Genomic DNA, 57,671 nt, shown 5'->3' on the forward strand with positions numbered 1-57,671 from the left:
CGGCAGCGACTACGACAGCCTGTATGCCGCCGCCGACTGCCGGGCAAAGGCGGACTGGCTGGTGGGCATGAACGCGAGCCGCGCGTTGGCGATAGCTTCCGGCTCGGCGAACAACTCCATAGGACGTGTACAGACCCCGACGCTCGCCATGATATGTGCCCGCTTCAAGGAGAACCGGAATTTCGTCTCTACCCCTTACTGGCAGCTGCACCTCACGCTGAAACGGCAGGACGCGCACCGCATGTTCATCCACACGGAAGAGTTCAAGGAGAAGGATGCGGCAGAGGCGGCATACCGGAAAATCACTTCCGGTTCTGTGGCAACAGTCACTGGGTCGGAACACAAGAAGACTTTCCAACAGGCCCCGCTTCTGTACGACCTGACCACGCTTCAGAAAGATTGCAACGTCCATTATGACCTGACAGCGGAGAAGACCCTCTCCATCGCCCAATCCTTGTATGAAAAGAAGCTTATTTCTTATCCGAGGACGGGAAGCCGCCATATCCCGGAGGATGTCATGCTGTACATTCCTTCCTTGCTGGGAAAAGTGGTTTCCATGCCGGAATTCAGGGAATACGGACAGTCTTTCGACCTGTCCAGTCTGAATACCCGCAGCGTGGATGACACGAAAGTGACCGACCACCATGCCCTTATTATCACGGGTATCATCCCCGAAGGGTTGTCCGAGGCGGAATCTACCGTTTACACCCTGATAGCCGGAAGGATGCTGGAAGCATTCTCGCCACCCTGCGAGAAGGAACTTTTGGTCATGGAATGTGCCTGCGAGGGAATGGCGTTCCGTTCCCGCTCTTCCTCCATTGTCAGACCGGGCTGGCGCGGCGTGTTCGCCAGAAAGGAGGACAGAGAGAAGGACGAGCCGGAACGTGACGGGGGGACGGCGGAGTTTGCCGAAGACGAGACCGTTCCGGTCATGGGACATGGATTGGCGCAGAAGAAGACCCTGCCCAAGCCGCTGTACACGGAGGCCACGCTGCTGGCGGCGATGGAGACCTGCGGGAAAAACATCACGGACGAACAGGCGAAGGAGGCCATCAAGGATTTGGGCATAGGCACACCCGCCACCCGTGCCGCCATCATTACCACCCTTGTCAAACGTGACTATATCGCCCGCTCCGGCAAAAGTATCATCCCGACCGAAAAAGGGATGTATATCTATGAGGCGGTGAAGGACATGCGTGTGGCGGACGTGGGACTGACGGGAAGCTGGGAGAAGACCCTGGCGCAGGTGGAGGGGCATACCCTCGATACGGAAACCTTCATGCAGTCCATCCGGGATTACACCCGCAGGGCAACCGAAGAGATCCTGCGTCTGGAATTCCCGGCCATGCAGGAAAGGGCGTTCACCTGCCCCAAGTGCAAGACGGGGAAAATCATCCTCCGTTCCAAAGTGGCCAGGTGTGCCCATGACGGGTGCGGGCTGCTGGTGTTCCGCCGTATCCTGAACAAGGAACTGACCGACACCCACATGGAACAGCTTTTCTCCTCCGGCACCACCAGACTCATCAAGGGGTTCAAGGGGAAGAAAGGCGTACCGTTCGATGCCGCCGTCACTTTCGATGCGGAATACAACACGGTATTCTCGTTCCCGAAAACCGGGAACGGAAAGAAAAAATAACACCGTCATTCCAATTCGCGGGCAAAGGTAGCGCACCGCCTTTTTCCACCGGCAAGGTCAGGCCCTCCGGGTTTCGGGGAAAATCATCCTCGCGCCGCTCCGGTATTTTCCCTCGAAAACCTTGCCTGTGGAGGCGGTACGCATCCCGGCCCTTGAAATTGGAAAAGACTGTTTCACCCGTTAATATCGGAATGTCATGAAAACAAGGGAATATATCGACAAGATTCAAGCGAACAGATGGGTACGGACCATCGCATTGGGCTTTGCAGCCTTCATCGTGTTCAGTTATATGTACACACGGGGCATATCCCCCGTGTGGGCTGCGGTAGCCATCGTGTGTTTCAGGGGATTCTTCAGGTTCCTGTACCGGATAGCTTGCCTTCTGGTGGCTGCGGCCATACTTTTCTGCATACTCAGTTTTCTGGTATCCTGACAATATTTGACCATGAAACATAACTGCCATACAAAATCAAGTGGAACCTTACAGAACAGGGCTGTCTTCCGGGACGGCTCTTTTTGTTTTCCGCCCTCTGTGGAACCGGAAACCATAACGACAGGGATAAAAGGAAAAGGGATGAAAACACAGACTTGGCATACCGGAAACTACCGGGCAAAGTTGGCAAATGCCTTTGTTCGGACGGCAAGGTCAAGCCTTGCGGTTTCGGAAAAAATCATCCTCGCCGGAGGCTTGCGGTATTTTTCCCGAAAACCTTGCCTTACCGAAGGCATCTGCCGTCGGGCCCTTGTAGTTCACGGGCTGCCAAAGCCCGAATATTCACAATTAAAAAAATAAAGAGACATGAACCAAGCATTTGCAACAAGCGCACCGCCGGCTCCCATGAGGATGCCCATGCCGGTAACGAGAAGAAAAAGGACGGTGGAACCCGAACCTGCCGTCAAGTTCCCGCCACGGGGGACGACAGGACCGGTACACATTTCCACCCTGTTGAACCCGATACTGGAAATCAGCCGCCATCCCGACAGGAACAGGCTGCTGGCCAAACTGTTCAGTGAAGAATAAAACCCAGTAATAACTTTTAATACATCAAATTATGTTTTTTACAGCAATCCACCAGATGATGACCGAAGGCGTGGATCTCACGCTTGTCATCCGCAAAGCGAACGGACAACTGACAGTATCCTTACTGCCGAAGTCGAACGGGCTGAAGGACGAAGCCCAGAACCACCTCGTACCACTGACCGTCAGCGGGCTGCCGCAGGAACTGGACGCCGGCTTCTTGCAAGCCGTAGCACGTCCTATACAGAAGACTACCGGACTGATTTCCAACATGGCGCAATTCGAGGCGCAGGCTGAGAAGGCAGCGTCCGAGAGCAAGGCTGCCAAGGAGACCAAAGCGAAGGAAACGAAAGAGGAAAAGGAGAAGCGGGAGAAGTACGAGAAACATTTCAAGAAAGCGGAGGAACTGATCGCCGCCAAGAACCACAAGGAGGCGGTTACCGCGCTCGGGCAGGCACGTCTTTACGCCAAACCACAGGACCAGAAGAAAATCGACGAGATGGTGGCGGAACAGACAAAGGCGATGAACAAGGGCAGCCTGTTTGAACTGATGGATGAACCGGCTCCACAGCCACAACAGCCGCAGGCACAACCGGCAGCCGCACCCCAACAACCACGGCAGGCTCCACAATATCCTCCGCAACCGCAGGCGCAGAGACCGATGGCAACGCAGGCTCCCGGCGGACAGCAGAGACCGGCAGCCGGCCCTCAGCAACAGCAGGCAATGTGGCCGCCGCAACAACCGCCACAAGGACCGGGACAATATTACCAGCCACAGTCGCAACCCTACATGGGACAGCAGCCCGTGCCGCAACAGGCTCCACAACCCGCACACGGAGGATACCATGGGACACATTGGCAGGAGCCGGCACAGCACCCGGAAGAACTGGTCCCACATTACCATGTCGGAGAGGATGAACCAAATTACCGTCCGGAGGATTACGAGGAATATCCCGATTTCCCGCAGTCCATGTTAGAAAATCATGTCTCACAATATCAAGCAGTATAAGATTATGGCACTCGAAATAACAGGAATGACGCGCTCATTCACATTCAAGAAAGGCAGCGGAATGGTAATGCTCGATGATCCCAACCCGTCGGACAGCCCCGAAATGGTCATGAGCTATTACTCCAACTTCTACCCGGAGCTGACAACGGCAACGGTACACGGACCGGTCATCAAGGACGACAAAGCCGTGTACGAGTTCAAGACCACCATCGGGACCAAAGGATAGGAAGCATGAAGAAGGAACGAAAGAAAAAGAACAACAAGAAAAGGAAACCATGTGTACCATTGGACGAACAACAGTCAAGGCAGCTGGCGAAGCTCATCATCGGTCAGACGCAAAGGCATGTACGGTACGGCGTGAACAGGGAAGAACGGATTGCGGCTCCAAGCGGGGCCGTAATTCTTTTCTAAGCACAGCCTTCATACCGCTGGCACAGAATAATCTTACCGTGGATTGTTACGACAGCGGCGAATGCAACAGTATAAACGTAATCACGCGGGATAACTACGAATTCCTGCGTGATTCGTATTTCAGGTATTCCCTGCTGTTGCAGAAGGAAGGAGTACACACGCCCGGAAACAGTGTCGGGGAAGGCATTGCCAATCTGTACGATGAAATGAACACGCTTGTCGGTGACGAACTGCATGTCAACATCGAGCAGGAAGCCGGCAGGCTTTTCTTCCGGCTGTGGAAATACCACAAGTGGGGAAGTTTCACGCTGTATTACTTTCCGGTGAAGTTTCTGGAATCGCTCAACCCTGTCTTGAGGAGGATTGCCATTACCTTTATCCATAAACTGATGAAAGCAAACGGCATTGATACATTCGTGGATTACGAAGAATCGGACTTTTTGTTTGAAATGCTTTCGGAGGATGACGGCAGCGACCCGGAGGAGTGGAAAGAACGCATGAAACTGCTGAACTCCTATCAGGAAGGAAAAATCAGCAGGCTGCTCAAACGGGTGGAATCGAAATCCTACTACAAGAACCTGCCGAAAGCACTGGATACATACGAACCCCGAAACGGGTTTGAACAGCCTTTGGTCGATGCGATGAAACGGGGTCTCCCGTTTCTGACGCCTGCACGGGGCATCATGCAATACGCTTATGACGCCTATTACTCGGAGAATCCGGACTTCCACCCGATGTACCTGCAACAGCAGATAAGGGTCGTGTATGATATCAACGACATCGTATCCGACTATCTCCTTGACTATTATAATTCTTACAGCAGGGAGACCTACGACATCACTCCGGTGACCGTCCGCGACCTGTCGCCCGATACCGAAGAACTGTTCAGCATGGACGATTACCCGGAACGGTTCTTTCGGTGGGCGGACGAATTCATATCTTTAATCAGTTGAATTATGTTGGAAACGAATGAACTTACCCAAAAATTGAGGACGCTGCTCCATCCGAGGGCGGCGTTGATTGCCTATTCAGGCGAGAAAGACAACTCTTATGCCTCTGACAACAACTATTTTGTTGAGATAAGGGATATAGACGATAACGGAATGATGGGAGAAGGCCGGCCCGTCACGGTGGATTTCATGAACGAACTGGTGCGCGGTTATTCCGAAAGCCACAGCACCACGCCATACGGCAGGATTCCGCCCAATATGCTGTGGTGCGACCTGCGCAAGGGCAGTGAGAGGTATATCTGGTACAACTCCCCACAGAAACGGATGATGTTTTTCAAGGAATCCCTTCAAGTAGAGAATGCAAAATACAACCTGCCGGGAGTCATTTACGTGGCAGGTGGCAGTTCGTTGAGTATATATGCTTACAAGGACAAGAAACTGACGGAAAAGACGGAGCTTTATGCCGCACCGTTCTTCAACGTGACAGGGGCAAATGTCTGTCTGGGTTCCGCTAAAATAGACAAGCCGAGAGATTTGACCTACAAAAACCTGTTGGAGTATTGGGAGAAGAAGTTCTGGCTGACGGAGTTCTCGCACTTGGGCGGCGGAGGCAACCCGACCAGATCCAACCTGGTACTGGTGACGAAAGCCGCCAAGGACAAGCTTTTCAACCTCGACGAACTGAAACCTTTGAATAACTTGAAACTGAAAGATATATTGAAATGAAAAGAGTACACTACATAGACAACTATCTGCTGAACCCGCAACACCCGGTCACGGTGAATCTGATAGGCGCGGGAGGAACCGGCTCGCAGGTATTGACCTGTCTGGCACGGCTGGACGTGACATTGCGGGCACTCGGACATCCGGGATTGTTCGTGACACTTTATGACCCGGACATAGTGACGGATGCCAACATCGGCCGTCAGCTTTTCGGCAGTTCCGACCTGGGGCTGAACAAGGCGCAATGCCTGATTACCCGTGTGAACAATTTCTTCGGCAATGACTGGAAAGCGGTACCGGATATTTTCCCGACCGTGCTGAAAGATGCCAGACGGGATGACATGGCGAATATCACCGTCACATGTACCGACAACATCAAGTCACGGCTTGACTTATGGAACGTATTGAAAGCCGTGCCCGCCTCGAATTACCGTGATTACGAGACACCGCTTTACTGGATGGATTTCGGGAATACGCAAAACACGGGGCAGGTTGTATTGGGAACCATACCCAAGAAAATGAAACAGCCCGCTTCCGAGTTGTACAAGACTGTCGATTCGTTGAAGGTCATTACCCGGTTCGTGAAATACGCAAGAGTGAAGGAGACGGATTCTGGACCGAGTTGCTCCTTGGCGGAGGCGTTGGAAAAGCAGGACTTGTTCATCAACTCCACGCTGGCACAACTCGGCTGCAATATCCTGTGGAAGATGTTCCGTAACGGGATGTTGGAACATCACGGGCTGTTCCTTAATTTAGAAACGATGAAAGTGAATCCGATAATAATATAACTTGTTTAAAAGAGGATGAGCCAAATGCAAATTTTGTAAGAATCAAAATTAAACGAACATAATTTCACTTTACGCACATGTTAATAATTACCTGTCAATCCATTCTTTAAGCCTCTGCGCCTTTTCCTTACTCACTTGTATTTCCGTCTTCGGATAACCTTTCAAACGGATAATCAACTTTCCTCCAAAATAATTACCGAGGAACAAAACGTGCTCTACATTGATAATATATTGGCGGTTTGCCCGGAAGAAATAGTCGGGATTCAGTTGGTGTTCAAGTTCATCCATTGACACATTGACCACTTCGGAAGTGCCGTTGTTAAGACGGAGATATACAATCTTGTTTTCTGTTTCGATGTGGTTGATGTCCGAAACACGCACGGTCTTATATCCGTCACGGTAAGGAAGCAAGAAACGCTCCCGATAACGGAACTTGTTTTTCTGTAAGGCATCGAAAAGCTGCTGTAGGTTTTCGTCGGTATAATTCTTACCGGCTTTGGCCGCCTTGTCAATGGCCGCTTCAAGTTCATCCGAATCCAACGGTTTCAGAAGATAGTCGAAACTGTTGAACTTGAATGCTTGTACCGCATATTCGTCGTATGCGGTGGTAAATATGATAGGTATGGTTGCCGGGGCATATTTTAGAGCTTCGAAACTCAAACCGTCAGTCAAACGGATATCCGCCAGAATGAGGTTTGTGGTTTTGCCGGATTGAAAGAATTCGACCGTCTCTTTGATGCTGGCAAGAGGGCCTTCGACAATAAATGTTCTGTCAATGTCGTTCAGCAGCCTTATGAGGCGTTTGGCATTGCGTGGCTCGTCTTCAAGAATCAGTATGTTCATAGGGGATGGTGTTTTTTATGATGGGCAGACTTACCGAATAAAAGTTTTCGGCATTCTCTATCTTGACCTTTTTATCACAAAGCAAAGCGTATCGTTCTGTGATATTTTTAAGTCCTAAACCGGTTGATTCGATTGGGGACATCAAAGGTGACTTAAGATTGCTGACTGTTATATAATCATCGGACAGCTTTATGTCGATGACCAGCGGATGTTCAGATGAAAAGCTGTTATGTTTTATTGCGTTTTCCACAAGAAGCTGCAATACAGCCGGTGGAAGAAAACCTTTGCATTGTCTGACGCCCGGACTTATTTTTGCAATGACACCTTCGTCGTGGCGCACCTTCATCAAGTACAAGTATGAATCAAGAAACTTGATTTCGTCCGCGACAGGTATCAGATTCCGGTCCAAGTTGGTGATGATGTATCGGTATACTTTCGACAGATTGCTCAGGAATTTTCCGGCAAGTCCGCTATCCTCCTCAATCAGCTCCAACAGGTTGTTGAAGTTGTTGAACATGAAATGCGGATTGATTTGCAGTTTCAGGGAATTGAGCTGTGACTGCAAGGCTATCTCCTTTTCTTTCATCAGTGCCATTTCAAGTGCCTGTTTCTCGTCGCGTGCCTTGATGTAAGACTGAAGATAGAACGTGTTGGCATAGACGCTTGACAAGAATGTGGAAATCATGGCAAAAGTATATGCGCCTTTCATGTTGAGGAGCTCGTCAAGAAGCCCGTTCCCGTTTTCACCCCATAGGAAATTGAACAAAGAAATCATGCCGAATGCGACAACGTTGTTCAGGGTAAAAAGGCAGGAAGCATAGACAATCACCCACACATAGGATGTCCGAAAAGGCAATATCCTAAAGACCAAAAAGGAAAATCCTAAAGAGATGTAGGTAAATAGCATACAAAACAGATAATCGATGATATAATCGGCTACCGTCATCTCTGGCAATTGGCCGGCGGTTTCATCATCGAGTATAAACCACAGGATGAGGTAGAGCATAAAGGAAACGGTCGATAACAACAGACCGTTCTTCCAATTCATTATTTTCATATTCTCGTTGGTCATATCGGATACAAAGTTACTTCATATTCCGCAAAAATAGGGATTTACTTCTTTAGTTGATAGTATAAAACCGACTGAAACGGATAAAATCACCATTGAAGTGATGAAAATGAATGTTGAAACGGATGGAGTTGCACTTTATGTTTGCCGAAATACCATTTAGAAAATCTGTTTTTCAAAATAAACCGCCTATTTGGGCGGTTCAGATATAAATTTATCCGTTTCAGCCGAATTTTACTGTTACAGCCAAAGCAACACGGGTAATTTTGCATCCATATAGGGTAAATACCGCATGATAAAGTCTGAATCAACCAAATTTTTAAGTAGCATGAAACATTTAAGTTTTTTGAGAAGACATGCCAATATAGTATTCTGCTTACTTTTGTGTCTTGTCTATCAGAGAGCTGAATCTAAAGAATTGTTTTCAAACAATTCTTTAGATACTTGCTATGTGTTAGCTATTGCAAATGTCGATTTAACAACGGATTTGCAAAAAAAATATGAAGAGAGGAACATTGCAACGTCTGCGATTGTCGGATACAGCTTTAGTGATGATGAGGTGAAAATTTATTTGTTGGATGACAGGTATGATTTTGATCTGTATTCTATCCAGAAAGGAGATAGCATAACTTTACATTATCCTCATACGTCACAAGAGAAAGAGAAGAAAGCAATAGCTATACATAATCACAGTTTCCAAGAACGTATCAGAAAGAATGATAGCATCTATATTGATATTGATTTTTGGAATATTGAGAAGAAATTGAGTTTGCCCCCTTCTTTGGACGATGGCCTGTTCCTTAAATGGGAAATCGCAAAACGACGCTTTATAAAGCATATAGTAAAAGATAGCCAAGGCTTCCATAAATTAGATGTTGAGAACGAAGATGATTTACGTTTGTCCAAGCGTACATTCGGCCAGTTATATTGTATGTACATATTGGCACATAATGAGACCATGAGGCATGAAAAGTAACTTATTTGTTTTTTTATAAATGATTTTTGTATGAAGAAAATTCTATTGACATTGCTTCTCGCCCTGCCATTCTGCATGGTGGCGAAAGCACAAGATTTCAGAGTGGGAATAACGGGAGGTTACAATCTCAGTTCTCCAAGTGGTTACAAATCTCAGTCCGGTTTTCATGTCGGTGTAAAGGGAGAACTTGGTCTTCCTATAGTGACAAAAGGCCTTTACATGGACTTCGGATTGATGCTCTCTTCACATGGCTGGAAGAGTCCGGGATACTATTACGACGGTAACTATAACCCCTCTGCAGGCGAAAAACCGGACAAACCATCATCTGGCTATACTTCAGACAATAAGTGTACCCCTTACTACCTGAATATTCCCATCCATATCGGTTACAAGTTTCCCGTAGGACGGAACGTCAGTTTGTTCATCAACGCTGGACCATATTTTAACATCGGCCTGTTTGGTAAAGCAAAAGAAACCATCACTCCCGATAAGGGAACTGCCACGACAAAAGAGATGGTAGGCAATGTGTTCAGTGACAAGATGCTTAATCGCTTCGATTGGGGGCTGGGATTCCGTGCCGGAACGGAGATTGCCCGCCATATCCAGCTTTCCATTGGGTATGATTGGGGGACGAAGAATATAAACAAGAGTGGTGTGGACAACAAGAACAGGACATTTGTGGCATCTTGCGCTTATATGTTCTGAAATAGGTATTCGCAAATGACAAAAGCCATGAAAGTTTTCACGTATATCATGATGGTTGGGGCACTCTGTTGTTTGTTCTGCTGCTCTAAAGAAAAAGAAGATGCACCAACAGGTGCTACATTCAATAAAACATTTGTTACTGGTTATTTGACACCCGAATCTATTGTCATATCAAAAATGAATTCAGGAATTAAAATCACGTTTAAGGGGGATTTGATTACTTCTGGTAGGAGTTTTGATGCTTTATCAATATATTACAATGATTTATCTTATAATAGATATACTATTGATGGACCACGTACGGCAATTAATGATAGTATATACAAGATTGAAGTCTACACTGTCGAGAATTTTGATGCATCGCATCCTGCTGGAAGTGATATTTCAGATTTGATAGAATGTAGGTATATTTCTTATTATGATTACATACAAAGTGGTTATAAGAAAGAAGATAAAGATGTTGGACAATATATAGATATGACAGAATATTGGGGAATTGAAGGAGCAAAGATGCTGAAAGATGAACTTACGAAAATAAATAATAGAAATACGAAGCTTATTGCACCAACCCTTGTTTTAAAATTCAAAAAAGAGCCAGAGAATAAAGGAAAATTCCAATTCAATTTAGTCTTTCATTTGGAAGAAAAAGAAATAAAAGATTCCATTGAATATGAATTTTAATATAAAACTATTCAAGTTTAGCTTTAAGATTTAAAGTATCATTATGTGGAAACAGAAATTGAAAATTTGCGGTATTAATCTGGCGGCATATATTGTGGTTCTCATTATCATGGCTATGTTGTCCGTTTGCTCCCGATTGTACGGGCAAGAAAAACCAATGTTGTCCCCTGAACATACCAAACGGATTGCACCGGGCATTGACACCACCAAACTGCCGTCTTTTGAATATGGAAAGTCATTTCTGTCTCCACATTTTGGTATCATTCACAAGAAGCCTGAAATGCTTTTGAATTTTCGCCCTGATTACACGTTAGGAATCCCTGTTGACCGTTCATCCTTACATAAAGGCGAATATCGCGTTGGCGGAGTTATTCATCGGTTTGACAAGGTGAATGTTTGGGGTCGTGGCAGACAGGAGAACATCATAGGAGTTGGCGTATCGAACTATGCTGAAGTTAAAACGGCATATTCTCCAAACGAGAGATGGAAATTGGGCATAAGCCTCTATGCGCACAAACTGAGTATTCCTCGTTCGAGTAGCAATACATTCGGGATGGGAGCCGATGTTTCCTATAAATTCTATCCCAAAACATCGCTTCATCTCTTTGGTACATACTATCTGTTGGATATGAAACCGAAGAGGTGTTTAGACGGCTATCATTATGGCGGTTATCTGTCTTTTGATTTGGCAGAACGATGGTCAATGGATGTGGGCATGAGACGTTATGGAAACAACTTGTTCCACCAGCAATGGACTGTGCCGATTATACGTCCGTCGTATAAGCATAACGGCAGCGAAATAAACGCTGATTTTGGTGGGATGTTCCAGCAAATCCTGAAAGGTTTATTCTTTAATCATTGACAAGTATGAAACAGAAAAAAAGCAAAATAACGATTATTGCAGTATGGATTCTGCTATGCGGGTGCGTGGTATGTATGAGTTCGTGCAGCCATTTGCTATACAATCCGTCCAACAAGGCAGAACAAGTGACGGTGACTATTAAACAGCCCATAAAATAAAGTTCATATGATTATGTGATAATCTAAAACAAGATTGCAAAACCCGTAAGAAAGTTATTTCAAATAATGAATACGGCGTTTCGGATGCTGTTTTCGCCGTTTTAGATAAAATGTAATTGAAGAGCTTACACTGAAGTACTACTTTTGTTTTGCAATTGCATAAAAGAGCGTTCAACAAAACAACAAGGTTTAAAAAAAAGAACAATGAAAAAAGTAAAATTTATCAAATTCACTATGGCGTTTTTCGCCTGTGTTCTTGCAGTAACCATGGGTTCCTGCGATAAGAACGATGACCCCAAAGTTCCAGATCTCAAGTGCACCCCTTCTAAGGTAGAAGTGGCTCCCGGTAAAACAGCAACGGTGACTGTAAGCGGTGGCACGGCTCCATTTACAGTGACCTCAAGTGATAGCAAGATTGCAACAGCTAAAGCAGACAAGAACACTATTACAATTACCGGTGTCAAAAATGGTACAGCGACCATACTCATCTCCGACTCAAAGAAACTTACAGGAAAGGTTCCTGTGATGGTCAAAGATATGGCATCCGAACTTGATTTCGATAAAAAGTCTATATCCGTAACTGCCGGGAAGGAAGAGACTGTCACTGTAAAAGGTGGTTCCGCTCCTTTTACAGCAACCGCCAAGGACACGAAAATTGCCACAGTCACAATCAAAGATGGAAAGATTATTATCAAAGGTGTCAAGGCTGGCAGCACTTCAGTAACTGTTACTGATAAGGATAAGAAAGCTGGAACTATTTCAGTTACAGTAAAATAAAGTGTTAAAAATCCTATTGGGAAGGAAGAAGAAACGCATGTATTTTTTCCCTCCAATAGGATTGTTATGTATTATGGTTTGCTAACAAAAATGAATGGAGTAATGGGATATCGAAAAAGGAGTCGTATTGACAATTGTCTTTTTATTAGTTATTTGCATGACAAATTGCCGTTCATGCTGCTACGGATAAGGGTCAGTAATAATTTTGGAGATAAACACGAATTATATAAGACCCCGTTATTGTATCCTTACCTAAGTTTTGGATATACTATTAAATAACGTCAATAGTTCAAAATGGAAAATCCACTTCCTTTGAAACTCATAGAAGAGCAAGAGTTATTTGAAAAACTGTTGGAACTTCTGGTTTTATCAACGCATTCTCCCAAAGGCCGATTTTCAAAAGATAATAGTTACATTATATTTAAGAAAAAGATGGAAACAACAAAAGATGGGAACACTGTAAAATTGGTATTGCCTTTCCCTCATTTTTTGTGGATACTTGCCAACCAACCTGAGATCCTCAAAGGAAAAGCAAATAAAGTCAATAAAAACGGAGATAATAAGTAATATTGACATACTGTGAGGCGTTGTCTTTATTCAGATCATCATGTTGCCCCAAATTAATTATTAATGACTGCATTTACATGTGGGCTCGGTGTATTCACTTCATCCTTATGTTTTCTGAAAATTATTATGAAGTGGGATAATCTTGCGTTTTATCTGGGGATAAATTACTGGAATGCAAACATTAATGGCAGCAGTAAATGGGGAAAGAATATGGCTGACAATCGGATACGGTTCGTTATTTTGATAACATAAATATTTTGGCAAAAATGCATAGTAAGAAATCAAATATTGGCATGGCGGCAAAGGCATTCCTGCTAACAGCTATAGGATTACCTATGGGGGTAAGTGCACAGGGGATAATCGAGGAAAAGGCAGATACGATAGTTGTTTATCCGACACAGCACCTTGAGGAGGTTGTCATCGTGCATCAGGTCCCGATAGTCAAACTAAAAACCGACAAGGTGACTTATCAGGTGAGTAATGATGTGGAGTCAAAGACACGCAGTGTATTGGACATACTGCGCAAGGTTCCTATGGTAACCGTGGACGGACGAAACAATATCATGGTAAACGGCTCCGCACAGTTCAAGGTTTATGTGGATGGAAGATTGAGTACTGTCATCACTCGCAATCCAAAACAGACGTTACGCAGTATGCCTGCCAGTCACGTGAAGAACATTGAAGTTATCACCAATCCAGGTGCCCAGTATGATGCAGAGGGAACTGGAGGTGTCCTTTGCATCACCACCAAGAAAGGTGGAGCCAAACAAGCATTGGCATTAGAAGACGACGGGTATGACGGAGCCACAAGTGGCTCCGTACACCTTCTGACAGGTATTCTGAGCAACGGAGTTGACGCCAGTCTCTCCGGTCAACAAGGCAAATGGTCGTATGACGTAAATTTGAACGGAGAATATATGTATTCAACGGGTACCATTGTAGAATCGGAGGTGACCGGCAACGGGACACGTCAATGGATGCGACAAAAGTCCTCATCAAAGATGCCATTCTCAATGGGCGAAGTTGGTGTGGGATACGAGATTGATTCCGTCCAATCACTCCATGTTTCCATGTCCACGACTTGGTTTGCCACAAAAGAAAAGAGCCGTCCCTCCTATCTTTACTCAGGCGGTATGTGGGGACAGGAGATGACTTTCAGTGGTAGTCAGAAGATGAATATGAACGAGATTTCGGTAGATGGAGGCATCGATTACCAACGTCAGTGGGGTGACAGGGGCAGGCTGTTTGCGAGTTATCAGATAAGCCATGCTCCCAACCGGAATGATACCGAGAACAGATACGATGGTCTTGACACCTCCTTGCACCCCGAAATCACTTCCACTGTGAAGGACATCCGTACAGAAATTTGTGACCGCACCACACAACACCACCTATCCACCGACCTTACCATTCCGCTTACCCGGCATCAACAGCTCAACACCGGTGTGAAGTTCTCCTTCGACCGTGGAGAGAGTCAGGCTACCGAAATGCGCTTTTTGAATGGCGGTTTCGTGGAACAAAAGGCGGCTGCCATGCACTACCGACAATCTCAAAACATAGCCGCCCTGTATGCCGAATGGGAGGCTCAATGGGGATGGCTGGGCTTGAAGGAGGGCCTTCGCTATGAACATACCTGGCAGAAATCACGCTATCTGAAGGGAGAAGGGAGTAAATTCTCGCTTCACTATGGCGACCTCGTACCATCCGTATCTCTTACTGCCAAAGCTAAGGAGAACAGCACATTTGGCGTGAGCTACACCATGCGTATACGTCGGCCAAGAATCAATGAACTCGACCCATACGTCAATAAGTCCGACCCTACCCAGCTTTCGTATGGCAATCCCAACCTGAAAGCACAACATCTAAATAATCTGGCTATTGTACATACGTTGAGGGCAAATACGTTAGCAATGCGAATCAGCCTCAATCATTCATGGAGTAACGATGGTATTGTCCGGTATTCATCAATGAAGGACGGGCGTATAAATACCACCTTTGGCAATATAGCCAGAAATCGCAAGACATCGCTGAATGCTTATGCCTCATGGAATGCGACACGTTCAACCCGCTTGATGCTGAATGGAGAGGTGGGCTATAGTGACATGCGAAGCCGGGAGATTGATGCCCGCAACTATGGTTGGCATGGCAACCTGAATCTGGGGTGGCAACAGAATCTGCCTTGGCAGTTGAAATGGAGCAGTAATCTGGAATGGATGTCGCGTCGGTACTCTCTCCAAGGTTACGATTCGGGTATGATGATGATAAGCGCAACACTCGCACGTTCTTTCCTCAATGACAAACTGGATGTGGCTATCAGTGGCATGAGCGGTTTAGGTCATGGTGGTAAAATGTATTGGGAGTCGGTATCCCGCACCAAGGATTTCACGAATATATCACGATTCATTGAACCCATGCAGGACATCACCATAGGTATCACTTATACGTTTGATGGAAAAAGTAGGAAATATACAGAAAACCGTATCGGATTCATTTGAAATGGGGGACAGTCGTATCGTAAAACAGCAGACAAAACGAAGAGGAAAATGATGAATCGTATTTAGCATGAATGCAACTGTCCGGACTGTTCTGAGAGCAGCCAAGGTTGAAGTAATTGATGGTGATATATTTTATCTTATGAAACAAGATATTATCGTTCTCTGTGTAGTGAAAAATAATTAGGAAGAATCGCTAAACTGAATTAGCCAATGACTGTTGGTAAACAAGAAAGGGATGTCACGGACAACAAGATGCTGTCCGTCATTCCAGTAGCAGGAATATTTTTCAAGTTTCTCCTGTTCAATGCAATATGGTGTTATTACACCACCTTTACACCTTTTTCATGCTGGGAATCGTATGCCACTGCTTTTGTGGCAACCCTTCTGTTGTCTGTCCCTTATATATTGACAAGGCATATTGCGGCAGGCGTGCTTGTCATGTCTGTGCTGGATATATGGATGGTTGCCAACCTGATGTATTACCGTACCTATTTTTCAGCCATTCCTCTGTCAAGTTATATGTTGGCGGGAAATCTTGCAGACTTCCTGCCAAGCGTGACCGCTTCGTTACGATGGTGTGATTTATTGTTCCCAATTTCGACAGTCGTCACCGTATTCCTTACATTTCGGATAGGTTGCCGGCAGAAAATCACATTGCGATTTAGCAGACGGACATATTTCGTATTGCTGATTTTTTCATGTGCCCTGTTAAGTATCAATTTATCCGTCCGGGGAGGTTTCATTGCGATATACAGGGCATTGAGGTCATCCGCACATCAACACGCCAGTGGCCCGCCACTCTACACGCTGTTCGGCACACTTTATTTTGATTATGCGGAGGAGTTGCCCGAACTTACAGAAGAACAGGAGCGTGAGATTCATACCTGGCTCTCCGGGAGACCGCCGCTTGTTCCCGTACCGGACATTGAATGCAGGGACAACAGCATCCTTATTTTGGCTGAATCACTGGAAAGTTGGGTGTTGAATCTTACGGTCGAAAATCAGGAAATCACACCTTACCTTAACAAGCTCCTCAAAGAGCCATCCACGCTGTATGCGCCCCATGTGCTAACACAAGTCAACGGAGGGCGTTCCATTGACGCCCAGTTGCTTATGCTTGCCGGTCTGTTGCCATTGCAGACCGGCGCATACAGTTGCCGTTTCCCTTTCAATACATACCACACTTTGCCCAAAGCTATGAAGGAGCTGAAAGGCACACGGAACTATCTTCTCACGGTGGACAAGACAAAGACATGGAACCAAGGAGCAGTGGCACGGAGTTTCGGGATAGACACAATTATCTCTTATCCCGATTTCCGAATGACGGAAACATTCGGAAATCGGAAGCGACTGGGTGACAGGGCTTTTTTTGCCCAATGTAGGGAAAAGATTGAAAAAGGAGAAGTTTGGCACTCCGGTGAAAACGTATTTATCCAGATGGTCACTTATTCCGGTCATTCACCGTTCAAGATGCCCGAATCGCTTAAAACCGTTCATTTCTCTAATCGGGTTCCCGAAATCATGGCAGACTATATGACCGTAGCGCATTATACAGACGAAGCTATCGGGAAATTCGTGGAATATCTGAAAACCCGTCCCGAATATGAACGTACAATGGTTGTGATAACCGGTGACCACGAGGGCTTGGCAGACCACCGGAAAGAACTGTGCCATACAAAGGCCGGGAAAGGAATAATTTCTGAAGACGAGTTCACTCCATTCATAGTATTGAACTCTCCTGTGCCGATGCACTATCTCAAAGTTATGGGACAGATTGACATATATCCTACACTTCTAAACTTGCTTGGTCTGGAAAAATTCCGATGGAGCGGTATTGGTCAAAGCATTCTTGACCCTCGGAAGCCGGGCATTGCTATTAGTCCGAAAAGAAAAATAGACGGTGACACCTTGCATATATCTGCGGATGAACTTTTACGGATGCAGCAATCTCAAGTAATCTCTGACCGGATAATACGATTCGATAAACTGAAAGATCTACGATAGCCGATACTTCGGAAGTCATTTTTGTTGTTTCAGGCGTGTTTTTCTCTGTTTCGATTGTATTCCGATTGTTACGACCTCGGATACGAAATATTTTTGCACCAGAAAACATGAATAACATGATTATCGAAACGATTAAACGGCTGTCAATAGATATGTTCATTGCAATCATGGCGATTGAAGCAATTGTCATTGCGGCAATCGCTTTGTCGCTTTTGATTGGTATGTTTTGCAAATAATCCCACAAGACATGGAGCAAAAGGAAATATATATCGAAACCGAACGAATTATCATTCGAAATTTCAAGCAGAAGGATGCCGAAGGATTGTTGGAGTATCTTTCTAATCCTCGTGTGAATTGCTTTGCCGGAGACCGCCTTTGTTCCGAAGAGGCGGCATGGGCATATATGCAGTATTCCCCGAAAGACATGCTGCGCTATGCGGTGAGTCTGAAAAAAGATGACTTTATTATCGGTGACGTGTTTGCTTTGCGTGAGAATGAGGACACTTATAATGTGGGGTGGCATTTCAACAAACGTTTTGAAGGCAAAGGATTCGCTTGTGAAGCGGCTACCGGATTGTTGGATTATCTTTTTCGGGAGGCGGGCGCACGGCGTATCTATGGATTTGTGGAAGATGACAATATCCGTTCCAAACGCTTATGCGAACGTCTTGGTATGCGCCGCGAAGGATGTTTCAAAGAGTTTGTGACATTCGTAAACAATCCTGACGGCTCCCCCAAATATGAAGATACCTGTGTTTATGCCATTCTCGAAAAAGAGTGGAATACCATCCGTCAGTGGTGACACACCAAACCTATTATGAATTAATACAAAACAAGAAGAAAATATGAACAAGCAATTCATTATCACGAATTTCGCCGCATTTGCCCTCATGCTATTCCTGCCGACCGGATGCAGGCAGGCGGACGGCAAGCAGGATGCGGTGCAGAGTTATCGGGTCATAAAGGTCGCGGCAAGTCCGGTGGAAATCTCCGAGTCCTATTCCGCCGCCATACGCGGACGGCAGGATGTGGACATCATGCCTCAAATATCAGGGCGCATCATCCGGCTGTGCGTGAAAGAGGGTGAACGGGTGAAAACCGGACAAGTATTGGCAGTAATCGACCAAGCTCCCTATCTGGCCGCATTGCGTACGGCATCGGCAAATGTCAGCGCGGCACAGGCAAAAGCGGAAACGGCACGAATCGAGCTGCAGGGCAAGCAGGCGTTGTTTGACGAGAAGGTCATATCCGACTACGATCTTTCTCTCGCCCGGAACCAACTGGCAGTGTCGCTTGCCGAACTCGAACAGGCAAAGGCACAAGAAGCGGATGCACGCAACAATCTCTCCTATACGGAAATCAAAAGTCCGAGCAACGGAGTGGTAGGTACATTGCCCTATCGTATCGGTGCGCTTGTCGGCCCCAATATGGCGCAGCCTTTCACGGTCGTGTCCGACAATGCGGAGATGTATGCCTATTTCTCCATTTCGGAGAATATGCTACGGCGATATTCGGCTCGCTATGACTCGATTGACAGCATGATAGCCGGAACGCCGGAAGTGCGCCTGCAACTCAACGACGGCAGCCTGTACAAGGCGAAAGGACATATCGAAACCGTAAGCGGTGTGGTGGACCCTGTTACCGGAACGGTACAAATCAAAGCCCTGTTCCCCAATCCCGACCGCGAACTGTTGAGTGGCAGCATCGGCAATGTCATCCTTCAAAATCCGAAAACGGAGGCCGTAACCATCCCCATGACCGCCACCGTGGAACTGCAAGACAAGACTATCGCTTACCGTCTGAAAAACGGACAGGCGGAAGCTGCCTATCTCACGGTGGACCGCCTGAACGACGGCAACCGGTTTATCGTAAGAGAAGGGCTCTCGGTCGGTGACACCATTGTCGCCGAAGGCGTGGGGCTGGTGAGAGAAGGCATGAGCATAACCCCTAAAAACGAACCGAAATGAACCTGCGATTTTTTATAGACCGCCCGGTGTTTTCGGGCGTTATCTCGGTGGTGATCGTACTGTTGGGCATGATTTCCATGCTTTCCTTGCCGGTGGAACAATACCCCGACATCGCACCTCCGACCATCAACGTATTCGCAACCTATCCTGGAGCAAACGCTGAAACTGTGCAGAAGGCAGTGATAACCCCTCTGGAAGAAGCCATCAACGGCGTGGAAGACATGACCTATATGACTTCCACGGCATCGAATACGGGCGATGCTTCCATCAACATCTATTTCAAGCAGGGAACCAACGCGGACATGGCGGCGGTAAACGTGCAGAACCGCGTGAACGGCGCGCTGAGCCAGCTTCCGGCGGAAGCCACCAAGACCGGTGTCACCACTGAAAAGCAGCAGAATGCCGAACTGATGACTTTCGCGCTCTATTCGCCCGATGACCGCTTCGACCAGACCTTCCTGAACAATTACGTGAAAATCAATGTCGAGCCGAGGCTGAAACGTATCAGCGGCGTGGGAAAGGCACAGTTGTTCGGTTCCAACTACAGCATGCGACTTTGGCTGCGTCCCGACAAGATGGCGCAATACGGGCTTATCCCCGATGACATCTCTGCCGTACTTGCACGACAGAACATCGAGGCCGCCACCGGCTCCTTCGGTGCCAATCATCCTACCGCCAATGAATACACGATGAAATACCGCGGACGCTTGTCCGGCGCGGAAGAGTTCGGTGAGTTGGTCGTTAAGTCACTACCGGGCGGCAATGTGCTTCGGTTGAAAGAGGTTGCGGATGTGGAACTGGGCGATGAATCCTACAACTACTCCTCCGAGGTGAACGGACATCCGGCAGCCATGATGCTCATCAACCAGAAAGCCGGGTCCAATGCTTCAAGTACCATCAAGGAGATTCACGAAGTGCTTGACGACCTTAGCCGGGACTTGCCCGAAGGGACGGAATTCGTGGTGCTTACCGACACCAACAAGTTTCTGTATGCCTCCATCCACTCAGTCCTTCGCACCTTATTGGAAGCGATACTTCTGGTCATCGTGGTGGTGTATGTGTTCTTGCAGGACATCAAGTCAACGCTTATCCCTACCATATCCATCTTCGTTTCCATCATCGGCACATTCGCCGTGATGTCCATGATTGGATTCTCCATCAACCTGCTCACCCTTTTCGCGCTTGTGCTTGCCATCGGAACCGTGGTCGATGATGCCATCGTGGTGGTGGAAGCGGTGCAGGCGAAGTTCGATGAGGGCTATCAATCAGCAGTTCTCGCGGCTGATGATGCCATGAAAGGCGTTTCGTCGGCTATCCTGACCTCTACCATAATCTTTATGGCAGTGTTTTTCCCCGTAGCCATGATGGGCGGGACTTCGGGAGCGTTCTACACGCAGTTCGGTATCACGATGGCTGTTGCCGTGGGAATCTCGGCAGTCAATGCCTTCACACTCTCACCGGCACTTTGCGCGCTGCTGCTGAAACCCTATATCGATGAGCAGGGCAACACTAAGAACAATTTTGCAGCCCGTTTCCGTAAAGCGTTCAATGCCGTCTTCGACAGTCTGAGCCGACGCTATGTACGTGGAGTGATGTTCATTATCCATCGCCGATGGCTGTTGTGGAGCATCATAGGCATTTCTTTCGGGTTGCTGGTGCTGCTGGTCAATGTCACAAAGACGGGACTTATTCCCGAAGAGGACACCGGGACGGTCATGGTGAGCATGAACACGAAGCCCGGCACATCCATGGCTCAGACAAGTAAGGTGATGGAGCGTATCAACAGCCGTCTCGACAGCATCGGCGAGATTGAATACAGCGGTGCGGTAGCCGGTTTCTCTTTCAGCGGTTCCGGTCCCTCGCAGGCGATGTATTTCGTGACACTCAAAGACTGGGAGGATCGTAAGGGAGAGGGGCAGTCGGTGAATGATGTCATCGGAAAGATTTATGCCGCCACTTCAGATATTCCCGATGCCACGGTGTTCGCCATGTCGCCTCCGATGATTGCCGGGTACGGCATGGGAAACGGTTTCGAGCTTTATTTGCAGGACAAGGCGGGCGGAAACATCGCCGCTTTCAAGGAAGAGGCGGACAAGTTTGTCGAAGCCTTGTCGCAACGACCCGAAATCGGCGAAGTCTATTCCTCCTTTGCCACGGACTATCCGCAATACTGGGTGGATATCGATGCCGCCAAATGTGAGCAGTCGGGTGTGTCGCCCGCAGATGTGCTTTCCACATTGTCGGGCTATTATACCGGACAATATGTTTCCGACTTTAACCGGTTCTCCAAGCTCTACCATGTGACCATGCAGGCTCCGGCGGAATATCGTGTGAATGCGGAATCCCTGCACCACATGTATGTGCGCGCCTCCGATGGCGGCATGTCGCCTTTGAGCCGGTTCGTGCGCCTGACCAAGACCAACGGCCCGTCAGACCTCACCCGTTTCAACCTGTTCAACGCCATCTCGATTAGCGGGTCGCCGGCGCAGGGTTACAGTTCAGGGCAGGTGCTCGAAGCCATCGGCGAGACGGCACGTGAAGTGCTTCCGTCAAATTACACATACGAGTTTGGCGGCATTTCGCGTGAGGAAAGCAAGACGACCAACAATGCCACGCTTATATTCCTGCTCTGCATGGTTCTGGTCTATCTGATTCTGTGCGCCTTGTATGAGAGCGTGTTCATACCCTTCGCGGTTCTGTTGTCGGTGCCTTGCGGACTAATGGGCAGTTTCCTGTTTGCGTGGCTCTTCGGTCTGGAGAACAACATCTACATGCAGACCGGATTAATCATGATTATCGGCCTGCTTGCCAAGACCGCCATCCTGCTTACCGAATACGCCGGCAAGCGGCGGTCGGAAGGCATGACGCTGGCACAGGCAGCATACAGTGCGGCAAAAGTCCGCCTGCGCCCTATATTGATGACTGTGCTGTCCATGGTGTTCGGTCTTGTCCCGCTGATGATGGCGCACGGAGTGGGTGCCAACGGCAGCCGTTCGCTTGCCACAGGTGTAATCGGTGGAATGATTGTCGGTACTTTGGCTCTGTTGTTCCTTGTGCCGTCATTGTTTATTGTATTCCAATATATTCAAGAACGTGTTAAGCATAATTAAATGAAGAAGACAGTAATATATATCATATTGTCAGGATGGATGTTTGCCGGTTGTGGCACATACAGCCGGTATCATCGTCCTGACCTCTCAACGGAGAATCTGTATCGGGACGTACCGGCGGACATTGATACAACGACCATCGCGTCCCTGTCGTGGCGGGAAATGTTTACCGACCCGAAACTCCAGTCCTTGATTGAAACCGGACTTGAACGGAACACAGACCTCAATGTGGCACGGTTACGCGTGGAAGCGACAGAAGCCGTCCTGATGACTGCCAGACTATCATATCTTCCATCACTGGGACTGACTGCCGAAGGTAATGCCAATAAACATGACGGAGCAACGGCAAAGACATATAATGTGGGAGCGTCGGCAAGCTGGGAACTGGACATCTTCGGCAAACTTACGGCGGCAAAGCGTGGTGCAGCCGCCGCGTTACAAGGAAGCCGTGCCTACCGGCAGGCCGTACAGACACAGCTTGTCGCCACTATTGCAGACAGTTACTACACCCTTGCCATGCTTGACGCACAAATGGCAATAAGTAACCGGACTTTGGAGAACTGGCGGACTACCGTACGTACTCTTGAAGCGTTGAAAAAAGTGGGGAAATCAAACGAAGCCGGCGTATTGCAGGCAAAGGCGAACGTGATGCGACTCGAAGCATCCCTGTTATCCATACGCAAGAGTATTTCCGAAACAGAAAATGCCCTGTCTGCGATACTTGCCATGCCGTCACACTCGATTGGACGAAGTAATCTGGCCGAGGCTGCTTTCCCCGATACTGTCTCGATTGGAGTCCCTTTGCAACTGCTTTCCAACCGTCCCGACGTGCGTCAGGCTGAAATGGAACTGGCGCAGGCGTTCTACGCCACCAATGCGGCTCGTGCCGCCTTCTATCCCAATATTACCCTCTCGGGGACTCTTGGATGGACTAATAACGGCGGTGGCGTAATCGTAAATCCCGGACAATGGTTGCTCAATGCCATCGGTTCCCTGACACAGCCCTTATTCAACCGGGGCACAAACATCGCCAACTTGAAGATAGCCAAAAGCCGTCAGGAAGAAGCCAAACTGTTGTTCCGGCAATCATTGCTGAACGCTGGAAAAGAAGTGAACGATGCTCTGACTGCATGGCAGACGGCAAAATCGCAAATTGAAATCAATGCTCGACAGGTTGAAACATTATGCGATGCTGTGCGAAAGACAGAATCGCTTATGCGTCATTCCAATGCCACCTATCTGGAAGTGTTGACCGCCCAACAGTCTCTTCTCGAAGCGGAAGTGCAACAGCTACAAACTCGTTTTGAACGCATACAAAGTGTAATCAAACTTTATCATGTGTTGGGAGGAGGAATGTAACTGCAATAAATAGAAAAATTTGAAATTATTATTAGTGTTATTCATCTCGGATATTTTTCGTGATTCTGCCGCATGTAGATATTGTACGAAAGCAATATTTGGATTGTAAAATATCAAGCCAATGAAAATACTTTTGCAGCATAAAATATTTATAGGATACTTTCTTTTAATGGCGATCATTGGCAGCATGGTCGCTATTGTTCTGCACGAGCGTAGTCGTGTACAGAAAATAGAGAATGAATCAATCGCTATTTTTCAAACCCAGCACAATATCAATACCACACACCGCTATGTGACCACGTTAGTAACTTATGGTGAATCCGTCATGGTATGGAATGATGAGGATTCTGGGGCTTACCGGGAACGACGTGTACGGACTGATTCCATGCTGCAAACATTACGTACACAATGTAAGGATTTCATACAACCCGAACAGATAGATTCTCTTCGTACATTGTTAGCAGCTAAAGAAGACCATCTGTTTCAAATAATGGAAGCGACCCGAGAACAAAAGAAAACGGATAGCCTTCTATTTCATCAAAAACCGACTGTAACGACACAGACAACCACCCGGACCGTTACCCGAAAGAAGAAAGGTATCGCCGGATTCTTCGGTGGCAAGGAAACCGTACAGATGCCGGTTGTTACAACCAGGCAAACCGCACCGGATAAGGAACTGATCTCGTTGTTGAATAAACGGAAACGGGACATAGAAACTTATACGGACAGCCTGCGGTTGTGCAATAGGGAACTCAACCGGAAATTGCGTTTACTTATTACAAGTCTGGATGAGCAGACATGGAACGCCTTCAGGAGCAAGGAAGAGCGTCTGAAAGCTTCCTACGAACATTCGACTTTGGTCATTACCGGCTTGATTATATTCTCAATCATCCTGTTGTTCATTTCGTATCTTGTCATACAACGGGATATTAAGGTCAAGGCAAAAAACAGGAAGCATCTGGAAGAAACGATAGAGCAGAACATCGCGCTGTTAGAAATGCGGAAGAATATCATCCTGACAATCTCTCATGACATCCGCGCCCCTCTGAACGTAATCAGCGGCAGTGCGGAACTTGCCGTGGATACCCGTGAAAAGAAACGCAGGAACACGCACCTGAACAACATCAGGATCGTGTGCCGGCACGTTGTACACCTGCTTAACAACCTGCTGGACGTGTACCGCCTGAACGAGGCCAAGGAAACCCGCAACGATGTGCCGTTCAACCTGAATGCCCTGTTGGAACGCATTGCCTTCGGCTTCTCCCACGTAATCAATAACAAAGGCATCCTATTCAATCACGATTTTACCGGTACCGATGTCAAGCTTTGCGGTGACGTGGACCGTATCGAACAGATTCTGGACAACCTGCTTAGCAATGCCGTCAAATTTACAGAAACCGGCACAATCAGCTTGAATGCTCGTTATAACAAAGGGGAGTTGGTGTTGGAAATCAAGGATACCGGCATAGGCATGAGTGAAGATGCGCTTTTACGTATCTTCCGCCCGTTTGAACGATTGGGTTCCGTCAGAAACGCGGAGGGTTTCGGATTGGGCCTGCCGATAACAAAAGGTCTTGTCAACCTGCTTGGCGGGACAATAGACGTGACGAGCGGCATTGACCAGGGTAGCACGTTCCGTGTTACACTTCCATTGAAAACCACGGATGAAACGGTAGAGAGCGAGAACTTGATAATTCCACATCCGGCACATTTGCCTCGGAATGTACTTGTCATTGATGACGACACGATGCTGTTGAATGTGATAAAGGAAATGCTGGAGCGTAACGGGATGAATTGTACTACCTGCGTAACCTCCAAGGACGTGGTCAAGGCGATGCGGGGCAAGGATTATGACCTGCTGCTTTCCGACATTCAAATGCCGGGTACCAACGGTATTGATTTATTAACCCTATTGCGCAACTCGAACATCGGAAACTCCCGTACCATCCCTATTGTAGCCATGACCGCACGCGGAGACAGGGACAAGGAAGCTTTTCTCCATGCCGGATTTACGGACTACATCTATAAACCGTTTTCATCCTCGGAACTGCTCGGCCTGCTTTCGAGGATGAAGACAGACAGGCGGGAGAAAAAACCGGAGGTTGATTTCAGTTTGGTCCTTTCAGAGGTCAATGACAAGCACAAGGCACTGCTTTCTCTTATATCCCAATCAGAGAAAGACCGAGAAGAACTTGATGCCGCCATGAAAAACGGCGACAGGCATAAGTTGCGTGAAATCACCCACCGTATGCAACCGATGTGGGAGTTCCTACGGATGGAAGAGCCCCTGCTGGCTTACCGTGCTTTGTTGAAAGACAGTAAAACAAGCGATAAAGAGTTAAAAGAATATACCCGGCAGATAATAGACAGCACCGCCATGCTCATCAAGGCGGCGGAAGCCGAGATAAAAAGACTGACAAATGAAACGGAAGATACTGATAGTTGAAGACAACGTGGGGCTGTCGCAAATACAGAAAGACTGGCTTTCCCGGGCCGGTTATGACGCTGTGACAGCCATGAGCGAGCCGATAGCCCGCTCGTTGATACGCAAAACGCAGTTCGACCTTATATTGTCGGACGTGCGTTTGCCGGAAGGCGACGGCATTTCCCTGTTGGAATGGTTGCGCAAGGAGAAGAAAGACATCCCGTTCATCATAACGACCGAATTCGTTTCCGTCCCGGACGTTGTGCGTACCATCAAACTGGGAGCCAGGGACTACCTGCCCAAACCGGTACACCGGGAACATCTGTTGGAACTGGCGGAAGATGTGTTCCACCCGGTAGCCACCGTGAGAAAGCAGGAACGGCAGTTGTTCCGCCGTATAAGTCCCATGATCCTGAAAGTGGAGAAATTCGCCAGACTGGTCGCCCCGTCCGATATGTCCGTGATGATACTCGGGGCCAACGGGACCGGCAAGGAGTCGGTGGCGCAGACCATCCATGACAACAGCGAACGGTATGGCAAGCCTTTTGTCGCCGTAAACTGCGGCGCATTGCCACGCGAGCTGGCAGTCTCGCTGTTCTTCGGGCATGAGAAAGGCGCGTTCACCGGGGCGGACACGGCAAAGACCGGATATTTTGACCTGGCGAAAGGCGGTACGCTGTTCCTTGACGAGATAGGCACGATGCCGCATGAAATCCAATCCATGCTGTTACGAGTATTGCAGGAGAATGTATATACCCCGATAGGAAGCGGCAGGGAACGGATTTCGGATGTCAGGGTCATTTCCGCGACAAACGAGAATATGGAACAGGCCATCAAGGAGGGACGGTTCAGGGAAGACCTTTACCATCGTCTGAACGAGTTTGAGATCCGGCAGCCCTCCCTGGAGGAATGCCCGGAAGATATCATTCCGTTGGCGGAGTTTTTCCGTGAACGTTTCTCGAAAGAACTGAAAAGGACTACGCAAGGATTTACCGAAGAGACCAAACAGAGGATGCTTGCCTACCGGTGGCCGGGCAACGTGCGTGAACTCCGAAACCGTGTCAAGCGTGCCGTACTGGTCTCTGAGTCTCCGATGCTTGACGTGGACGGATTGGAAACAATTGTTTGTGTATGTAGAAATGAGGAAACAGACACACTTGCAATCCTGCCTCTGAAAGGTGAAGCATTTGAGAAAGAAAGCATTATCAGGGCTCTCAAAGCCTGCAACGGTCACCGGGAACAAGCGGCTGGAATGCTGAACATCAACCCGGCAACACTGTACAGGAAGATGAAGAAATACGGGCTGAAATGAATTTAACGACTAAAAATAGTGCAAATGTCACTGAATATGTGTACTTTTGCACTTAAATAGCAAAAAATGCGGCGTACTGTCTAACGGGCAGTCGCTGTTTATATATAGACATAAGACCGCAAGCGTCCTAATGGGAATCTGGTAAATTTAGTTATATCTCAAAATTTCACATCATAATATCTTGTAAATTAATAGTTTATATTGTGATGTGTTTTTATCAAGAAACAAATTAGGAACAGAAACACGAATTATCTTATTTTCTTGTTTTTTTGTTTGCACTACCTTTCTTTCTCTTCACTTGTTCGTACTTTGAGTATTTTTCCAAGTCTTTTCACACGATTTTCATCCTCTCGCCAAGAGTGATTGTTGCAGTCATCTATGGATGAATAACCACAGCCAAAAGAAAAAAGGACAAATCTCTGTTTCTTTCAAGGAACATTGTTTTTTGCAAAGGTAACCATTTCCCTCAAAACACCTATACAGGCAGTCCAATATATCTGCCTATATTTAGTTTACTTTAGTTTAGCATATATATAAGCTAATAGACTAAACTAAACCTTTACCGAAGTTCTCCCCCTTACTTTTATATTCACAGTCAAAAGAGAAGATAATCGCACCGATATTTTCTTTTTTCGCTGCATCCCAATTTTACGGAAGTTCCTTTTATCGTAACTTCTGCCATAGGCATTCTATCCTCGCATCCCAACTTTCGGTCTGCCTGATGAGAATTGTGTCGCAAAGGTACTTGTCATGTCTTTCTTGTATTCAAGGTCACAGCCTGACGGTTCCCGACAAAATCTCCACGCTCCGCTTTGCAGAGGTCGTATTTGGTCGTGAAACCCTGCATAAAGAGCCATAACACCTTTTGAGGCGACATAATTTTCAATCAAGCCCGAAAGTAGCTGAAATGCTAAAAGAGGGAAAATAAAAAACTTAAAACTTAGGATTATGGCAAACTATGCAACAAACATTTTCTACGCAAGGACGGAAAACAAAGCAGACCTCGACAAGATAGAGGCATTCTTGGATGACACTTTCGACGGCTTTGTCAATAGACACAGCGATAGCGTGGATGCGGAGTTTACCTCTCGTTGGGTTTATCCGGAAGAAGAAATCGACAGACTGATAGCTTCGTTGGAAGCCAAAGACAAAACTTATATCAAAATTCTGTCCTACGAATTTACAGACGAATACGTGAGCTTCAGAATCTTCTCACAGGGGAAATGGGATATCAAGTTGTAACCGTAAAATGACATGACTTATGTACGAATACGAAGAAAATAGCGAAATTATAGGTGCGCACTGCACCTTGCTTACCCCCTATAAAGGCTACTCTGAGGGAACAGTTGTCGGCGACTTCGGCAATAAAATAGTGGTGCGTCTTAGTAGTGGCAAAGAGGTGGTCGAGTATCGTGATGAAGTGATTATTTACGATTAAATACAAGAGCGATGCAGCAGATAGCAATGAAATTCGTCCAATGGGACGTACCCGAATTAGAGAAGCTGAAAGACAGCAGGGTTTACCAGTTACGGGAACAACTTGATAACGGAGACAAGTTGAGCCGTGAAGACAAGAACTGGATTACCCGAAACGTGAAAGAGTGCATCCATTTCAAAAGAGGTATCGCATTGATGGGCTACTTCTTTGATTTCTCCGATGTTCTCAAACGATATTTCGTAAAACAGCACGGACATATCGCCGAGTATTACGCCATTGACAAAACAGCGTTGCGCTCTGTCCTGTATGGTCGAATAGAAGACATAGTAGAAGTAGAATTAAAATCAAAGAAACATGAAAGCAACGATTGAGCATAGCTTTTGTCCTTATTGTGACGAGGTAACAGAACTCTACTTCCGTATCATCAACACGATTCTTTTCTCAACCGATGAAGCGGAACTGCGTACCGGCATGGAACGCCTACAAGAAAAAACACGCCTTGATGATTATTTCGTCTTCGGCTATGGCAAGCATCACCTATGGGTTTGCCAAAGACGTCCCAGTAATCAAAAAAAGATTTTCGAGCATCGGGTAATCATGGCAGAATTTTGATGATACAGGCAGGCAGGAACGGGATAATCTTCCATTCCTGCCACGCCGCATTCCCTTTTTTACATCTATCTCTCTCTTTTGGCTGCGCCATATCCTTTTGTAAAAAACAGCCATTCGTGAAAAGCTCCGTCCGCTTTTCCGAAAAGCAGGGTTCTTTCCTTTTTCCCTTTTGTCCCCTTTTCTTTCTGCCGGACGGGAACATGGCAGTACCCCGATATCCCGTTCCGCCTTTTGTCGCCACTTCGTTGATATTCCCTTCTGCGGTACCGCAACCTGTTGTCAGTTCAGTGTTCTGTTTGTAGCCACCTCAATTCAGTCCGACCGAATTACACGAAAATACCTGCCGATTCTGCGGACTTACAGCCGAAACGCGCACCATTGTGCCGGTGGACGGATTGCACTTTCACTTCCCCTGCAACTACGGTTTTCCGCTCATTTTCAGAATAGTTTTCCGCCGAAGTCATCATCATTTTCCGATGCAAAGATAGTATGCAGACGGGAACGACTTTGGAAGTCTTGACCAATGGCGCAGCCGTACAATCTTCCTTTATCGAGCCTTCCGGTTTTGCCTACGGACAAAAATAAAGAGTATTGATGCGTCCGGCCTTGGTGCATCCCCTTAACTGCACCTACTTTTTGAGGCAGCGTAAAATTGATTTAATAACTTCTAAAAACAATTCATTATGAAAAAGATTGAAAACAATTTCGTAGTAACCGGTTTCGTAGGAAAGGATGCAGAAATCCGTCAGTTCACCAACGCAAGTGTAGCACGTTTCCCTCTGGCAGTAAGCCGATTGGAGAATAATGGCGAGGAATCCAAACGCGTTTCCGCCTTTATGAATTTTGAGGCGTGGCGTAAAAACGAGAACACCGGGTCGTTCGACCAACTGACCAAGGGTACGATGCTGACCGTCGAGGGGTATTTCAAGCCCGAAGAATGGAGCGACCAAAGCGGTGTGAAACACAACCGTATCGTGATGGTCGCCGTCAAGTTCTATCCGCCCGTCGAGAAGGAGGAAACTCCTGAAAAGCCGGCCAAACCAGCGAAAAAAGGCAAGAAATAATCCTTGCCTTATCACGACAAAAGCGGCCTTCGGGTCGCTTTTGTTTTACTCATTACGGTGTTGTTGCACCATCTGTACTTTTATACTCTACTTGTTCTCTTTTACCGCATTCAGAAATGCTTTGGCAGGTTTGAATGCAGGGATATTGTGAGCGGGAATTTTAATTGTCGTATTCTTCGAAATGTTCCGGGCCGTCTTTTCAGCTCTCCGTTTGATGATAAAGCTACCGAACCCGCGCAAGAACACCTCGTTTCCCGCAACCATCGACTCTTTTACATTTTCCATGAATGATTCTATCACAGTCATCACCACCGTTTTCTCTATTCCGCTCTGCCGTGAGATCTGAGCGACAATTTCCGCTTTTGTCATATTGTTCTTGATTTTTATGAATACGGTGCAAAATTAACAAATATCTGCCAGTTACAACAATCCGGAGTTATTTGTCATCCCGAAAACTGCTTTTGCTGAATCCTCCGAACACGCCCCTCAAAAGCCTGCCCACTACCAAGAACACCAGCAATAAAATTATAATATCTCCCATAGGTCTTGTTTTTATATAGTTATATCCAACTTAAAGATACGAAAAAACGATGAATTACGCAAGCAATCTATTGATTTTCAATATCCATATTGATTTATAAGTTCTATTTCCGGATGCCCGGCACTCGTCCCGGTGTTCGGTTAAGCTGAACCTTGTATTTATTGAGAATGCTGTACACGGTGCTTTTACTTTGGACACCGCTTTCTTTCCAAATATCACGGATTGAATACCCATTGTTATACATATCCACGATTTTTTTGTCCCGTTCAGTTTTACTCATACTTTTTTTGGAAATCGGAATACTGATACTCTGCTGCAGGCGTATAATTTTATCCGACGACTTCCGCAAAACAGCCACTTCCTCCGGTAATGCCCCGAACATGGCCAATACTTCCGCCGGTGTCGTGTCCGGAAACAATTTGTTGTCGGTGTCAATTTTATCGTGAATGGAGATAATACGCACGACCTTGATGCGGCATAGCTCAATCAATGCCGATAGTTCCCGTAAACCACGAACGGCATTGCTGAATTTTGACATCACCAATTCGTCTCCTCTTTCAAGATTCGACATCAGTTGTTTCCATCTCGGCCTAAGCGTCTCGTGTCCGACCGATTCTTCAACCACCTGTACACACCCATATTGGCGCATCCATTCCTTATCCGCATCAAACGCATCGTAGGAATTAGCCTCGAATATATAACCGACTTTTGCCATATCAATATACAATATTCATGATAACAAGTGCAAATATACAAGTTTTATTCGAGTATATGAATCATACTATATTAAAAAACGAAAATCGTACATTTCCACGTGTTTTATCTTCACTTGTTTTCATTGGTAATCATACTATTAAGTACGATATTAAAAAATGCACAAAATACGGTTTTTCGGATGCGAAGTATCAAAAATAATATATAGTTTTGCACTAAATAGTACGAAATGATATAGTATGAAAACATTAAAATCGAACTTAAAACAGCCGATAATCTTTGCCAAAATAATTGCCGTTTCGATTGCCATATTCCTATGCGCGTCATGCGACAACGGCAATGGCAAACGATTGGCGAAAGCCAAGAATGACCCTGCCGGAACATACAGGGAATACCTGTCCGACATACGCAGGCAGAAAAAACTCTCCATTAAAGAATTGGCCGGACACCTCAAGCAATGGCAAACATTGAGGGATTCCGTATTCCTGCATCTCGAATGTGATACGCTTGGCCGGCTTCATTCCACTGTAAGAGAAGAGTGTGAACAGATACATGATTCCATCCGCATGGAATTTTCACGGATGGTGCTGTCTCAAACACGCACTTATAAGGATATACTGTGGGTAAAAGAACAAATCTCACCGCATCTTGAAGACAAAGAGTTGCATCGTGCGGCTGAAACAATCCGACCGTTCTTTGCCTCATTGGATAACCGGCCCGTCAGTCAGAGAAACCGACAACACATTCTTGCCACTTATCGAACTACCCTTGCTGAAACGATTGATTACGGTATTCATTGTATGGCAGACCTGACGACCTTTATCGAAAAGGAGGATGCCGTGTACCGGGCATTCCTTTCACGTCTGCCTGATTTCGACGGCGAGAATCTTTCCGACATCACTCATGACACGGAACGATGCTGTGCACAGATATTCCTTGCCGCCGAACGGAACGACATCACCTATCGCAATGCCATGATTTATCTGGCCATGCGCACCAACCGCAGGCTGATTCAGAATATCCGAACCTGTATCGACGACATCTGCAATAAAAAAGTCAAGACACCGGCACAGGCACAAGCCTACATCTGGATGCTTCTCCAGCCTTATTCGTCGTTGGACGGTTTCTGCCTGGCGTTGCTTTCAGCCGAAGAAAGAGAGCAACTCGATATGCTTGCCTCGCAGACACCCGACGCTTTCAGGGAGTTGGGCAGGATGCTGCACCCCGGAGACAACCGCTTGGACGAGCTGCCCGGAATGCTGATGGAGGCATTCATACACACGCTGTAAAATATAACAACAGAAAAAGATATGAATATGTTACGACATTTTTATAATGACTTCATGGCATTCGTCCCCCTGCAACTTCCGCAGTTGCTCGATGTGACGACGATGGAAGAACCGCAGTTCTACGGCGACTATGTGCTGCTTACGTTTCCGTTGCGCACCCCTTACGAACTGGACGAAGTAATGGATATGTTCGAGGACGACATGGAGTTGATCACGCTCTACCACCATATTCCGATGCGGACGGAAAAATTCGGTCACAGCACTTGTGCATACTCGAATCCCGCTTTCGGACAGATGTTCAAGATGAACGCCAAGACGGATACGGAGGGCAATGTAAACAGCATCCTTGTCACCATCTATGATTCTTTGGAGCAGATGTACGGGGACTTATGCCTCGACTTGGAACTACACTCCAAAAGCGGGTTCCTGAAATACAAGAAAGACAAGTCCGACGTGCTGATGAATTTTATATGAGAAACACCTTATACCGACAGATGGTCTATTGCATCAATGCCTACCGGACGTGGATAGAGGTTGCCGATGACAATCTCTACAAGGAGCATATCATCTCAAGAACCGACCGCACCGACTACCTCGTTTCCCGTACATTGGTACTGCGTGCCTTCAAGACGAACGGCATACACGCCGAGGGTACGACATGGACTATTCCCGAACACGAACTGGACAAGGCTTTGGCCATCTACCGAAAGCAAGACATTACATTCAAGCAGCGCATCAAGAAAGCGGCCATGTACTTTTCGCCCAAGGATGCCGAAACCCTTATCCGGCTGGCGACATACGGTATTGTCCAGTTGGAACTCATTGTGCGTCCCACTCCCATACCCGAAAAGCCCTATTACTTATGTTACTGAATATCCTGCTACTCATTTTCTGCGCGATACCTTTCGGGGTATCAATGTCATTGTACAAGAACAACAAGCGGTTCATGACACCCTTTTACATGGCAATGGCACGAAGCGGCAACGCCCGTAAACTGTATGTGCAAGTATGGCTGATATGCCTGCTTCTTTTCCATTATGTATATGCCTGTGGACATATGGGTGAGTTTGGAATCCTACTCTCTACCGGTGTCTGTGCCGCAATGTTTTCGTTCCGACGGACGGACAACTGGTTACGCAGGTTGCTTGACCGCCCCCGTGCATTTGTCACACTCGCATCGGGCGCACTGGTCATCGGCTTTGTGCCGCATCTGTACACCTTGGCGATAACCATTGCCTATCTTCTTCTGGCAGCCCTGTTCTATCCCTCCGTTCGGGTCATGTCCGAATGCAAGGATACGGACACACTTTCCGGATGGGCAAAGCATCCCGGAATGTTGTCAGAATCCTATCACGAGAATCATCACGCAAATCTGCCGCATGAAGCGGACAGCGGCAACACTGATATATCCGCACAATATGAATCATTAAAACCGAATGAAAATGAAAAATAACCAAAAGATACCTGTTTCCATATTGGCAGACAGGGAGGTATTCGAATATCTCAAGGAGAAAGGGGATGAACGCAAAACACGCACCGAAGCGTACTGTGACCTGTTGGACAAATCACTGGCAGGTTTCGTTTCTCCGTTTTTAAGAAAGAAGGCCTACGTGCTGCAACCCAACCAGTGCCACCTGACCGTTTCCGACCTCGCATCGGAGTGGCATTGGCACAGGGCTACCGTCCGTTCTTTTTTGAGTGCAATGGAGGCATTCGGTTTGCTGACCCGCATCCAGCTTCCCAAAAGCGTGGTCATTACCATGACCGTACAATCCGGTCAGGCAGCACAGCCCCGCAATGCACAGGAGCAGCCGGACTTTGCCAGACAGCTCCGTGAGGTATTGTCCGATTGGGTAATCGGCAAAACGACCGCTGCCGAAACTGGCGTAATATGTGGACAACTCGTAAGTCTGGCAAAGACTGAAATTGCCGACCGTGACACCGGACTCTGTTTGGACACCCATTCCAACACGACCTCCGCACATTCCGGCACTTTGGTCACGGAACATCGTGAAACAGCCTTGTGCTGCATCGCCCACGCCGCCCTGCAAAAAATCCTGCACAAGTCGAGATTCGATGACAGTTCGCCGCTTGTGGATTTCTTCCGGTTTGACCTCGGTGAAGAATGGGCTGCTTTCATCGAGTCCGCCAAAGACCTCGCCGGGCTGATTCTCGACACCGAGGCATCAGTGACGGACTTCGACATGGACGAAGACCAAGAACGCCTCAAATCGCTTCGCAAACCTTTTTTATCGCTTCTGGCAAAGGCACAGGCGATGGTGGATTGAACCGGGAGTCGAAAACAGATTGTATAACGCGAACAATCCACCTCCATCCCTTAACGGTTATCCTGCCGGTTATAGGAGGCACACGGGCTTGCCCGTCTGCCACGAAACAAAGGGAAGGGGGAGCCTAATACCCCGATAGGTCTCCGACCGTCGGTAGGCTGTCCGGGCAAGCAGCAAGCTGGGACAGGACGGATTGTCCAAACAACACGAAAAGAGTATGGCAGATCAAAAACAGGTACTTGATATGCAGGTGTCGAAAGGCATCACCGCAGCCCAAAGCAACGAACATTTGCGTGACCGCAGTGAAAGGGCGGAAAAGTACGCTATGAATAAGGGGAATTACGACCCCACACGCAAACACCTGAACTTCGAGATTGCGCCCGGAGGCAAGGTACGTCCCATTGACACGAGCCGCAACATTCCCGAACGGATGGCGGACATATTGGAGAGGCGTGGAATCAAAGACCCCAACGAAGGACTGGCAGAACCGAAGTACCGCACGGTGGTGAACTTCATTTTCGGCGGTTCCCGTAAGCGGATGCACGAACTCGCGTTCGGCACGCAGAACGTGGATTTTGATGAAGGTGCGAACAATACCCGTATCAAAAGAATGAGCGATATTGAACGCTGGGCGAAAGACGTCTATTCATTCGTGAGTGGCAAATATGGCGAGCAGAACATCGCCGCATTCATCGTACACCTTGACGAATTGAACCCTCATGTGCATTGTACTTTGTTGCCAATCAAAGACGGCCGCTTTGCGTACAAGGAAATATTCGCCGGAAAGGACAAGTTTGAATACAGCGCAAGGATGAAACAGCTTCATACCGACTTTTTCGCCGAAGTCAATACAAGGTGGGGAATGTCGAGAGGAACAAGCATATCCGAAACAGGCGCACGGCACAGGACTACCGAAGAATACCGCCGTATGCTATCGGAAGAATGTACGACCATCGAGGAAAATATAGACCGCCACCAAAAGGTGCTGGCAACCCTTCAATCGGACATCCGTCTGGCAGAGCGCAGGGTCAAGGGGCTTACGACAATGGTCGATAACCTTGAGAAGTCGAAAGCCGAAAAAGAGGCTCTGCTATCGGCAGCCGAACAGGATTTGAAAGCGAACAAGGGCGATGCGGAACAATTAGCCGCACAAGTTAAAAGTCTGGAGAAAGAGCTGGCAGGCATCAACAGGCAACTGGCAGACAAGCAGGAGAAGTTACAGACGGCTGACCGGCAGCTTGCCGAGCTGAAAGAGAACATGGATGCCATTGAGGAACGTACCGGGGAACTCAAGGAGGAAGCCTACAAATACTCCCATGATATACATTCCAAAGTGGACACGTTGCTCAAGGATGTCCTGCTGGAAAATGTGGTCGGCGAGTATAGGAACGTATCGGCACAGATGGACGTGGCGGAACGGCAACTGTTCGACGGCTCGCTCGTCCAGTCCATAGCGGAACAAGGTACAGACGTGATGCACTGCGCGACGATGCTGTTTCTCGGTATGGTCGATGATGCCACCACTTTTGCCGAAACTCGTGGCGGCGGAGGTGGCGGCAGCGACCTGAAATGGGGGCGCGATGAGGACGAGGACAACCGTGCATGGGCACTCCGCAGCATGAGGATGGCGAGCCGCATGATGCGTCCGGCCATTGGCAAGAAACCCAAACGGTAAGTGGCATACGTCTCATGACAAATCAAAAAGTATAACGAATAATATCATTGGAATATGACGAAACAAATCTTTTTTATATTGGCCGTGCTTTGCACGTTGCAGGCACAGGCAAGTATACAACCCGTACAGGTGGATACTGTACAACATACACCGTACTATAATGTCTCGGAGGAACTGCAACCGATACAGCCCGTCTATCTTGACGGAGTGGTACTTCCGGCATCCCTGACTGGCAACTGGTTTGTCAGTATTGCCGGGGGTACGTCCGCCTTTCTCGGCACACCTCTCGGCTGCGAAGACCTCTTCGGACGCTTGAAACCCTCGTACAGTTTCGCAGTCGGAAAATGGTTCACTCCGTCCGTCGGCGCACGTATCAATTACAGCGGTGTGCAGTTCAAAGATGGAACATTGTCCAATCAGGACTACCACCATATCCATGCGGATCTGCTGTGGAATGTCCTTGGCTGCAGATATGCCCGGCAAGAACAGGTACGCTGGAATCTTGCTCCCTTTGCCGGTGTCGGCCTGTTGCACAATGCCTCTAACGGGAATAATCCCTTTACTGTTTCGTATGGCGTACAGGGAGAATATCGGATTTCCAAACGAGTAAGTGCCATGTTGGAACTCTCCGGCACGACCACCTTTCAGGACTTCGATGGTTACGGACGCCCGAACCGCCTCGGCGACCACATGGTATCGCTGACCGCCGGTTTCACGTTTCATCTCGGAAAGGTCGGTTGGAAACGCGCGGTTGATGCGACATCTTACATTCGTCAGAATGAGTGGCTCGTGGATCATGCCAATATCTTATCCGGAGAAAACAAGCGTTATAAAGACTGGTACGACCGCAACCGACGGACGGTCGCAGAATTGAAGAAAATTCTGGAAATAGAAGGATTGCTTGACAAGTACGGTCATCTGGTTAATGACGATGAGACCGACCGCCGTCAAGGTTATCCCAGAAATAATTACAGCGGATTGAACTCACTACGGGCAAGATTGAAAAACCGGCATTGGGATGGAATCTCGCCGCTTGATTCTGCAAGTATTGGATATGGCAACAACGGAGATGATGCCGAGAAACCGGGCATAATCGTCTCTGAAAGGACGGAACTCATACAAGCCGGGAATTGCATCGGGTCGCCTGTCTATTTCTTTTTTAACCTCAATACGGCGCACCTGACGGATGCTTCCCAAATGCTTAACCTTGATGAACTGGCTCGCGTGGCCAAGAAATACGGATTATCCTTGAGAGTAACCGGTGCGGCCGACAGTTCGACTGGAACTCCTGTGCTTAATGGTTCATTAAGTACATCGAGAGCGGATTATATCGTTGCAGAATTGAAAAAGCGTGGCATACCGATCGAACGCATCGTCAAGGTAAGCAGAGGCGGCATAGCCGACCATGTACCGGTCGAAGTCAACAGGCATACGAAAGTAGAGTTGTTCTTTTAGTTTTTACATTCACTTTCATCGAGTCCCTCAATCTATAATTCGGATTGCAGGGACTTTTGTTATCAATGAGGGTAATAAGATTATAGGTTTCCTGAATCCTGATTACGCTTCGTATGACTGATAATATTTTCTGCCGAATTATGAAATAATCCGCTTACAATCACAAGATATTCCGGTAGAATACCATCCTTTCCCCAAAGCAGCTCTATCCCGAAAAGTTCCGAGAGTGTTCGTGTCATATCGAACCCGAATGCTTCAAGCGAGGGACGTACTTTGTCCGGATGCAGGCAAGGACGGTTGCATTTGCGGGCGCATTCGGAATCGGGACAGTATAGGCATTTTCCTACATAGGCGAATGCCTGACCTCCGTATCTGTGCTCCATTTCCAGCAATTCCCTTTCTATCCTGAGCCGTTCCGGTTTAATCAATTCCTGCGTTCTGTCTATCGGAATATTTTTCTCGACCGGAATTATTTTCGTGGCCATCAGGTGGGCATATTCATATTGGCGCAGAAATTCTCCGGTATCGAAATCGAACGGCGGGCATCCCCAACTATTACCGTAGTTGGGGCATTGTTTGCAAAATTCGACAAAACGTTTTTCGTCCCGGAAGCGTGAAATATATTCGTCCACGCTGATATTTGCTGTGAAATTCTCTATGATATATTCCTTAGTCATTGTCCCACTTTTATGAATCCTGTCGTGGCATCGAACGTCACACAATTATTTCGGAACAGCCGCTCGATGCAGCCGCTCCGGCGCATCTCTTCGGTCGGCATATACGACAACTGGGGTGGGTCGATAAGGGCTATCGCATCGGCAAGCGAGAGGGCGATATCCAGCTCGTGCGTGGAAAAAAGGATGCACTTGTTTTCTTCATGCGCCAGCCGTGCCAGCAGTGTACACAATTCGTAGCGGTTGGGCATATCGAGAAACGAGGTGGGTTCGTCGAGCAGGATAATCGGCGTATCCTGCGCCAACGCCCGTGCGATCATGATGCGCTGGCACTCGCCGTCCGACATCTTGTCCATCGTGCGCTCCGCATAAGCCTCCATGCCCACCGAGGCGAGCGACCGCATGACGATCTCCTTGTCGACCTCCTGCATCTTTCCAATCCAGTTGGTATAGGGTGCGCGGCCGATAGCCACGACATCCTTGCATTTGAGATTGGCGATGCGTGTGCGCTCGGTCGTGACGAATGCCAGCGTTCTGGCCATTTCTGCTGCTCGCATATCGGCGGCGTTATGCCCGTCGAGCAGGATTCGGCCGGTATAACGGCGGTTCAGTCCGGCGATGGCTCGAAGCAGTGTCGATTTGCCCGTGCCGTTGCGCCCGATAAGGGCAGTCAGCCTGCCCTTTTCTATGGTGGTTTCCACCTCGCAGAGCAAGGTGCGCTCGCCGTAGCCTATGGAAAAATCGTGTAACTTTATCATGCGGTGACGGATTTATTGCGCAAGACCACCCACACCACGATGGGGATTCCCAGCAATGCGGTGATGGCGTTGATCGGCAGGGTGAACATTTTAGAAACGAGGTCGCAAAGAAGCAGCACCGCCGCACCCGAAAGAACGGTTCCCGGTACGAGTACCCGATGGTCGCTGTTGCGGAACAGCATTCTCGTGACGTGGGGCATGGCCAGTCCGATGAAGCCTATCGGACCGCAAAAGGCGGTCACCGTACCAGCAAGCAGCGTCGTGGAGAGGAACAGCAGCCCGCGCGAGCGTCGGATGTTCAGCCCCATCGTCACGGCATACTCCTCGCCGAACAGCAGTAAGTTGAGCGGCTTGATCGTCACCACCGCCAACAACAGTCCGGCGATAATCGACGGGACGAGTACCGCAAGCTGGTCGAAGGTCACGTCGCCGAGCGACCCCATCGTCCAAATGACAAAGGCTTTCAGGGATTCTTCCTTGCTGAGATATTGCAATATCTGTACAATCGCGCCGACTCCCGACGAGAACATCATGCCGAGAATCAGAATCACCATGATGTCCTTGATGCGGTGGCCGACGGCGGCGATGACGACCAGCACGAGCGCCGCTCCGAGCCAAGCCGCCCCGGCAATGCCTATCGACGAACCGAAGCCTGCAAGCACGACGAGTGCCACGCCGAGGCTCGCGCCCGAACTGATGCCGAGCACGTAGGGGCCGGCAAGAGGATTGCGGAAGAGGGTTTGCATCTGAAGACCGCTGACCGACAGAGCTGCTCCGGCCAGCAACGCGACCACCGCCTTAATCAGTCGGATATTCAGTATAATTTTCGCCGTCGCCCGCGGGCAGTCGCCGCCCGTCAAAGCCGCCCATACATCGCCGAGCGGTACGGCGACTGCCCCCACCGCCAAATCCAGCAGAAACAGGAAAAGGGTGAGGGCGGCCAGCATGGCAAACAATATGGCGGAACGGGAGCGCATCTATTTCAGTTGCTTGTAATAGACGAAATCTTCCTCGACCAGTTCGGGGTGGAATATCTTCACGAGGTCTCGCAGCACGAGGTCGGGATTTACGACCGCCGACTCATAGTAGTCGTTGCCGCCAGCAGCATTGGTGCGGGCGTTGTTGTTATAGACCTGTCCACCACGGAAACAGCGGGTGTCGATGAACTTCGGGCATGCGGCTTTCAGTTCATCAAGCGTGTTCGCCATCCCCACATGCAGCCACATATCGGCTTGCGAGGCCAGCAGATACGCCTCTTCGAGGTCGATGGGCGCGGAAGCGTTTCCTGTGTTCTTCTTGTAGATGTAATCGCCTCCGGCATCTTTGATTAACCGGGCGACATAGCTTTCGGTCGAGGGCATGAACCAGCTGTCGCCGTAAGGCGTGTTGAGCATGACTGACGGAGCGTCGAGGATATTGTCCGCTACTTTCTTTTTCAGGACATTGTATCTGACGGGGATTTCCGCGAATACTTTTTCGCCCTCCGCCCGTTTTCCGATAACCTCCGAAAGTGCCACCAGCCATTCGGCTTTGCCCAGCGGAGACTCTTCGAGGTAATCGCCGACATACATGAACGGGATATCCAACTCTTTGAGCTTACCCTCCATCGAGCTTGCCCCGTTCACGCCGTAAAGCAACACGAGGTCGGGGTCAAGCGAGAGCAGCAGTTCGTAATTGATGTTCCCTTCGTAGCCCACATCTCCAACGCTGTCCCGCCGTGCCTGAATGTCGGGATTGGAGATGTAGTCGATGCCTGACACGCCGACTACGCGTCCCGTTTCGCCGATTGCGTCGAGCATGGCGATATGGGTCGAGGACATGCAGACGATGCGCTCGGCATCCCCCTTGAGCATCTGACCGGTGAAATCCGCCGGAACCTCTTCGTCATCACGGGCAATGAACAGGTTCGTAGTGATGCTGTCGGCGCCCTGCCAAGGGTTCGTGACGGTAACCAATACGCTCTTTTTGCCGTCTGCACCTTTTATGTCAAACCCCGAAGCGTATTCAGGTGTATAGACCGTTCGGTTGAAATCGGCGAGTTTTGAACTTTTATTGTGGCAGCCTGTGAATGCCAATACAAGTAGCAACAGCAGGCTTAAATTCTTTAATGCTTTCATATCGTTACATATTTGTATTTTCGGACTTTTTCTTGTTTTTCCCGAACTTCGGGGTAATGCCGATGAAGAACTCGAAGTTGATGCCGGGCATGGGGCGCGAGAGTACCGAAAGGTAGTCCTCGTTGAAGAGGTTGTTGACGGCGAATTTTAACTGGATGTCCACCGGTTTGAAAAACAGGTTTTTCTCCAACGAGACATTGCTCATGAAATATTCGGGCAGGTGTCCTGTCAGCGTATAGTCGTTGCTCGACATGGTGTAACGTTCCGAGTAGAACGCCCATTTGTAAAGGAACGCCCAAGTCCGCCACGACAACCGTCCGGTCAGCGATGCGGAGTGCTTCGGCACGTAGGGTAACTGCTTGCCCACTGACTGGTCAGCAGGCGACATCTTCTCACCTTCATTGATGGAGGGTGTCCACGAATAGGACCCGTTCAAGTCGATGAGCCAATCTTTCGCCGGCTGCACGGCGAAGTTCGCTTTGACCTCGACGCCGTAGGCGTGGACCTTCTTTACGTTGCGGGGCGAGAAGAAGCCCTTGGTGGTGGGCAGCCAGATAATCCAGTCGTCGATGTAGGAGTCGAACCAGTTCGCACCGCCGCTCAACTTGTAAATGCCTTTCTTGCCGACATCGAAACTCACCCCGGCATCATAACTGAAACCTTGTTCGTTTTTCAGGTTGGGATTACCTCCCGGCAAAAAGTATAGGTCGTTCAGAGTTGGGAAACGGTAGTTACGCGATATGGATGCTTTCAGCATCACATTTCCTTTCGGGGAAATGATACCGTCAATGAAGAAAGCCGGAATGAGTGGAATCCAATCGGAACCATACATCTCTTCCCGCAGTACCACCGACATACCCAAGCGGTCTATCGGCTGCCACTTGGCAGATACGGAGCCGGAAAGTTCCACGCGTCCTTTGTCATAGCCCACGATGGCTTTGCCTCCGTCCTGCAAGATGATATTCTTGTCCTCACTGCGTACCAAATGCTGGTGAGCCGATACGTTAGCGGTGAAAAACCAACGTTTTGTCGGACTGTATTCACCTTCAGCCTGCCCGTAGAACGTATTTACCTTGCTACGGGAACGGGTCATCGACGCCCAGTTATCAGGTGCGACCTCACGCTTGTAGTCGTAGGCCATCCATGTGTGTATGTAACCGCCTTTCACGCCGAGTTTCCAGTTGCTTTTGATATGATCCCACGAAAGGACACTGCGGAAAGTCTGTTCCCGCTGGCGGTTCTCGAAGTCGGTTGCATCTCCGTAGTCGGTCGTCAACATCGGAAGTTCCCGGTTGGAGTTGATATACCATGCGTTCAGGCCTAATTTGTCGCCTTTGCGGGTGTTGTAATAGACCTCTTGAAGCAGGTGCAGGTCCTTGAACGCCCCGGAGCGGTTGCGCTCTTTAGGGTGATACTGCCCGATGATGTTCTTGTCCTCGTCGTAGATGTTTATCTTCTTGTCGTGGTTGGTGTACTTGTAATCGTTGGGCGAGGAAGAATAGACCGCACGGGTGGAGATGTGCCACCGCTCGCTTCCGTAGGTGAAGCGGGCGAACTCGTCGAATGTCCGGAACGATCCGATGCCCTGCACGTACTGGGCGTTGAACCCTTCGGCAACGGTGGGGGTGGTACCAAGCTTAACCAGACCGCCCAGTCCACCGCCAGTCTCGTTCACCGATGAAGTACCGTGCAGCAGCGATGCGTTGTCTATGAAGTAGGACGGAATGGTGGAGAAGTCTGTCATGCCGAGCATGGGGTTGTTGATGCGCATGCCGTTCCATGTCACTTGCGTGTGTGAAGGCGACGTTCCTCGGAACGCGACGGTCGAGAGCGTGGCGCGTCCGTAGCTCTTGACGAATACGGACGAGTTGAACGTCAGGATGTCGGCCATCGAGAGGGCGATGTTCTCTTTCAGTGCGAGTGAATCGAACTTCGTCTTCTGCACACCGATTTCTTTCATCGGCCGATGTCCGATGACCGTGACTTCCGGTATGGTAAGATGCCAGTCCGACCGCTTTTTGCTTTCCGTCTGCTGCGCGAAGAGTGTCGTGGGGAGACATGCTGCCAAAGCGAAGAACAGATATAGTCTTTTCATATTGCCTCCTTTCTTATTTCCAACAAAATGCACCGGGGATAATCCCGACATAAAATTCATCTATCAATTTCCCTTCGGGCGAGTAGCGGTAAATCATGCCCTGCTGCTGGTAGTCGATGGCATCGGCGATGTATACTTCCCCGTTGGCGGGGTTTACCGTCAGTCCGTAATAAATCGTGCCGCTGTATTCGAGGAACGGACGCACCGGCACATGGCTGGCTGTCACGTCCATGCTCCAAATGGCCTTGTTGATCCAGTAGAGTTTGTCCCTGTCGCCATTGAGCTGTACCTCCGAGGGCCAGTCGCCCAACTTGAACTTGAACTGCTTCTCCACCGTGAATGTCTCGGCGTCGATGCGGTAGAGCGACGGGGCTTCGTAACCGTAGGGGCTGCCTTCGTAACCGCCGTCGGTCACCGTCCACATCTTGTTGTACTTGTCCATGACCAGCGATGTCGGTTGTATGCCGACCTTCAGTTCATCGACCACTTGGTCGGTTTCGGTGTCGATTTTGATGATGCGGTTCTGATACGACCAGCAGTTGCAATAGACGTATTTGCCGTACTGCACCATCTGCTCCGTCGAGCCGCTTTCCATCGTCATGTCCGGCACTTGAATGTAGCCGGTAATTTCATATTTCTTCGGGTTGATGATGAAGATGCGGTTGTCCCACAGTTGGGTGACGTAGGCTTTTTCGTCGCTTAGGAAATGAATGTAGCGCGGCGAGGTCAGGTTCTCGATGCGTCCCACCTCCTTGAAGGTGTTCAGGTCGATGGCGAAAATCACGTGGGAGTTGTTCACCACGACCCAGCCCTTGTTGTCGTAGATGGTCATCGACTGCGCCACGTCGCCGAGTTTCATGCCGTTGGCACGGAAGAAGATTTCGTTCTGTACCTGTTTGGTCGCAGGGTCGTAATAGGACAAGGTAGCATTGCCGTACTGGAAGTTGCCCTCGTTGGTGATGAACAGTCCGGCTCCCGTGGCATTGAAGTCTTCTACGGCATCGCCGTAGTCCCACTTCATGCAGGATGTCAAGGATAGTGTCACTCCGACAACTACGCTCCATAGCAGATATTTCAATTGGTGATAGGTCATACCGTTATTTTTATAGTTAATCCCCGGTAGTCTTACCTTACGGTAAGCATACCGAGGATTGGCAGAAAACTTATTGTTTGGTTATCTATTCGGCAGGCTTGTACTTCCCGTCTTTCATATCTTGGTATGTGGGGTTATAAGCACATTCTCTGACAGACCATTGAGATTCTCCTGTTAGAACATTGTTTTCAAACAGGTATTTGAAAGAACTGAAATCGCTAACATCTCCTTGCCCGCTTATACTAATCCCTTTTACTGATTTGAGACCTGAAAAATCAATGGACAAAATACCATTAGAACCAAAATCAGAATACGGGCATGTTATTGAAAGATTTTCGGATATTGATTCAACGGTAGGATAAGACACCTCATCAGCCGTCATACCCCATACAACAGTAGATGTTACAATATTAAACAGTCCGTTTATCGTTTTTAATTTGGGACATAAAATATTAGTAACATCAATCTTAAACTCAATTTGTGTATTTGCTCCATCCGTCCCAATGCTTTCCAAACTGGTAAACTCAATATCATTCTTAAGAAAATCAGTCGTAACCGAACATGAACCGAGAATTTTTTTCAATGACGGGAAGGTAATATTATTTGCATTCGTATTATTTTCTAATGTTAAAGTACCTCCTATTTCCTGCAATTTAGGAAATTCAATTTCCGCACCCGTATCAACACTTCCCGAATTCAATGCAATAGTCATATTTCCTGCCACACGAATAAATGGCATAACAAATTCTTTTACATAAAAATAATCTTTGCATTGGAAGTCGCCCTCTATATTTGAGATTCCCTCAAGAGTCAATTCGGTCAATCGACAATTTTTAGGAAGCAGAAGAAGGCTACCGTTAAATGTTTCCGAACCTACGATTTTATTTAGTTGCTTACATTGTAGGGTAAGTGTATTCCCGTTAAAATTTATCTGGGACAAATCCAGTTCTTCTATGAGCAGATTACTTAAAGTCATATCACCGAGTACATCTTTCAAAGAAGATATATTAAACTTATTGACTTTATTCGCATCCACACTGGTCTCTCCGCAGGAAATAAGACCGGGAAGTTCAACAATGGAAATCTCTTTGCAATTTTTTATAGTCAGTCCTCCAACCGAATGTAATTCGGTCATTGCAAGACTTCCGATGGAGGACATATCGGAGAATGAGGCAGTACCGGCCACACTTTCCAATGCCGGTAGATAAATTCCTTGCAGTTTGGGAAAATATTGGACTGTAAGTTCATTCCCGACCCGTTTGAGCGCTGAGAAAACAATGGCTTCGGTTGTCGCTGATTCTTTTTGTGCTACCGAACCTTTGACAATTAAGGAAGCTCCGACAGATTCAACGGCATTTGCATCCAAATCAAGTAAAGCATCGGAAGTTATATACATATCCTCACCAATGAACTCGACTTTGGGTATAGATATTTTTTCAATGACAGAACTGTTAACGACAAAATCACCGGTCACTCCAAGCAAAGAGGGCAGATTAACCGTTTTGAGCATTATGTTTTTACTGGCAGAAGTTGTCGAACCTAATTTGAAACTTCCGAGTTGTTCCAGATTATCCAACCCGGTCAAATCCGTTCCTTTGTAAGACGGATTGATGACAAGGGAGTTACTGATTTGTTTCAGGTTGGCAAGTCCGTCCAGATTGGTGATTTCTTCTCCGTCTGCCGTTCCGATGGTCAGGCTGCCTTCGATTTTGTTTATTCCTGTCTTTGCAAAATTATCAACCTCGGCTTGCGTGGCAAGTACTACGCTGCCGCTCTGTTCGATGTCTGTATATTGATAAGTATAGGAATATACTTTGCTATCCTGCATTTTGGAGGTAACTACGAATTTCCATTCATTCTCCCAATCCTCTATGGTCGATGGATTCGGGTTAATAGAGGCTCCCTCGCAAAGGGCATACTCTACGGTAGCCCCTTTCAGACTGGTATTATAAGGTATCTCAACTGTAATCTTGTCCCCGACTATCATGGCTTGATAGGTAATGCCATCTACAGTTAGAGCAAACTCGGAGATGAAGTGATCCTTGCCGTCTATTCCGCTTACTTCAGGGTCGTCATCACTACATGCAGCAAGGCAGAGCGTAGCGAAACAGAATAGGATGAAATGATATATTTTGTTCATAATGAATTTTATTTGTCGTTATTGTTGTTTTCATCACAGAACTTGAAAACTTCCGTGGAATTTTCCCCTAACCATCCGGCTTTTACATTGACTCCGGTCTGCACCTTGATAAAGTCGATATGGGAAAGGTTTGCAGACGTGCCGTCGATATTGAGCGCATCGGAAATCTTAAAATAGTTTCCAAGTGCTCCCGCGTTAGGATTGTCTTTATTGGGCATATCATCACCAATATTATCGGCATATCCCCACCCGAACGGATTATTGGACCACATGCCTGTCGACGGGCTTTGTTCGGTACGTGCTTTCAGGCATGTGCCGTATAACGTATAGGAATCCTCTTCAATCCACAAAGGATAATAAAACTCTTGCGGGTGATAGTTGCCGAGACGGTCAATCGCCCCTTTATTTCCCTTGTTGTCTTGCCATTGGGTGTCCATGTTGGGACCGGGACGGAAATAAGTTACGGCATAGTCCTGAATGGTTTCGGGTTTTCCATATTCAGAACCCTTCAGTTCATACCATTCATCGTTGGGCAAGCCGTCTCCATTGACATCTTGCATTACCCATACAATGCCCGGTTCATTTGACGAATCAAAGGCATTTCCTTTGATGGAAAAATCATAACCGCCTTTGTTTTCGATACTGTGGTCGAATCCTACTACAATATATCCTCCCCAACCTCCGAGAGAAACATATTGTTCATTATCAAGACGTTTTTGTGCGTAAGCACAGGCTGCTTCGTGCGTGCTTTCCCCATTGAAACCTGCTGTATTCGTTTCGTTTACAAATTGTCCCGGAGCCGGAACAAATTCATATACTTTATTGCTGTAAATGGAATTTCCGGCAGCAAAAGGTCTTTTTCCGGCCGCTTCACAACATTTCACCGGAATATTGACACTGACTTCATCGACACCGGAGACCGAAATATTACGGGTGAGCACTGCTTTTGTATCTTGATTGTCGTATTTCACAGTAAAGGTAAGCGTGTGTTCTCCGGTTTTAGCGGGTTTGAAACCGTAAACCAAAGAATTGGCTCCCTCAATCGGTTGCCCGTCCAAACTCCATTGATAAGAAGGCTCGGCACTTATTGATACAAAGGGGCGGACAAACAAAGTACGTCCTAATTCTACGTATTTGGTATTATTCTCGGTAAAATATAAAGATGACGGAACTACGATTTCAATCGGAAGTTTATCGACAACCTCAATAGAAACTGTCTTCTTTGATTGTCCGTCTTCATTTGTTACGGTTAAGGTCAGTTCATAAGTTCCCAACTCATCTTGCTTGAATGTATAAGTATTTTCCGTTCCGACTTCGTTTCCGTTAAGAGTCCACAAATAAGTAGCTCCTTCTGCATTTTGAATGTCGGGTGTAAGGATATACTCACGTCCTGCGACAACTTTAAGCCCTATAGAGGGGGTTACCAATGAAATAACGGGCGGAGCCAATTCATTGACATCCACACGAATTTCTTCCTCTGTGCTGGCATCCCTCGTATCCACACGCAGGGTAACGTAATACGAACCGCATTCGTTGAAAATGTATTTCAATTGAGGCTCGTCGGAAATGATACGACCGTTGCATTTCCATGAATAAACGGCGTAATCGACATTCTGATAGGTCGGCTCAATAACGACCTCTTTTCCTATCTTTACAACGTAGATTCCGTCCTCGCTATCCAACTCAATGACAGGAGGCAATATCACGTCCTGCGATATTTCTTCGTCTTTGTTGCATGCAAATAGAAATATCGTCAAGGAGAATAAAAGCAAATACTTCTTCATTATATTTATAATTTTAATGCTGAAATTCCCTTGAAGAAAGTATTTGATTACAATCTCCATTGGGATATAATAAAAAGGGGCAAATACTTTGCACTTGCCGTTAAAAAGCATTTGCCCCAAATTCATGTTATTCGTTTACGGTTACATCAATATCGTCTATAGCAACGTAAGCAGGAGTGTTCAATCCGTATGCGCTTGAATCGCTTCCTTCGAAATTGATAGCTACAGTACATACGCTGTCACCTAAACCGCTTAAATCCACTTGATTCCATCCGGTACGGATTTTATTGGTCAAACCTGATTCTGCATCTTTACTGGAATCGAAGTTTGCCAAATAGTATTCTACTTCCTTACCTGTAGGTTTACCCGTCGCATCCAACGCAACAAATACCACCTTAAACCATCCTTTTTGTGCCGACAAAGAGCCTTGTGTAAACGAGTTGCCATCCTTCATGACTAAGTAGGTATAAGTCGTATTACAAACCCATACGCTGTTGAATTTACCATATTTCGGTGTACCCTTGACAGGAGTGTTTGTGGTAACGACTCTGTAGCCGGTTGCATCGGTCAGGTAAATCTTCGCACATTTGTCATAGGTTGCTTGTGAATCATTGTATGAATCGCTATAACCGAAAGCTACAGCAAAATTTTTACCGCTATGACCGCCGTTGGGCCAGTACACGCTACATTGGTTTTGATAATCCCCCTGTGTCAGATTATGGAAATTAGAGATGGCAAAACCACCATTCCAAAATTCATATTCCCAAGGCTGTCCGCTTACCCATTCTTGTTCCAAATAGTTAATCGGGAACTGAATGTACGTACCGGTTTGCCCGATTTGAGTGATGTAGCCGGTCGTTACCTGCTTGCCGTTGGCCGTGGCAGAATAGAGATTGTTTCCATACTGGTCAGAAGCCATTACGCTGGAAGGTACGTTATCAAAATCGATAAGCGCATTGGTAGAACTTATCGCGCGGGTTTGAATCGCACTCTCCTCATACGGAGCAAGGAAGTCATCGTCGGATGAACATCCCGTGAACACTGCGGCGGCCATTGCTACAACAGCCATTGCCAAGAATCTAAAATTCTTTTTCATAACTTAATTATTAAAAGTTAAACAAAAAGTTTAAACACACATTCGTTTTTATTGCGACAGATTTGCAACGAATGAGAAATCGGTTATCAAAAAGAATATAGGTGCCTGTGGACGAGCCTCTGTTCATTTTAATCTAATGCCAATTATCCCGTGGTCACTAAATCTATCTCATCAAGCAGGTCTTCTGGCTCATCCCGCTTATCGCGCCTTCCCAGCTTTCACCAGTGGCAAAGAGTGCGATAAACTTTAATAGGACTTACAGCTGCGAGTACAGCTCCGGATTTTCACCGGGATTCCCTTTTAATTCCGTTCGACGCTTCGATTGGAAACTTGACTGGTGCAAAGTTAATGGTTATTTTTTAATCTTGTTTCTTTTTCTGTGATTTTTATTTCAAGAAAGGATTATTTTATGGCGCGAATTGTATTTTCATGTTAATCAAGCATTTATAACAACCACGAATAGTCTTTTCCCCTTATGAATAATAGCGTTTCTCAATTATGGTCTCTTTTCATCTCACGTCGGCAATTCTCTTCGGAGAGATTTTATATGCAAAGGTACAGCGTGCGTCTGGTCGTCAAGTATCGCTTTCACTAACGGTTCCCGGATATTCTTCACGGCAGCCTTCCACAAATCGAAGATTGACTTTCACTCCCCACCTCGTTGCAGGGCATAGTCGGACGAGCCTGACTGTGCTCTTACATTGGGCGGTTGGGTATTCCGTTTCATCCCGTACACTGTTTACTTGCCTTATCCGTCCTTTTCCCGCTGTCAGTCCTGCATAAAAATCATTCCCCGACGAGAAGCCAAAAGAGTTTCAAGAAAAGGAAAAAAAGAAAATATTTGACAATCTAAAATTTACAATTATGCACAGCAGGATTTTTCAAATTTCAACGGAGCCGATAGACAAAGAAAACTATCTGAATGAGGACACACTCCAGCAAGGAGACGGGAGCTTCTATGACTATTGTTCAGAAATAGACGAGGAAGACCGTAAAGAGGATATTGCCAATTTGGTCAATCATGCCTTGCCCAAAGGAATGTTCGAGCTTATATCCGATGACACCATGCGCTATAATGGTGGAATAGAGCAATGGAAAGAGGAGTATGTCGCCAATATCAAAAAAAGAGCGAATGCTCTTACGGCAGATAATATGTTGGAATGGGGTTCGACCTATTATCTCAAACAGGCAGTGGAAAATCCGTTGGATGTCGCCTATCATTTCTATTTGGATGGCGATGGCTGCAGTCTTTTGCCGAACAGTCCTTTACGTTTATGGAGTTTGTTTGTAGGCTTGAACCGGGAACGATACTCTACATCGGAGGAGTTGTTGATTACCACTTCTGATGTTTGTCCGAAACATTGGCAACCACCCGCCTCAAAAGTGGGTGGTTGCTCTCTTTTTTGCACAGGCTCCCCGGTTACTTTTATAAATATGCTCTGCAGAGCTTCCGCCACCGGTTTCACAGCCGGTATATTCCTGTTTTAAGGGTATAATCCCTTCACAGCCCCGACATACGCCGCAGGTCTGTTTTCGTGTGCAAAGGTACGGTGGACGAACATTGCCCAAGTACCGCTATCGCTACCTGAAATAAAATTTGACGACAACTTTCCGTAATCGGAGATGACGGTATTTCATAAAATTTCATTGCAGGTTCCTTGCTCATCGTTCTTGCATCCCCCCGTTTGTGACGCACATGAAAACAACCCCTTTGGGCGAAGTCAAAAGGCTTCAAGAAAAGGGAAATAAAAAAAACAATAAATCAAAAGACAATGAGCAAGTACGATTTCATCAAGCAAGGCAACCTCCTTTTTTGGCACACTGCCGATAATGATATAGAATGTCGAATTATCTCAACTCCCGAAAAAGTGGATAGTGACAGCATCATCTTAATCTCAACAAGCTCTTCCGAGACAGAGGTTTTGGCATCGGAGTTATTACCTATTGGCTCATCAAGAAGCCACAAAGAGGAGTTTATGCGCTGGAAGAAAGAGCGTGAAGCCGAGGGCATGGAGTTTTTCAGCCGGTTGTCCGAAGTCATGGAAACAGACAGTGATTTGGCTGTAGGCGATATGGTGGCGTTTACAAACGACTACGGGGTGGTATTTGGCCCCAAAGAAGTATTAGCTTTCAGAAAACCTTGGAATGGCTATAGATGCGTATATATCGACAGTGATGCTTATTGGTTTCCAGACCGTCCCGAACAACTCACCATACTCAGCAAAGGAGGTACAGAATGACAACAAACGACATACTCAAACGACTTTGCGGCAATATTGCCGCAGGTCGTTTCAACTGGCGAAAATACTGCACGCCGCAATCTTACTTCGGTTGGGAGATTTGCGTTACCCCTCTGCATTGCTCTTACGGACAGATAGGCTACACCGTTCATTTCCCTTATACCAATATACCGGAAGTGGAATACGATTGGGAAATGGGCAAACTGACCATTGACGGCGAGAAATGGAAAAGTTATTTGCGGAACGAATAATAATAAATATCAATATGGCACAGAATTTTTATACCAAATGGCAGGACGCTATACTTGCAGATGCAGGAGACTATGTTTCAAAAGAGTACCGCAGTTTCCAGACAGCATTGGTGCGTGAGATTTCCAAATATGCCGCAGCCGTTGGTGCAAAGGTGGCTTCCAATTCAAAAGGGCATTATGACACCTCCTGCTTCATTGAGCGCAACGGCAAGTTCGTTTACATCAGCCACTCTTCCGGTCTGTCACGAATGGGCAGCGGCGTAAGAATTGAACTCGATTCGTTTCTGATACGGACAGCTCAAAATGGAAAGGACTACCGAGGGGGATGTAACCAGTATTGCGACATAGCAAATTTACAGTCTATGATAGACGGTTTGTTGGGGAAATAAACTGCAAAAAAGATGCGGAGCCAACCAGTTCCGCATCTTTTTCTTTCCATCCTTACCGGCGCATACCGCTGCCGTATTCTGCCTCTTGTAGTTCTGCCCGATACTCTTCCAGCTCGTTCAGCTTCTCGTTCACGGCTTGCAGATTGGCATCCAGCCCGACATTGTGGTCGTAAGGGAAACGATGCTGCGCGACCAGCCCGGCATTGGTGGGTTGCCCGACATCAAGCGTATCGGATTCCTTGTTATATTCGACATATAGCACTTCACCGTTCGGCATCTCGAAGGCCGGAATCTTTTGATACGCCAAAGCGGAGAACTGTTCCGCCGCCATCTCCCTGGCAACCCCTTTTATTGTATCTCCGGCGATATCGACACCGTAACGCCGGATATGGTCTCGGATTTCCTGCTCCGTGAATTTCAACATCACCTCGTAGGTTCCCCCGACACTCCCGTTGTACACGACAGCGAAATTCTCATCCTCGGCAATAAGGCTGTCACCCTTGTTGTTCGTGGCCGATAAATAAGTATGCTGTTCGTTGATGCCATTGCCGTCGTAATACTCCTTGGCAAGCGTCAGCAATCCCTCGTAATCGCCTTTCTCCCGAAGTTCGTCAAGCTGCCTCGTGTCATCCGAAAATTGGAGATACGCAACAGAAGAATAAAATGTATTCTCCTTTGCTGCCGCTCCGTTTTCCTGCTTCTCGCCGACATTTTGTTCCAGTTCTTGCGCTATCTTATCCACCTTCTGGGTAATCATCGAGGTTGCCCTTTTCACGTCCAGAAGCGTTGTCTTGATGAACTGTGGCGATTCCTTCAGCTCATCAAGCCAACCTTTAAGATACGCGCAACTGTCCTCCTTGATATGCTTGGTCATGCCGTAACGCTGTGCGACCAGTGCGCTGCCTAACTCTGCCACCAGTTCCTCACGGGCATATTCAGGAGAACCGAAAGTAGTCGGCTTGAACCTGTCAAGTACGTTTTCCGCTCCGGTGGAGTGCGTCATCTCGTGGAACAGTGTCCCGTAGAACGATTCTCCCGATTTGAACTGCTCCTTTTCGGGTACGATGATTTCGTTCTTCGTGATGGAATAGTAGGCGTCATTCTGATATTTCGGCGTAATCGGACAAATCCACAGGTTATCCCTTATCATCGTATCGACTGGGGCAAAACTGAAATGCTCGCCCTCCTCGATTGCCGGACGCGAATTTTCTCGCTCCAGTTTTTGCCACAGCTCCGGTCTCGCTTCCTGCAAGTTAGTTTGCGCGACATTGAAGACCCGGAACACCTGCATCTTCGGATAGACATTGTATTGTTCCTTTTCGTCATCGGAGAGTTTCTTGTAATCGTCATACTTGATTTTCTCCTTAGTCTCCTTATGGATACAAGTGAACGTGGTGAGCATGACCGGAAAGGATTTTTCACCACGAAGCACGGAGACACGCGGCAGTTCCTCTCCATCCTTTCCGGGCTTATTGAGCTTCTGAACACAATCGAACGTGCAGAAACGGGGAATCTTGTACCCTTCTTTCTCGCAGTGCAAAAGCAGCATAAAAGCATTCATCCCGTTGTACTCGCGCCCGTGAAGGTTGCGGGGCCACTGTAGCGTACCCTCCGTAAACCAAGGCTTTTTCCAGTCCTTTTGAATGCCCTCGATTTTCTCGATCATCATTTCGGCGAACAGGTCAAGAGCCTTGTCCTCGCTGTTCGGTCCGTCGGCATTCTTCTTTCTGTAACCGGCCATAACCCTTATTGATTATAGTTAGACGAATCCGCCACATATTGCGTCAGTTCCTCCATCTTGCAGGAAAGGTTGATTTTCCCGTTGTGTGCCGACAGGTTCATTTCACCTTTGGCATCCACCTTTACACCCGGCTGCAACCACGCTTCGCGCTCCTTACCGAAACAGAAGAAGCGCACCCACTGGTACTCGAAGCCGTCATCGACCTTCTCTGCGCTAAACGCCGAGAACACCGTATAAGGCTGGTCTTTCTTATCCCTTTTTTCCTCGATGTTCTGGCCGACCTTACCACGAAACACCAGCTCGCCCTTGACGCAATCCGCATCATCCGTAGCGGCATTGCAGATTTCATCGGCGAACAGGTTGAAATATAGCTTGTCGCCCCGGCGTTTGAGATACATCGTACCCCTCACTTCTACACGGGAGCCGTTCCGATAACCGGCGGCTTCCTCCTGACAGCCCTCCTTGCGGACATCCACCTCGATAGTGTGCCCGCCACCCGTCGCCGGAATCTGTACCCGGAGCGGAAACACCAGAAATTCTTTCTCTTCTTTATTCTTGCGAACCGACGCATCGCGGCCGATAACGCCGCATACCGTAACATTACATTTAATCATCTGTTTTTTGTCTTTAATGATACATGGATCATCCGGACAAGTGATACATGGGTTGATTGATGTTGAACTGTTGTAGAGTGCGGTCAGTCGGGTGCGCGTATCATCGCCCAGACCATCCATCCGGCGATGGCTAATTGCACGCCCACGACAACGAGCGTCCCGATCCATCCCAACAGCAGGTAGCAGAACCGGAGGTGCAACGCAAGGAGGGAAACTCCCGCCAGACACTTGCATAGCTGTATCATCACGCATTTTATCATATCGCCATGCCTTTATCTTCGCAGGTTTTCCGTTTGTCCCTGTTGCCGGGTCATCCCCTGCTCAAAATTCTGTGAGGCCGCTTCCGACAGGATAACCGTATTCAGCATACCGGTTACACGCATCTGTTTGGCCTCTTCCGTGAGTGTACCGTTGTTCAACGTGGCAGACAACCGGTTCAGCTCGGAAGCGGTCAGCTCCCGCGAGACATGCAGTTCCCCGTTGTCCGCTTCCAGAATGGCCTTGCCGTTCTCGCCGATAGTCAGGTCGCAGTTCTTCATATTCGGCAACAACGGCTTCAGGTCGATGGTACGAAGATCCATCGCGGCGGATATCGCCGTCTTCTGTTCCTCTTCCTCCCGGTTATCAATCTGTGTGGCTAAAAGCATCAGGGAGGCGAAAGCGGTCATCGCCATCTCCACAATCGGGTCGTTGCATCCCGATATTCCCACACCGCTATCCTCCGACGAAAGGAGTTTTTTCATCCATCCGTCTGGCGAAAGGTTCTTTTCAGGCACGGTATCTTCCGCCGCCTTGTATTTGACGAGCAGGTCATTTCCGTTGTGCAGCATTTGCAATTTGATATGTCCTTTCTGTGCGATTTCAGCCAGATACGCCGCAGGGTCTATATCCCGTTTCGTCCCGTCGGCATAGATATTCTTCACACCGAAATGCAGATGTTCCCCGGTCGTCCGTGTCCCCGTATTGCCCGATGTGCCAAGCCGTCCGCCTGCCTGTACCGTATCGCCGACCTTGACGGAAATCTCCTTGAGGTGCATATAGGTACATTGTACCTTGCTGCCGTCCGTCCGAGCATATTCCACCGTCAGCGACTTGCCGCCGGGTGTATTCTTGTTCTGGTTTACCGCCACGACCTTGCCGCCGCTCTCCGTAGCCAGTACCGCGTCGGCTTTGCAACGGATATCCACGCCCTTGTGCATCTGTTGCTTTGTGCTGTCCAACGGGTCTTGCCGTGTTCCGAACGGAGAGGTAATGAACAGAAATTCCTCCCGTTCCACCGGGAACGAATACCCCGTTCCATGTTCCGCACTCTCGGAAGTCTGGAGCGGATTGTGTTCCACCCCGAACTGCCGGCCTTGTGCCGTCATCTCCTGCATCACCTGTCTGTCATACTTCTGCAAGCCGTTCTGCTCAATGATTTTCTGCAGGTTCTCGGCATACTTGCCGCCTGTGGCGTAACCGGCTTTCTCAATGCTTTGTGCCCAGCCCTTGTAATCGTCCGGGGAGAGTTTGAAGCAACCGGCATAGCGGCTGTTCTCCTTCAAAAAGCGGGAATGATGCTCGTATGAATCACCCACGCTGTCATAGCTGCAGAACTTTTCATTCGGCTTATCATCGGTGTAGATTCCGTATTTGCCGCCTTCGGCAATCCACGAGGAAGTTGCCTTGATGCCGAAATGGTTGTTCTCGTTCCTTGCCAGACGGCTCTGTCCGTTGCTGCTTTCCAGTATGCCTTGCGCCAATGTGACGGAAGCCGGG

Annotated in this window: 57 protein-coding genes, 1 pseudogene and 1 riboswitch (2 of these 59 only partly in view); of the genes and pseudogenes, 40 read left to right on the top strand and 18 right to left on the bottom strand. The window is 47.8% G+C overall.

Annotated elements, in window-relative coordinates:
- The 9 genes from L0M98_RS13770 to L0M98_RS13810 form a co-directional block, all read left to right on the top strand.
- A protein-coding gene (locus L0M98_RS13770; RefSeq protein WP_172774812.1) for a type IA DNA topoisomerase crosses the window boundary here: on the top strand, positions 1 to 1,636 show its 3' portion. The gene continues 461 nt to the left of window position 1, outside the view; 1,636 of the gene's 2,097 nt are visible here — the last part of the coding sequence; the start codon falls outside the window, past its left edge; its stop codon occupies positions 1,634 to 1,636.
- Positions 1,637 to 1,832: 196 nt separating this feature from the next.
- Positions 1,833 to 2,069, top strand: coding sequence for a hypothetical protein (locus L0M98_RS13775; protein WP_008766683.1), 237 nt, complete (start codon positions 1,833 to 1,835; stop codon positions 2,067 to 2,069).
- 141 nt (positions 2,070 to 2,210) lie between these two features.
- Positions 2,211 to 2,429 (top strand): hypothetical protein, encoded by a 219-nt coding sequence (locus L0M98_RS13780; RefSeq protein WP_172774811.1) that lies wholly within the window; start codon positions 2,211 to 2,213, stop codon positions 2,427 to 2,429.
- A 6-nt stretch (positions 2,430 to 2,435) separates the two neighbouring features.
- A complete protein-coding gene (locus tag L0M98_RS13785) occupies positions 2,436 to 2,657 on the top strand; it encodes a hypothetical protein (RefSeq protein WP_025076690.1) in 222 nt (73 codons plus the stop codon).
- Positions 2,658 to 2,688: 31 nt separating this feature from the next.
- The gene (locus L0M98_RS13790) at positions 2,689 to 3,663 is read left to right on the top strand and encodes a PRTRC system protein E (protein WP_172774810.1); all 975 of its coding nucleotides are present in this window, start codon (positions 2,689 to 2,691) and stop codon (positions 3,661 to 3,663) included.
- Between the two features lie 4 nt (positions 3,664 to 3,667).
- Positions 3,668 to 3,889, top strand: coding sequence for a PRTRC system protein C (locus tag L0M98_RS13795; RefSeq protein ID WP_122141209.1), 222 nt, complete (start codon positions 3,668 to 3,670; stop codon positions 3,887 to 3,889).
- A 49-nt stretch (positions 3,890 to 3,938) separates the two neighbouring features.
- Complete coding sequence (locus tag L0M98_RS13800; RefSeq protein WP_122141201.1) at positions 3,939 to 5,027, top strand: hypothetical protein; 1,089 nt, start codon at positions 3,939 to 3,941, stop codon at positions 5,025 to 5,027.
- Between the two features lie 3 nt (positions 5,028 to 5,030).
- Positions 5,031 to 5,750, top strand: a complete 720-nt coding sequence (locus L0M98_RS13805; RefSeq protein WP_227216630.1) for a prokaryotic E2 ligase family D protein — start codon at positions 5,031 to 5,033, stop codon at positions 5,748 to 5,750.
- Positions 5,747 to 6,535 carry a PRTRC system ThiF family protein gene (locus L0M98_RS13810; RefSeq protein ID WP_151875313.1) on the top strand — a complete coding sequence of 263 codons (789 nt, stop codon included), beginning with the start codon at positions 5,747 to 5,749 and terminating at the stop codon, positions 6,533 to 6,535. The genes L0M98_RS13805 and L0M98_RS13810 overlap by 4 nt, the downstream gene beginning before the upstream one ends.
- Before the next feature lie 87 nt (positions 6,536 to 6,622).
- On the opposite strand, the gene L0M98_RS13815 is transcribed toward L0M98_RS13810, so the two are convergent.
- Both L0M98_RS13815 and L0M98_RS13820 read right to left on the bottom strand, forming a co-directional pair.
- Positions 6,623 to 7,378: a LytR/AlgR family response regulator transcription factor gene (locus L0M98_RS13815; RefSeq protein WP_151875314.1), complete on the bottom strand. Its 756-nt coding sequence runs from the start codon at positions 7,376 to 7,378 to the stop codon at positions 6,623 to 6,625.
- Positions 7,359 to 8,450 (bottom strand): sensor histidine kinase, encoded by a 1,092-nt coding sequence (locus tag L0M98_RS13820; protein ID WP_151875315.1) that lies wholly within the window; start codon positions 8,448 to 8,450, stop codon positions 7,359 to 7,361. Before L0M98_RS13820 ends, L0M98_RS13815 begins: the two co-directional genes overlap by 20 nt.
- Before the next feature lie 325 nt (positions 8,451 to 8,775).
- Between L0M98_RS13820 and L0M98_RS13825 the strand changes: the two genes are divergently transcribed.
- From L0M98_RS13825 to L0M98_RS13915, 19 genes are all read left to right on the top strand, one after another.
- A complete protein-coding gene (locus tag L0M98_RS13825; RefSeq protein WP_227216629.1) occupies positions 8,776 to 9,423 on the top strand; it encodes a hypothetical protein in 648 nt (215 codons plus the stop codon).
- A gap of 30 nt (positions 9,424 to 9,453) precedes the next feature.
- Positions 9,454 to 10,128: a porin family protein gene (locus L0M98_RS13830; RefSeq protein ID WP_151875317.1), complete on the top strand. Its 675-nt coding sequence runs from the start codon at positions 9,454 to 9,456 to the stop codon at positions 10,126 to 10,128.
- Between the two features lie 15 nt (positions 10,129 to 10,143).
- On the top strand, positions 10,144 to 10,809 hold the full coding sequence (locus tag L0M98_RS13835) for a DUF5034 domain-containing protein (protein WP_151875318.1): 666 nt from the start codon (positions 10,144 to 10,146) through the stop codon (positions 10,807 to 10,809).
- Between the two features lie 43 nt (positions 10,810 to 10,852).
- Positions 10,853 to 11,671, top strand: a complete 819-nt coding sequence (locus tag L0M98_RS13840; protein WP_016270803.1) for a hypothetical protein — start codon at positions 10,853 to 10,855, stop codon at positions 11,669 to 11,671.
- A 5-nt stretch (positions 11,672 to 11,676) separates the two neighbouring features.
- The gene (locus tag L0M98_RS13845) at positions 11,677 to 11,829 is read left to right on the top strand and encodes a hypothetical protein (protein WP_167371343.1); all 153 of its coding nucleotides are present in this window, start codon (positions 11,677 to 11,679) and stop codon (positions 11,827 to 11,829) included.
- A gap of 204 nt (positions 11,830 to 12,033) precedes the next feature.
- Positions 12,034 to 12,606 carry an Ig-like domain-containing protein gene (locus L0M98_RS13850; RefSeq protein ID WP_007655484.1) on the top strand — a complete coding sequence of 191 codons (573 nt, stop codon included), beginning with the start codon at positions 12,034 to 12,036 and terminating at the stop codon, positions 12,604 to 12,606.
- A gap of 294 nt (positions 12,607 to 12,900) precedes the next feature.
- On the top strand, positions 12,901 to 13,173 hold the full coding sequence (locus L0M98_RS13855) for a hypothetical protein (protein WP_151875319.1): 273 nt from the start codon (positions 12,901 to 12,903) through the stop codon (positions 13,171 to 13,173).
- Between the two features lie 266 nt (positions 13,174 to 13,439).
- Positions 13,440 to 15,668: an outer membrane beta-barrel family protein gene (locus tag L0M98_RS13860; RefSeq protein ID WP_227216628.1), complete on the top strand. Its 2,229-nt coding sequence runs from the start codon at positions 13,440 to 13,442 to the stop codon at positions 15,666 to 15,668.
- 210 nt (positions 15,669 to 15,878) lie between these two features.
- Positions 15,879 to 17,672 carry an LTA synthase family protein gene (locus L0M98_RS13865; RefSeq protein WP_151875321.1) on the top strand — a complete coding sequence of 598 codons (1,794 nt, stop codon included), beginning with the start codon at positions 15,879 to 15,881 and terminating at the stop codon, positions 17,670 to 17,672.
- 262 nt (positions 17,673 to 17,934) lie between these two features.
- The gene (locus L0M98_RS13870; RefSeq protein WP_100263567.1) at positions 17,935 to 18,474 is read left to right on the top strand and encodes a GNAT family N-acetyltransferase; all 540 of its coding nucleotides are present in this window, start codon (positions 17,935 to 17,937) and stop codon (positions 18,472 to 18,474) included.
- A gap of 43 nt (positions 18,475 to 18,517) precedes the next feature.
- Positions 18,518 to 19,639: an efflux RND transporter periplasmic adaptor subunit gene (locus L0M98_RS13875; protein WP_100263566.1), complete on the top strand. Its 1,122-nt coding sequence runs from the start codon at positions 18,518 to 18,520 to the stop codon at positions 19,637 to 19,639.
- Positions 19,636 to 22,749 (top strand): efflux RND transporter permease subunit, encoded by a 3,114-nt coding sequence (locus tag L0M98_RS13880; RefSeq protein ID WP_195564245.1) that lies wholly within the window; start codon positions 19,636 to 19,638, stop codon positions 22,747 to 22,749. Before L0M98_RS13875 ends, L0M98_RS13880 begins: the two co-directional genes overlap by 4 nt.
- Positions 22,750 to 24,108, top strand: coding sequence for an efflux transporter outer membrane subunit (locus L0M98_RS13885; RefSeq protein ID WP_005809240.1), 1,359 nt, complete (start codon positions 22,750 to 22,752; stop codon positions 24,106 to 24,108).
- A gap of 121 nt (positions 24,109 to 24,229) precedes the next feature.
- A complete protein-coding gene (locus L0M98_RS13890) occupies positions 24,230 to 26,554 on the top strand; it encodes an ATP-binding response regulator (RefSeq protein WP_008766696.1) in 2,325 nt (774 codons plus the stop codon).
- Positions 26,529 to 27,845 (top strand): sigma-54-dependent transcriptional regulator, encoded by a 1,317-nt coding sequence (locus L0M98_RS13895; protein WP_172774807.1) that lies wholly within the window; start codon positions 26,529 to 26,531, stop codon positions 27,843 to 27,845. The genes L0M98_RS13890 and L0M98_RS13895 overlap by 26 nt, the downstream gene beginning before the upstream one ends.
- A gap of 948 nt (positions 27,846 to 28,793) precedes the next feature.
- A complete protein-coding gene (locus L0M98_RS13900) occupies positions 28,794 to 29,087 on the top strand; it encodes a hypothetical protein (protein WP_005680037.1) in 294 nt (97 codons plus the stop codon).
- 19 nt (positions 29,088 to 29,106) lie between these two features.
- Positions 29,107 to 29,283 (top strand): hypothetical protein, encoded by a 177-nt coding sequence (locus L0M98_RS13905; protein WP_005680036.1) that lies wholly within the window; start codon positions 29,107 to 29,109, stop codon positions 29,281 to 29,283.
- 11 nt (positions 29,284 to 29,294) lie between these two features.
- The gene (locus L0M98_RS13910) at positions 29,295 to 29,654 is read left to right on the top strand and encodes a hypothetical protein (RefSeq protein WP_005680034.1); all 360 of its coding nucleotides are present in this window, start codon (positions 29,295 to 29,297) and stop codon (positions 29,652 to 29,654) included.
- A complete protein-coding gene (locus L0M98_RS13915; RefSeq protein WP_005680032.1) occupies positions 29,638 to 29,895 on the top strand; it encodes a hypothetical protein in 258 nt (85 codons plus the stop codon). Before L0M98_RS13910 ends, L0M98_RS13915 begins: the two co-directional genes overlap by 17 nt.
- Here the strand turns inward: L0M98_RS13915 and L0M98_RS13920 are convergent.
- Positions 29,879 to 30,136 carry a hypothetical protein gene (locus tag L0M98_RS13920; protein WP_008782444.1) on the bottom strand — a complete coding sequence of 86 codons (258 nt, stop codon included), beginning with the start codon at positions 30,134 to 30,136 and terminating at the stop codon, positions 29,879 to 29,881. The two genes, L0M98_RS13915 and L0M98_RS13920, sit on opposite strands and share 17 nt — an antisense overlap.
- Positions 30,137 to 30,578: 442 nt before the next feature.
- On the opposite strand from L0M98_RS13920, the gene L0M98_RS13925 reads away from it, so the two are divergent.
- The gene (locus L0M98_RS13925) at positions 30,579 to 30,959 is read left to right on the top strand and encodes a single-stranded DNA-binding protein (RefSeq protein ID WP_005680031.1); all 381 of its coding nucleotides are present in this window, start codon (positions 30,579 to 30,581) and stop codon (positions 30,957 to 30,959) included.
- An 87-nt stretch (positions 30,960 to 31,046) separates the two neighbouring features.
- Here L0M98_RS13925 and L0M98_RS13930 read toward each other — a convergent pair whose 3' ends face one another.
- Both L0M98_RS13930 and L0M98_RS13935 read right to left on the bottom strand, forming a co-directional pair.
- The gene (locus tag L0M98_RS13930; RefSeq protein ID WP_255204174.1) at positions 31,047 to 31,340 is read right to left on the bottom strand and encodes an HU family DNA-binding protein; all 294 of its coding nucleotides are present in this window, start codon (positions 31,338 to 31,340) and stop codon (positions 31,047 to 31,049) included.
- 263 nt (positions 31,341 to 31,603) lie between these two features.
- A complete protein-coding gene (locus tag L0M98_RS13935; protein WP_005680028.1) occupies positions 31,604 to 32,215 on the bottom strand; it encodes a recombinase family protein in 612 nt (203 codons plus the stop codon).
- Between the two features lie 238 nt (positions 32,216 to 32,453).
- On the opposite strand from L0M98_RS13935, the gene L0M98_RS13940 reads away from it, so the two are divergent.
- From L0M98_RS13940 to L0M98_RS13970, 7 genes are all read left to right on the top strand, one after another.
- Positions 32,454 to 33,503: a hypothetical protein gene (locus L0M98_RS13940; RefSeq protein WP_005680026.1), complete on the top strand. Its 1,050-nt coding sequence runs from the start codon at positions 32,454 to 32,456 to the stop codon at positions 33,501 to 33,503.
- 27 nt (positions 33,504 to 33,530) lie between these two features.
- Positions 33,531 to 33,977, top strand: coding sequence for a hypothetical protein (locus L0M98_RS13945; RefSeq protein WP_005680025.1), 447 nt, complete (start codon positions 33,531 to 33,533; stop codon positions 33,975 to 33,977).
- Positions 33,974 to 34,375 (top strand): hypothetical protein, encoded by a 402-nt coding sequence (locus L0M98_RS13950; protein WP_005680024.1) that lies wholly within the window; start codon positions 33,974 to 33,976, stop codon positions 34,373 to 34,375. The genes L0M98_RS13945 and L0M98_RS13950 overlap by 4 nt, the downstream gene beginning before the upstream one ends.
- On the top strand, positions 34,366 to 34,956 hold the full coding sequence (locus tag L0M98_RS13955) for a hypothetical protein (RefSeq protein ID WP_005680023.1): 591 nt from the start codon (positions 34,366 to 34,368) through the stop codon (positions 34,954 to 34,956). The genes L0M98_RS13950 and L0M98_RS13955 overlap by 10 nt, the downstream gene beginning before the upstream one ends.
- Positions 34,946 to 35,791, top strand: coding sequence for a hypothetical protein (locus tag L0M98_RS13960; RefSeq protein WP_005680022.1), 846 nt, complete (start codon positions 34,946 to 34,948; stop codon positions 35,789 to 35,791). The genes L0M98_RS13955 and L0M98_RS13960 overlap by 11 nt, the downstream gene beginning before the upstream one ends.
- A gap of 217 nt (positions 35,792 to 36,008) precedes the next feature.
- Positions 36,009 to 37,466 carry a MobV family relaxase gene (mobV, locus tag L0M98_RS13965; protein WP_007482776.1) on the top strand — a complete coding sequence of 486 codons (1,458 nt, stop codon included), beginning with the start codon at positions 36,009 to 36,011 and terminating at the stop codon, positions 37,464 to 37,466.
- A 54-nt stretch (positions 37,467 to 37,520) separates the two neighbouring features.
- Positions 37,521 to 38,921, top strand: a complete 1,401-nt coding sequence (locus L0M98_RS13970) for an OmpA family protein (RefSeq protein WP_005680020.1) — start codon at positions 37,521 to 37,523, stop codon at positions 38,919 to 38,921.
- An 80-nt stretch (positions 38,922 to 39,001) separates the two neighbouring features.
- Here L0M98_RS13970 and L0M98_RS13975 read toward each other — a convergent pair whose 3' ends face one another.
- The 9 genes from L0M98_RS13975 to L0M98_RS14015 form a co-directional block, all read right to left on the bottom strand.
- Entirely contained in the window at positions 39,002 to 39,598 is a 597-nt protein-coding gene (locus L0M98_RS13975; protein ID WP_008765501.1) for a DUF2284 domain-containing protein, read from the bottom strand.
- Complete coding sequence (locus L0M98_RS13980; protein WP_004320578.1) at positions 39,595 to 40,353, bottom strand: ABC transporter ATP-binding protein; 759 nt, start codon at positions 40,351 to 40,353, stop codon at positions 39,595 to 39,597. The genes L0M98_RS13975 and L0M98_RS13980 overlap by 4 nt, the downstream gene beginning before the upstream one ends.
- Entirely contained in the window at positions 40,350 to 41,330 is a 981-nt protein-coding gene (locus tag L0M98_RS13985) for a FecCD family ABC transporter permease (RefSeq protein ID WP_004320577.1), read from the bottom strand. Before L0M98_RS13985 ends, L0M98_RS13980 begins: the two co-directional genes overlap by 4 nt.
- On the bottom strand, positions 41,331 to 42,470 hold the full coding sequence (locus tag L0M98_RS13990) for an ABC transporter substrate-binding protein (RefSeq protein WP_004320576.1): 1,140 nt from the start codon (positions 42,468 to 42,470) through the stop codon (positions 41,331 to 41,333).
- A gap of 4 nt (positions 42,471 to 42,474) precedes the next feature.
- Positions 42,475 to 44,565 carry a TonB-dependent receptor gene (locus tag L0M98_RS13995; RefSeq protein WP_227216627.1) on the bottom strand — a complete coding sequence of 697 codons (2,091 nt, stop codon included), beginning with the start codon at positions 44,563 to 44,565 and terminating at the stop codon, positions 42,475 to 42,477.
- A 13-nt stretch (positions 44,566 to 44,578) separates the two neighbouring features.
- The gene (locus L0M98_RS14000; RefSeq protein WP_004320571.1) at positions 44,579 to 45,658 is read right to left on the bottom strand and encodes a glutaminyl-peptide cyclotransferase; all 1,080 of its coding nucleotides are present in this window, start codon (positions 45,656 to 45,658) and stop codon (positions 44,579 to 44,581) included.
- A gap of 85 nt (positions 45,659 to 45,743) precedes the next feature.
- Positions 45,744 to 47,798 carry a DUF4971 domain-containing protein gene (locus tag L0M98_RS14005; protein WP_227216626.1) on the bottom strand — a complete coding sequence of 685 codons (2,055 nt, stop codon included), beginning with the start codon at positions 47,796 to 47,798 and terminating at the stop codon, positions 45,744 to 45,746.
- Between the two features lie 8 nt (positions 47,799 to 47,806).
- Positions 47,807 to 49,708 carry a PKD-like domain-containing protein gene (locus L0M98_RS14010; RefSeq protein WP_138350491.1) on the bottom strand — a complete coding sequence of 634 codons (1,902 nt, stop codon included), beginning with the start codon at positions 49,706 to 49,708 and terminating at the stop codon, positions 47,807 to 47,809.
- 1 nt (position 49,709) lies between these two features.
- Positions 49,710 to 50,678 (bottom strand): DUF4465 domain-containing protein, encoded by a 969-nt coding sequence (locus L0M98_RS14015; RefSeq protein WP_004320565.1) that lies wholly within the window; start codon positions 50,676 to 50,678, stop codon positions 49,710 to 49,712.
- 157 nt (positions 50,679 to 50,835) lie between these two features.
- A riboswitch (cobalamin riboswitch) is annotated at positions 50,836 to 51,027 on the bottom strand.
- Between the two features lie 515 nt (positions 51,028 to 51,542).
- Here L0M98_RS14015 and L0M98_RS14020 point away from each other — a divergent pair.
- The 4 genes and pseudogenes from L0M98_RS14020 (at position 51,543) to L0M98_RS14035 (ending at position 53,558) form a co-directional block, all read left to right on the top strand.
- Positions 51,543 to 52,024: pseudogene (locus tag L0M98_RS14020) on the top strand (hypothetical protein).
- 426 nt (positions 52,025 to 52,450) lie between these two features.
- Positions 52,451 to 52,918 carry a hypothetical protein gene (locus L0M98_RS14025; RefSeq protein ID WP_004320562.1) on the top strand — a complete coding sequence of 156 codons (468 nt, stop codon included), beginning with the start codon at positions 52,451 to 52,453 and terminating at the stop codon, positions 52,916 to 52,918.
- The gene (locus L0M98_RS14030) at positions 52,915 to 53,169 is read left to right on the top strand and encodes a hypothetical protein (protein ID WP_004320560.1); all 255 of its coding nucleotides are present in this window, start codon (positions 52,915 to 52,917) and stop codon (positions 53,167 to 53,169) included. The genes L0M98_RS14025 and L0M98_RS14030 overlap by 4 nt, the downstream gene beginning before the upstream one ends.
- 14 nt (positions 53,170 to 53,183) lie before the next feature.
- Complete coding sequence (locus L0M98_RS14035; protein ID WP_004320558.1) at positions 53,184 to 53,558, top strand: hypothetical protein; 375 nt, start codon at positions 53,184 to 53,186, stop codon at positions 53,556 to 53,558.
- Positions 53,559 to 53,610: 52 nt separating this feature from the next.
- Here the strand turns inward: L0M98_RS14035 and L0M98_RS14040 are convergent, their stop codons facing one another.
- The 4 genes from L0M98_RS14040 to L0M98_RS14055 all read right to left on the bottom strand — a co-directional run.
- The gene (locus L0M98_RS14040) at positions 53,611 to 55,299 is read right to left on the bottom strand and encodes a zincin-like metallopeptidase domain-containing protein (protein ID WP_005680013.1); all 1,689 of its coding nucleotides are present in this window, start codon (positions 55,297 to 55,299) and stop codon (positions 53,611 to 53,613) included.
- Between the two features lie 5 nt (positions 55,300 to 55,304).
- Entirely contained in the window at positions 55,305 to 55,913 is a 609-nt protein-coding gene (locus L0M98_RS14045; RefSeq protein ID WP_004320554.1) for a hypothetical protein, read from the bottom strand.
- Between the two features lie 83 nt (positions 55,914 to 55,996).
- On the bottom strand, positions 55,997 to 56,173 hold the full coding sequence (locus L0M98_RS14050) for a hypothetical protein (RefSeq protein WP_004320552.1): 177 nt from the start codon (positions 56,171 to 56,173) through the stop codon (positions 55,997 to 55,999).
- A gap of 12 nt (positions 56,174 to 56,185) precedes the next feature.
- Positions 56,186 to 57,671: the 3' portion of a glucosaminidase domain-containing protein gene (locus tag L0M98_RS14055; protein ID WP_227216624.1), read on the bottom strand. The gene runs 71 nt beyond the window's last position; only the last 1,486 of its 1,557 coding nucleotides appear in the window; the start codon falls outside the window, past its right edge — the gene reads right to left on this strand; it ends in the stop codon at positions 56,186 to 56,188.

Source organism: Butyricimonas sp. DFI.6.44, from assembly GCF_022132345.1.
Lineage (GTDB): Bacteria > Bacteroidota > Bacteroidia > Bacteroidales > Marinifilaceae > Butyricimonas > Butyricimonas muris.

Coding starts and splice junctions, on each gene's coding strand:
- L0M98_RS13775 (WP_008766683.1), top strand. CDS start 1,833: ATGAAAACAAGGGAATATATCGACAAGATTCAAGCGAACAGATGGGTA.
- L0M98_RS13780 (WP_172774811.1), top strand. CDS start 2,211: ATGAAAACACAGACTTGGCATACCGGAAACTACCGGGCAAAGTTGGCA.
- L0M98_RS13785 (WP_025076690.1), top strand. CDS start 2,436: ATGAACCAAGCATTTGCAACAAGCGCACCGCCGGCTCCCATGAGGATG.
- L0M98_RS13790 (WP_172774810.1), top strand. CDS start 2,689: ATGTTTTTTACAGCAATCCACCAGATGATGACCGAAGGCGTGGATCTC.
- L0M98_RS13795 (WP_122141209.1), top strand. CDS start 3,668: ATGGCACTCGAAATAACAGGAATGACGCGCTCATTCACATTCAAGAAA.
- L0M98_RS13800 (WP_122141201.1), top strand. CDS start 3,939: ATGTGTACCATTGGACGAACAACAGTCAAGGCAGCTGGCGAAGCTCAT.
- L0M98_RS13805 (WP_227216630.1), top strand. CDS start 5,031: ATGTTGGAAACGAATGAACTTACCCAAAAATTGAGGACGCTGCTCCAT.
- L0M98_RS13810 (WP_151875313.1), top strand. CDS start 5,747: ATGAAAAGAGTACACTACATAGACAACTATCTGCTGAACCCGCAACAC.
- L0M98_RS13815 (WP_151875314.1), bottom strand. CDS start 7,378: ATGAACATACTGATTCTTGAAGACGAGCCACGCAATGCCAAACGCCTC.
- L0M98_RS13820 (WP_151875315.1), bottom strand. CDS start 8,450: ATGACCAACGAGAATATGAAAATAATGAATTGGAAGAACGGTCTGTTG.
- L0M98_RS13825 (WP_227216629.1), top strand. CDS start 8,776: ATGAAACATTTAAGTTTTTTGAGAAGACATGCCAATATAGTATTCTGC.
- L0M98_RS13830 (WP_151875317.1), top strand. CDS start 9,454: ATGAAGAAAATTCTATTGACATTGCTTCTCGCCCTGCCATTCTGCATG.
- L0M98_RS13835 (WP_151875318.1), top strand. CDS start 10,144: ATGACAAAAGCCATGAAAGTTTTCACGTATATCATGATGGTTGGGGCA.
- L0M98_RS13840 (WP_016270803.1), top strand. CDS start 10,853: ATGTGGAAACAGAAATTGAAAATTTGCGGTATTAATCTGGCGGCATAT.
- L0M98_RS13845 (WP_167371343.1), top strand. CDS start 11,677: ATGAAACAGAAAAAAAGCAAAATAACGATTATTGCAGTATGGATTCTG.
- L0M98_RS13850 (WP_007655484.1), top strand. CDS start 12,034: ATGAAAAAAGTAAAATTTATCAAATTCACTATGGCGTTTTTCGCCTGT.
- L0M98_RS13855 (WP_151875319.1), top strand. CDS start 12,901: ATGGAAAATCCACTTCCTTTGAAACTCATAGAAGAGCAAGAGTTATTT.
- L0M98_RS13860 (WP_227216628.1), top strand. CDS start 13,440: ATGCATAGTAAGAAATCAAATATTGGCATGGCGGCAAAGGCATTCCTG.
- L0M98_RS13865 (WP_151875321.1), top strand. CDS start 15,879: ATGACTGTTGGTAAACAAGAAAGGGATGTCACGGACAACAAGATGCTG.
- L0M98_RS13875 (WP_100263566.1), top strand. CDS start 18,518: ATGAACAAGCAATTCATTATCACGAATTTCGCCGCATTTGCCCTCATG.
- L0M98_RS13880 (WP_195564245.1), top strand. CDS start 19,636: ATGAACCTGCGATTTTTTATAGACCGCCCGGTGTTTTCGGGCGTTATC.
- L0M98_RS13885 (WP_005809240.1), top strand. CDS start 22,750: ATGAAGAAGACAGTAATATATATCATATTGTCAGGATGGATGTTTGCC.
- L0M98_RS13890 (WP_008766696.1), top strand. CDS start 24,230: ATGAAAATACTTTTGCAGCATAAAATATTTATAGGATACTTTCTTTTA.
- L0M98_RS13895 (WP_172774807.1), top strand. CDS start 26,529: ATGAAACGGAAGATACTGATAGTTGAAGACAACGTGGGGCTGTCGCAA.
- L0M98_RS13900 (WP_005680037.1), top strand. CDS start 28,794: ATGGCAAACTATGCAACAAACATTTTCTACGCAAGGACGGAAAACAAA.
- L0M98_RS13905 (WP_005680036.1), top strand. CDS start 29,107: ATGTACGAATACGAAGAAAATAGCGAAATTATAGGTGCGCACTGCACC.
- L0M98_RS13910 (WP_005680034.1), top strand. CDS start 29,295: ATGCAGCAGATAGCAATGAAATTCGTCCAATGGGACGTACCCGAATTA.
- L0M98_RS13915 (WP_005680032.1), top strand. CDS start 29,638: ATGAAAGCAACGATTGAGCATAGCTTTTGTCCTTATTGTGACGAGGTA.
- L0M98_RS13925 (WP_005680031.1), top strand. CDS start 30,579: ATGAAAAAGATTGAAAACAATTTCGTAGTAACCGGTTTCGTAGGAAAG.
- L0M98_RS13935 (WP_005680028.1), bottom strand. CDS start 32,215: ATGGCAAAAGTCGGTTATATATTCGAGGCTAATTCCTACGATGCGTTT.
- L0M98_RS13940 (WP_005680026.1), top strand. CDS start 32,454: ATGAAAACATTAAAATCGAACTTAAAACAGCCGATAATCTTTGCCAAA.
- L0M98_RS13945 (WP_005680025.1), top strand. CDS start 33,531: ATGTTACGACATTTTTATAATGACTTCATGGCATTCGTCCCCCTGCAA.
- L0M98_RS13950 (WP_005680024.1), top strand. CDS start 33,974: ATGAGAAACACCTTATACCGACAGATGGTCTATTGCATCAATGCCTAC.
- L0M98_RS13955 (WP_005680023.1), top strand. CDS start 34,366: ATGTTACTGAATATCCTGCTACTCATTTTCTGCGCGATACCTTTCGGG.
- L0M98_RS13960 (WP_005680022.1), top strand. CDS start 34,946: ATGAAAAATAACCAAAAGATACCTGTTTCCATATTGGCAGACAGGGAG.
- mobV (WP_007482776.1), top strand. CDS start 36,009: ATGGCAGATCAAAAACAGGTACTTGATATGCAGGTGTCGAAAGGCATC.
- L0M98_RS13970 (WP_005680020.1), top strand. CDS start 37,521: ATGACGAAACAAATCTTTTTTATATTGGCCGTGCTTTGCACGTTGCAG.
- L0M98_RS13975 (WP_008765501.1), bottom strand. CDS start 39,598: ATGACTAAGGAATATATCATAGAGAATTTCACAGCAAATATCAGCGTG.
- L0M98_RS13980 (WP_004320578.1), bottom strand. CDS start 40,353: ATGATAAAGTTACACGATTTTTCCATAGGCTACGGCGAGCGCACCTTG.
- L0M98_RS13985 (WP_004320577.1), bottom strand. CDS start 41,330: ATGCGCTCCCGTTCCGCCATATTGTTTGCCATGCTGGCCGCCCTCACC.
- L0M98_RS13990 (WP_004320576.1), bottom strand. CDS start 42,470: ATGAAAGCATTAAAGAATTTAAGCCTGCTGTTGCTACTTGTATTGGCA.
- L0M98_RS13995 (WP_227216627.1), bottom strand. CDS start 44,565: ATGAAAAGACTATATCTGTTCTTCGCTTTGGCAGCATGTCTCCCCACG.
- L0M98_RS14000 (WP_004320571.1), bottom strand. CDS start 45,658: ATGACCTATCACCAATTGAAATATCTGCTATGGAGCGTAGTTGTCGGA.
- L0M98_RS14005 (WP_227216626.1), bottom strand. CDS start 47,798: ATGAACAAAATATATCATTTCATCCTATTCTGTTTCGCTACGCTCTGC.
- L0M98_RS14010 (WP_138350491.1), bottom strand. CDS start 49,708: ATGAATTTGGGGCAAATGCTTTTTAACGGCAAGTGCAAAGTATTTGCC.
- L0M98_RS14015 (WP_004320565.1), bottom strand. CDS start 50,678: ATGAAAAAGAATTTTAGATTCTTGGCAATGGCTGTTGTAGCAATGGCC.
- L0M98_RS14025 (WP_004320562.1), top strand. CDS start 52,451: ATGAGCAAGTACGATTTCATCAAGCAAGGCAACCTCCTTTTTTGGCAC.
- L0M98_RS14030 (WP_004320560.1), top strand. CDS start 52,915: ATGACAACAAACGACATACTCAAACGACTTTGCGGCAATATTGCCGCA.
- L0M98_RS14035 (WP_004320558.1), top strand. CDS start 53,184: ATGGCACAGAATTTTTATACCAAATGGCAGGACGCTATACTTGCAGAT.
- L0M98_RS14040 (WP_005680013.1), bottom strand. CDS start 55,299: ATGGCCGGTTACAGAAAGAAGAATGCCGACGGACCGAACAGCGAGGAC.
- L0M98_RS14045 (WP_004320554.1), bottom strand. CDS start 55,913: ATGATTAAATGTAATGTTACGGTATGCGGCGTTATCGGCCGCGATGCG.
- L0M98_RS14050 (WP_004320552.1), bottom strand. CDS start 56,173: ATGATAAAATGCGTGATGATACAGCTATGCAAGTGTCTGGCGGGAGTT.